This is a genomic window from Rhodococcus sp. NPDC049939 (assembly GCF_040656415.1).
Classification (GTDB): domain Bacteria; phylum Actinomycetota; class Actinomycetes; order Mycobacteriales; family Mycobacteriaceae; genus Rhodococcus_F.
Window position 1 is genome coordinate 402,482 of the sequence record NZ_JBFAMC010000003.1, and the last position, 56,915, is coordinate 459,396.

Here is a 56,915-nt window from a genome sequence, read left to right on the forward strand (position 1 = left end):
ACATCGAGGCGCTGAAGAAGAAGGTCGAGGAACTCGAACAGAACAAGAAACTGGCCGTCGCCGACGAGCAGTACGAGAAGGCATCAGTCTTGCGGGACGAGATCGCTCGAACGCAGGCGTCGATCGACGGCGGGAAGGACCTGAGCCACACGTCATCTGAGGTGACTGCCGAGCACATCGCCGAGGTCGTGTCGCGGGCAACCGGTATTCCGGCCAGCCAGATGACCGAGGAGGAGAAGGAACGCCTGCGCCGCCTCGAGGATGAACTGCACAGTCGCGTCATCGGCCAGGACGACGCCGTGAAGGCTATCGCCAGGGCTGTCCGTCGCAGTCGCACCGGCATGAACGATCCGGACCGTCCCGTGGGCAGCTTCCTGTTCCTCGGACCGACGGGTGTCGGAAAGACAGAGCTCGCGAAGGCTTTGGCCGTCACACTGTTCGGCGACGAGACCAAGATGCTGCGACTGGACATGAGCGAGTTCGGCGAACGGCACACGGTCAGCCGACTCGTCGGGGCTCCTCCCGGCTATGTCGGATACGGGGATGCGGGGCAGCTCACCGAACAGGTTCGGCGGAACCCATACTCGGTGATTCTGCTCGACGAGATCGAGAAGGCACACCCGGACGTGTTCAACACGCTGCTCCAAGTGCTCGACGACGGCCGGCTCACCGATGGCCAGGGTCGGACGGTGGACTTCAAGAACACCGTCTTGATCATGACCAGCAACCTTGGGTCCGACATCATTTCGAGCAAGTCCGGTGTCCTGGGCTTTACCACCGGTAACGCCGAGGCGTCCGAGAAGCCCTTGCGAGACCGGGTGATGGGCAGACTGCGCGAATCGATGCGGCCAGAGTTCCTCAACCGGATCGACGAGATCGTGATCTTCCGCAAGCTCGACTCCGAACAGCTGCACCGGATCACCGACCTGCTGTTGAACGACAGCCGGAAGAGGCTGCAGTCCAAGGGTATCGACATCTCGTTCAGCGACGCCGCCATCGACTGGATAGCTGAGCACGGGCATCAACCCGAGTTCGGGGCACGTCCGTTGCGACGTTCCATCCAGCGGGTCATCGACGATCGGATCGCCGATCTACTCCTCGACGATCTCCTCGTCGAGGGTGGCACTGTCACAGTCGGAGTGTCCGACGACGAGCTCGACCTCGTAGTCGTCTGAACACGGCGTGAGTGGCGAAGCGTGCCCCGGCACGCTTCGCCACTCACGTGTGTGAGTAGCCCCTTACCCGCCCTCACCGTTCCCGATCAGCACCTGGTGATGAGATTTGCACCGTATACCGTCCCCTGTGCATTGTGCAGGGCTGCACTGTGATCCGGGTGTCCGGGGTGCGCTGCCCTCCGCGCAAGAGGTGTGGCCGGATTGCCGCCGACCGCGGTGCGTGCTCGCCTCAGGAACGGCTACCTGCTACCCGAAGCAGTCAGTCGAGCAACTCGACTTCCCAATTTGCTTTCTGCACTTGAAGATCGATTCCTCGAATCCGTTGCGCGAGATCATCTGCCGTTCGCCGCAGATCGCTGACGGGCAACGCAGCGACGAAAACGAGTTCGGAGCGAAGCTGCCTACCGTATCGGTCCTGCTCACGCCCCGAGGCGGCATCCGCCGCTGCGGACACCACCCGATGTCGGATTCGCAGCATGTCCCGACGAGCGAGCGCGTCCGTGATGCTCGCATCGCCCAGTGGTGCAGCGGCATTCGTCCGATTGATTCTTCGGACGAGGACCTCCATTCGGTCCAGTACGCCCTCGAGTTCGAGGAGTAGCGACGCAGCGTCCTCCGCGGGAGACTCGCCCTCTTGATGTCGTGCGTTCGTGAGGATACGCGAGTTCAGTTGCTCCACCCTGCGGTTCAGATCTCCACGTTCGGCTAGTGCCTCAGCCAGCTTCATGTATACCTCCCTTCCTGAATTCGTTGTAGGACATAACGAACGGGAAGGGAAGGGTCGCGGCACCGAGTGGGTACAGAGCGAAGCGTACCGAACTCGTGGGTGAATTCCCCGGACCATCGTGTCGGAGAGAAATCTCTGCGGGCGCTCATGCGCCTTTCGTCGAGTTGAAATCGAACATCTCTAATGAGTACCACATCGCTGCTCGTGTGGCGACACCCAACTCGCCCCGATCTGGTTGCCGAAGGGTGATCGGCCGTCCTTCATCGATACGTCGCAGATGAGCTGTCACTGCGGAAAGATCGAGATCGTGACGAACGAGTCCAGTGAAATTGACCTGAGTAAGCAGGAGCTTCGCGAGGTGGCGGGCTACGCCGCAGAATGCGCTCGTCACGTGTTGCCGATCTTCGAAAGCAATCGGCCGGCGGACCCTCGTTGCCGGGAAGCGGTCTACGCCGCAGCAATGTTCGCAAGCGGCGGCCAACGCAGCAAGTCTCTGAGAGACAGTGCATGGGCAGCGAACAAGGCTGCGCGCGAGGTGGACGCCGCAGCCGCCCGCCATGCGGCGCGGGCAGCGGCGCATGCCGCTGCCGCTGCGTACTTGCATCCACTGGCAGATGCTCACCAGGTGAAGCACATTCTTGGGGCTGGCGCTCACGCAGCGAGGGCGGTCGAGCTCTCCGTCAGTGACAACGAGAGAGCTGGTGCCGAAAATCTAGAGCACGCGCGACTGCGCGCGACCTCGACCGTTGTCGCAGTTCTCGAGCGCTATCCTGCGGCACCGCTCGGTGGCGGCCGTGTCGGGGAGCTGCTACGGGATCTGGATGCATCCCTTCGCCGCTGAAGCGTGAGATGCCTGGAAGAGGGGCGTTCGGGTCGTCGTGCTCACTCGCGGATGACCCACTCGAAGGCGTTGGCCTTCGACCGGGCGCCCTCGGCGGCTTTCGACCGGTTCGGCTCGCCCAGTTCGGCGAGTGTCGCCTCCGACAATTGCACCAAAGACTCGAACGTGCTCGGGGAGAGCCATTCGGGACGGGTTGCGAACAAGAGGTCCTCGCTTGCGGTGTTGCCGCTCGCGCCAGGGGCAAACGGGCAGCCGCCGAGTCCGCCGAGCGCGCCGTCGACGGTCATCGCCCCGGCTGCGACAGCGGCGAGGCTGTTCGCGACCCCGAGCCCCCAAGTGTCGTGGCCGTGGAAGACGATGCCGCGCTGAGGAGTTTCCCACTGCACTCGCGATATCAGCGAGCTCACCTCGGCGGGGATCGCCTGGCCCAGAGTGTCGCAGATCACTATGTCGATGGCGCCAACCGTGCGGGGATCGTTCGCGATGTCGATCACCCGCCGTTGGGGCACTCGACCCTCGAACGGGCAGGTGAACGAGGTTGCGATGCACAGTTGGATACTGCCGCCGATCTCGTTCGCGAGTTCGATCGCGGCGGGCATCGCAGCCAGGCTGTCCTCGGTGGTCCTTCCGATGTTCGCCTGGTTGTGCGAGTCCGACGCGGAGAAGCAGTACTGGAAATGTTTGGCGCCGGCGGCGGCCGCCTTCTCCACGTGCCGCGGAGTGGCAACCCATACCCAGCAGCGGTCGAGTTCGTCCGGTGTGAGTTCGGTGATCACCTCGACGGTATTGGCCATGGGCGGGACGAGGTCAGGGCGGGCCATCGATCCGACTTCGAGGGCTGGAACTCCGAGTTCGAGAAGCCGCCGAGCGATCTCGAGTTTGCGGTCGGTAGTCAGCATCTTGCCGGTCAACTGCAGGCCGTCGCGGAGGGTAACATCCCTCAAGAGTGCGCGCGATTCAAAACTGAGAGTCATTCTGTCCAGCCTTCGGTGCGACGGATGATGGCGTCGATCTGATCAGGTGTCTTCCCGAGCACTGATTCGAGAACCTCGCGGGTGTGCTCGCCGAGGTCTGGTCCGATGTTGCGGATAGGCAGGGACGCATTGCCTATCACGGGCACGATGCCAGGGAACCCGACCTCTTTCTGCTGCGCTTCTCCGGTGTCGACGGCGAACTGCTGGATCATGTTCCGGGCGGCGTATTGCTCGTCGCTACAGATGTCGGCGGCGGTGTTGATCGGACCAGACGGCACTTGCGCCTCGTCGAGGATCTTCAGTGCTTCGTCGCGGGAGTGCCGGGCGGTCCACTCGCCGATCGCCGCGTCGAGTTCGTCGCGGCGGGCCCAACGCCCGGCGTTGGTCGACAGGTCCGGATCTGCGCCTAGGTCTGGACGTCCAATGGTGTCCATGTATCGCTGGAAGATGGCGTCACCGTTGCCGGAGATGATGATGCTGTCACCGTCTTTGCAGGTGTAGGCATTGGACGGGGCGATGCCTTCCATGCGTCCGCCGACCCGTTCGCGTTTGATGCCGTAGGCGAGATAGTCGGGGATGAGTGACTCCATCATCGACAGGATCGACTCGTTGAGGGCGACGTCGATGACCCGGTTGATCAGGGACGGGCCCGTAGCGCCGGTGACTTTTGCCGCCTCGCGTTGGAACAGTGCCATGACCGCGCCGAAGGCGGCGTAGAGACCGGCGATCGAGTCGCCGATCGACACCCCGACCCGTACGGGTGGACGATCGGGATCGCCGACCAGTTCACGGAATCCACCAGCAGCTTCGGCGACCGCGGCGAATCCGGGTCGCTGCGACATCGGGCCGGTCTGCCCGAACGCGGAAATCCGAGAGATCACCAGTTCCGGGTTGGCATCATTGAGCACCTCGGGTCCGATACCCCACTTCTCTAGGGTGCCGGGCCGGAAATTCTCGAGCAGGATGTCGCATTCGGTGGCCAGGTCGAGGACGAGTTGGCGACCCTCCTCGCTGCGCAGGTCCAGAACGATGGACTTCTTGTTGCGGTTGATCGTGCGATAGAGCATCGAGGTGTCGCCCGAGTAGAGGCGCCAATTGCGCAGTTCGTCGCCGGTCTTCGGGCGCTCGACCTTGATGACTTCAGCGCCGAAGTCAGCGAGAAGGCGCCCCGCGGTCGGTGCGGCGATGTAGTTGCCGAGTTCCAATACCCGTACTCCGCTGAGTGGGTGAATGGTGTTGTCGGAGACCATGATCTTCCTTAGCTGTCGTCGTATCTCGAGAGGACGAGGCTCGTGGGCCGGGACGAGGGGTATCAGCGCTGCCGATGCCACCGCCGCTCGCCGAACACGTCTTCAGCGTGCCATGTGACGGCCGACCCGTCACCGATTGGCGAAATTGCCGCGAATCCGCGCCACATGGCCGGCGAACCGTGGTGGGAGGCGAAGCTGCCTACAGTTCCGTGCGCACCAGCTTTGCCGCGTCGACGAGGTTGCGCAGCGACGCCTCGACCTCGGTCCGGTTGCGGGTCTTCAATCCGCAGTCGGGGTTGACCCAGAGTCGGTCGACGGGGACGATTTTCAGCGCTCTACGCAACGACGTGGCGATTTCCTCGACTCCGGGGACGCGCGGTGAGTGGATGTCGTACACGCCGGGGCCGACTCCGAGATCGAAGCCGACTGCCTTCAGGTCATCGAGAACCTCCATGTGTGAGCGGGCGGCCTCGAGGGACGTCACGTCGGCATCGAGATCGACGATGGCCTCGATGACGTCTCCGAATTCCGAGTAGCACAGGTGGGTGTGGATCTGCGTCGAGTCCGCGACACCCGACGTCGCGAGCCGGAAGGCGCGGACCGACCAATCCAGATAGGTCTGCCGATCCACCGCCCGCAGGGGCAGTAGTTCGCGCAGCGCGGGTTCGTCCACCTGGATGATTCGAATGCCTGCGCTCTGTAGGTCCATGGTTTCGTCACGGATCGCCATCGCGACCTGGTAGGCGGAGTCGGCCACGGGCTGGTCGTCGCGCACGAACGACCACGCCAGGATCGTGACAGGACCGGTGAGTATTCCCTTGACCGGCCGCCGAGTCAGCGACTGTGCATACGTTATCCAGTCGATCGTCATGGGATTCGTGCGGCGCACGTCGCCGTACAGGATCGGTGGCCGTACGCAGCGACTGCCGTACGACTGTACCCAGCCGTTTTCGGTGGCGGCGAAACCGTCGAGTTGTTCGGCGAAGTATTGCACCATGTCGTTGCGTTCCGGTTCGCCGTGCACGAGTACGTCGAGATCCAGCTTCTCTTGCAAAGCAACGACATCGGCGATCTCGGCACGCATCCGGTTCAGGTACTCGGCCTGGTCGATCTCGCCTCTGCGCAGCGCCGCCCGGGCCAGCCGGATCCGCGTGGTCTGTGGGTACGAACCCACGGTCGTCGTGGGGAGAAGAGGCAGCGACAACCCTGATTGCGCCTTCCGCCGTTCCAGTGCAGGGCTGCGTCCCACGTTGGGAGCCATGAGAGCTTCCAATTGGGCACGGACGGTGCCGTCGTGCAGGCGCGGGTCGGAGGTGCGGGTGGACGCCGCCGCACGAGCGAGAGTGAATTCGTCCTCGACGGATTCGCGACCGCTGGTCAGGGCGGAGCCGAGAACCACCACCTCGTGGACCTTTTCCGTGCCGAATGCCAGCCACGACCGCAGTGTTTCGTCAAGGCTGGACTCCGCGTCAAGGGTGTATGGGACATGCAACAGGGAGCACGACGTGGACACGGCGACCGAGCCGAGGTCTTCGACCAGGGCTGCGAGCGTGGCGGATGCCTGGTCGAGGTCGGCACGCCAGATGTTACGTCCGTCGACCACACCGGCGACGACATGTTTGCTCGCCAGACCGGGAACCGAAGCGAGCGAATCGGATCCGGCCACCAGGTCGACTCCCAGCCCCTCGATTCCGGTCGACGCGAGTGCTGGAAGTGCGTCGCCCAGGCTGCCGAAATAGGACGCGACGAGGATCGCCGGACGCGGATCGACCGCGGATAGCTGGTCGTAAGCGCTCTTCGTGCAGGCGATCTCGTCAGCCGTGCGGTCGGCGACCAGTGCGGGTTCGTCGATCTGCACCCACGCGGCGCCTGCTTCGGCGAGGAGAGTGAGCAGGTCCGCATACAAAGGGACGATTTCGTCGAGACGGTCGAGAAGAAGCGCGTCAGAGTCGACCGACTTCGACAGGAGTAGGAACGTCACCGGACCAACTACGACCGGGCGGGCCGGAATGCCCAGGGACAGAGCTTCTTCGAGTTCGCTGAGCACCTTCGACGGGTTGAGGGAGAAGGTGGTCGACGGGGAGATCTCCGGAACCAGGTAGTGATAGTTGGTATCGAACCACTTGGTCATTTCGAGTGGGGAAACCGTGTCGTTGCCACGAGCGGCGGTGAAATAGCGATCGAGTTCGTCCGCGATCCCGGCGACGCGATCGGGAAGGGCCCCGAGCATCGCTGCGGTATCGAGTATGTGGTCGTAGTACGAGAACGTGTTGACGGGTACGGAGTCGAGGCCGGCCCCGCGCAGATCGATCCAAGTCTGTCGGCGTAGGTCCTTTGCCACCGACTCGAGCCCGACCGCGTCCAAGCCGCCGGCCCAGTAGGACTCGACGGCTTTCTTGAGTTCGCGGTTCGGACCGATACGAGGTGAACCCAGCACTGTCGCTGTGAAGGTGAATGTCACTAGTTTCTCCGCATGGTTTCGACTCGAGGCCGCCAGGTTGCGCGCATGGTGACGGGTATCACTCCATGGTGACATGCGCGGCAGGGGTGGCGCAGATCACTGCTACGAGCTGCCGTTGGCAAGTCGAAGGGGAAGCCGCTACTGTGGCAGCCATGCAGCGCGCCTATTTTTGGTTTAGCAGGCCGGCCCCGGGTGGGTCGGTCGGCGTTACCACGCGCTGACTTCCACCCCAGAGCCGGATTACAGACCGGCTCGCGGGAATCTGCACAGTCATCGAGGGCCGGCCTGAGAACAGGAACCCGAATTCATGACTGCCACTCTCGACACCTCTACCGACAGCGATCTCCTGGACAACCAACGAACAGTGAGCATCAGTCCTCTCGTCGCCCCCAGCGTCGTGCGTCGTGAATACGCCCCCGACGACGTAGCGTCCGCGACCGTCCGCGCCGGACGTGCCGACACCGTCTCCGTGCTGAACGGCGAGGACGGCCGCCTGCTCGTAGTGGTGGGGCCGTGTTCGGTGCACGATCCCGACGCCGCGATGGACTACGCGCGCCGACTGGCCGCGAAGGCCGAGGAACTTCGAGACGACCTGCACATCGTGATGCGGGTCTACTTCGAGAAGCCCCGCACCACTTTGGGCTGGAAGGGCCTGCTCAACGACCCGCACCTCGATGGCACCTTCGATATCGACACCGGAATCCGTATGGGCCGCAAACTCCTTCTCGACGTGTCGTCGCTCGGGCTCCCGGTCGGGTGCGAATTCCTTGATCCGATCATGCCGCAGTACATCGCGGACCTCGTCAGCTACGGTGCGATCGGAGCACGGACCGCCGCCAGCCAGGTGCACCGGCAGTTGTGCAGTGCCCTGTCGATGCCGGTCGGCATCAAGAACTCCACCGAGGGTGACGTCCAGGTTGCCGTCGACGGCACCCGGGCGGCCGCAGCGAGCCACGTGTTCCCCGGAACCGACCTCGACGGACAGGCGGCTCTCATCCGCACCGCAGGAAACCCGGATTGCCATGTGATCTTGCGTGGCGGAAGTGATGGCCCCAACTACGACGCGGAGACGGTGTCCGACACCTTGGCGCGCCAGGACAAGGCCGGGCTGCCGAAGCGAGTCGTGATCGACGCCAGCCATGGCAACAGCAGCAAGAACCACGAGAAGCAGGTAGAAGTCCTCGGTGACATCGCCGCCCGCCTCGAGACGGGCGAGAGCGGCATCGTCGGTGTGATGTTGGAAAGCTTCATCGAATCCGGACGCCAGGACCTCACCCTGGGCAAGGCCGACGAACTCACCTACGGTCAGTCGATCACCGACGCATGCATCGACTGGAGCACGACGGCAGCGCAGTTGGATCGCTTGGCTCAGGCGGTAGCCTCCCGCCGCCGATAGTTACCGGACGCCTCGCGTTCGGAACTGGACGCTGATCCGGGGGCCGACTGGGCGGGTACTCTTCGGCACACAATGCTCCCAGGTGCGTTGGCAGGATCCACCCATCACCAGAAGATCGCCGTGCCCGAGTGAGTACCGGATCGAGTGCCCGCCACCGCGCGGGCGCAACATCAGCGCCCGTGCCGTGCCGAGAGACAGGATCGCCACCATCGTGTCCTCGGTACGGCTGCGGCCGGTGTCGTCGCCGTGCCATGCGACGCTGTCGGAGCCGTCGCGGTAGAAACACAGGCCTGTCGTCACGAAGCTCTCGCCCAGTTCCGGCCCGTAATGCTCGCTCAAGGCATCCCGGGCGGTGAGCAGTAGAGGGTCGGGGAGGGGGTCGTCCTCGTCGTAGAAGCGGACCAGGCGAGGGACGTCCACCACCCGGTCGTACATTCGCCTGCGCTCGGCCAGCCAGGGCACGGTGTCGGCGAGGGCTACGAACAACTCGTCCGAACCGGTCATCCAATTCGGACGTACGTCGACCCACGCGCCCGACGTCAGCGTGCGCCGTGTGACCGATGTGCCGAGTTCGCCCAGTTCGACGCCGAACCCTGCGTCGTCGAACAGTGAGGCCTGCAGCTCGTACCCCGAATTCGCGGAGGACATGAGTGCAGTCTATCGAATATCGAACATATGTTCCCATTCGTAGCCGGGGCTGCGGAAACAGGCCGGGACTTCGAGCATCAGCGACGGCGAGCTACGAGATGGACTTCAGGGAACCGGTGGTGGACGTCCGGGCGACTGATCGTCCTCCAAACTTCGTCGAAGCCTGCCCTCGAGAGTGCTTCGGAGAGACTGTCGGGATGCCAGCGCCACGCAGGTGCAACGGCGTGATCGAACTCGGAGATCTCGCTGACGGTGTCGGTGGTCTGGCCTGCGACCGCGACAAGTGCGCCGGGGGCCATCCGGGCGGCCCAACCGGCGAGGACGTTTGGGACATCGGATGGTGGTAGGTGAATCAGACTGCATCTGGCCAAGATGGCCGCAATGCTTCGTCCGCCGAGATTCGTGGACTCGAGCTTGGCATCGTCGTGGACGAAGCGCAGTTCGGGGTAGTTGCGCCGAGCGATCTCCAGCATTTGTCTACTTGGATCGACGCCGACCACGTCCAGTCCCTTTGCCGCGAGATCCGCGGTGATGTGTCCGAGCCCGCACCCGACATCCAGCACGACGGCTTCGCGTGGGCGCCGGCGTACAAGGTCTGCGAACGCAGCGACGACGTGGCGCTCGAGTGGGCTCTGGTACGGAGTCGGAAACGTCTCGGAATAGTGATCTGCGACAGCGTCGTACCCGGGTTGAGTCACCCTCGGATTATCCCTACGCGCAGACCCGGACAAGCCGAAGGCCCGGGCAACTTCTCGACGCGAGGCGGTGTCGGGTCACCCGATATCTGTGAGTTCGGTCTCGCGCCCGTCGCCGCTACCGTCTGCCGGCCTCTGGCGACCCGGCCACCAGAAGGCCCGGCCTTCGAGCGCCGACAGGCTCGGCACCAACAGCGGAGCCATGGCGAACGCGGCGAGCGCGACGCCGATTGCCACACCGAATCCGAGTTGGGCGAGGTTCGCCAGCCCCGTGAGGGTCAGTGAACTGAACGTGAGTGCGAGGATCAGCCCCGCCGCAGCCACCGTGCTCGCGTCGTTGGTAACGGCGATCCGTGCCGCGTCACGGGCGCGGTAGCCATTGCGGAATTCCTCCCTCAACCGTGAGGCGAGCAGGATGTTGTAGTCGGTTCCGATGGCGACGACGAACAGGTAGAGCACGATGGGAATCGAGAAATCGATGCCTTCGTATCCGAGGAGGTGCAGGAACACGATTACAACCGACCCGAGTGTGGCAACGAATGTCAGTGCGACGCAGAGCAAGAGGTTGATCGGAGCAAGAACCGCAAGCAGGAGTAGGGCCAGAATCACGGCGATCGCGATCCCGGCGACCGGGAACACGAGGCGGGTGTCGGCAGCTAGCTGTGCTCTGACGTCGGCGAACGTGGATGTTTCGCCTCCCACAACGACTTCCGCGCCAGGGACCGAGCCGTGAGCCGCGTCCCGGATCGGCCCTTCAACCAAGTCGAGGGCCGAATTCGAATACGGGTCGTCGCTCAGGACCACATCGACCAATGCTGCGCGGCCATCCTGACTGAGCTGCGGCGGCGCCACGGAGGACACACCTTGTACCTGCGATACTGCCGTGACGAGGGGAGTGAGGGAATCGGGATCGAGCGGATTCGGCGCTAGGACGAATATCTGCGTCGGGCTGAGCGCACCGGCGGGGAACGACTCCGCGAGTGTGTTGTATGCCTGCTGTGATGGTGTGTCGGAGGGTAACTCGCCCAACGTGTTGTATGTCGAACTGTAGCTCGGCGCAAAGGCGGCCAGGGCGAGCAAGACTGCACCGACGGCGGATGCGAACACGGCCGGACGTCGCCCGATCGCGGCGCCGATCGACGAGAAGGGTGTGCGTGGACTGTCGTGACCCGGTCCGAGTGGCCAGAACAAGTGCCTACCGAGGACGGTGAACACCGCGGGAATGAGCGTCAACGCGGTCACGAGCATGACGGCCACGGCCACGATGAGACCGGGTGCGAGTGTCGTGAGCGAGCCGAGTTGCGCGAGCAGCAGGGCGGCGAACGCGACGATGACTGTCAGAGCGGACGAGGCGATCACTCTGCCTACGACGCCGGTCGCGAAGATCAGCGATTCCTCGTGCCCGGACATCCCGCCGGCGGTGGGGCTTCCTTCGCGCGCGTTCTGCCGCAAACGTTCTCGATAGCGGAACAGCAGGAAGACCATGTAGTCGGTGCCGATACCGAACAGAACAACGACGAGCAGAGGCTGCAACGTGGTGCTGACTTCGAATCCGAACACATCCGCGAGCACTGCGGTCAGCCCGGTGACGACGGCCAACACGGCTCCGATCACGAGTACCGGCAACAGCGAAATGAGCGGGCTACGGAAGATCAGACCGAGCAGGGTGAGGATGATGATGATGGTGGCGATCGTGATGACCCTGTCCGCGTTGTCGTATGCCGCGGTGGTGTCGACCTGTATGGCTGCGTTTCCGGTCAGCCCGCTGACGAGGCCGCTGCCCTCGAGGTGCGTCTGGGCATCGTCACGGACGATCGGCACGGCAGAATCGACCTGCTCGTCACCGGGTTGTCCATCGAAAATCACTTGAAGGGCGGCGGCTTTCCCGTCGGGCGACAACGAGTCCGGTGTCTCCTGCACACTCAGCACACCTGGTATCGCCGAATCTTGCAGCGAGCTAGCGAGATTCAGTGCCGTCTGCTGATCGGTGGTGGACAGGACTCCGCCGTCTGCTCGGGTAACGACCAGGCTTCCCGTTGCGCCCGACAGTGTGGGGAAGTACTCGTTGCCGATGTTCTGAGCCTCCGAGGACTCGAATGAACTGGGCAGGAACGACTGCTGGTCGGCGCTCGTGTAGTCGTCGAGACTCGGAGAGAACACGACGACGGCGATCGCGGCGACCACCCAAGCGGCGATGGTCCGCCAGGGATGGGCGACGACCGTGCGAGCGATGAATGCGAACATCATTCCCCCGGGAGACGAAGGTTCGACCGCCCGAGCAGGGTGGCCGCACACTGCCTCGTTATCGTCGCACGTCAGGGGTTGAAAAGGTGTGAATGAACGTAGCTGTGTCCGGCGGACCGCGACTCGAGCTTCAGATGAGCAAGCTCGAGTCGCGAGCCGTGGTGGTCGTTACCGCAAGGGGGTGAAATCCCGGCTACCGAGGTAGTCGGGGCGCCTCGCCGGCGCGGCAAACGGTTCCGTCAGTGTGTTTTCCACACTGTTGAAAACGATGAACAGGTTGGAGCGGGAGAACGGTGTGATGTTGCCGTTCGAGCCGTGCATGCAGTTGGAATCGAATACTGTGGCCGAGCCTGCCTCACCGGTCATTACGTCGATTCCGTACTCGTTGGCCATCCGCGTCAGGGTGGGACGGTCGGGTGATCCGGTGGGCGGGGTGTAACTGACCAGCGATTCCTTGTAGTAATTGTCGGGGGTCTGACCCGCGCACGATACGAAGGCTCGATGCGAGCCGGGCATGATCATCAGCCCACCATTGTGGCCGTAGTTCTCGGTCAGCGCGATCGAGATACTCGCCGCACGGGGTCGCGGCATTCCGTCTTCTGCATGCCAGGTCTCGAAGTCGGAGTGCCAGTAGAACGGTCCACCGGTGAAGCCGGGCTTGAAATTCAGCCGAGACTGGTGGATGTACACCTCGGAACCCAGAATCTGCCTGGCGATGCCGACGACTTCGGGTCGGCGGACGATCTCGTCGACGACGTCGCTGAGGCGGTGGACGTCGAAGACGGAACGAACGTCGCCGTTCTCGTTCTCACGCACCACGCGGGCGTCACCGCGCAGGTTGTCCGCCTCTGCCAGGCGCGTCATCTCGTCCAAGAGATCGAAAACGTCCTGCGGAGGAATGATCTGGTCGGCGCAGTGGTATCCGCGCCTGTCGTAGTCGGCGAGCTGGGCGGCAGAGAGAGGCCCGGGCTTCGAATCACCACCGAGAGGATCAGACCAGGTAACCGGGTCTTCTCGGATCAACATCGCGCATTCGTTGCGGTCCCGTGTGGGGTAACTGTCAGCGACGGCCGTACGCATAGCTTGTGTTTCACCCTTTCGGATTGGACAACGGTCTACCCTCCCGACGTTCCCACTGGTCGTCGGCGAATGCAACCGGACAAAGGTCCACTGAAGCTGGACTGGACCGCGACGGTGAGGCGTTGCGGTGAGATCCTCGCCGGCATGGTCAACTCGGCAGCAGTACTCGGTGTAGCGGCGATCTCTCTCGGCTTGGTACTCACTCCAGGCCCCAACATGCTGTATCTGGTCTCGCGCAGCATTACTCAGGGGCGAAGGGCAGGCTTGATCTCGCTGGCTGGTGTCGCTGTCGGATTTCTGTGCTATCTGGCCGCTGCGATTCTGGGGATCTCGGCGGTGTTCTCGGCGGTTCCGCAGGCGTACACGGCGCTGAAACTGGCGGGGGCATGCTATCTGGGGTGGCTTGCCTGGCAGGCATTGAAGCCCGGTAGCACGGCGATCTTTGCCGCAGACCATTCGGGGTCCGGAGCGGTGAAAAATGAATCTTCCCGAAAGCTCTTTCTGATGGGTATGACCACCAACCTTCTGAATCCCAAGATTGCCGTGATGTATTTGGCTCTGATCCCGCAGTTCGTCCAACCCGACTCTGGGTCTGTGTGGTTACAGAGTTTGTTGCTAGGGAGTGTGCAGATCACCGTCGCGCTGACCTTGAATGCAGTGCTCGTCTGTCTGGCCGGTTCTGTCGCGGTCTTCCTGTCGAATCGGCCAGTGTGGGCTCGCGCCCAGAAAATGTTGATGGGCACGGTCCTCGGCGGTCTCGCCGTCCATATGGCAGTCAATTGAGCGGGCTCTGATGGGCCGAAGAGTTCTCAGTACATGAAGCGCCGGTCGGGATGCTGCCCAAGCCCTCCCGACCGGCCGAACTCACGCCTCTACTCGGGATCGCTTGTATGCGCCGATCAATGCATCGAGCAATACGAAACCGAGCAGGCTCACTCCTAGGAGCGGTACGAACCATCCGACGGCTACGGCGACGGTGACCCCAGCCGCGACATGCCATGCGGGCAGGCGCCGAATCGCTCCACTGGCGGGCGGTCGTCCGGCGGACCACCGTGAACCACCCGTCGGGCGCCTGCGCCACCACATGAGGTACCCGCGCACGATCACCGTCGTGAGCGCGACAGCCAAAGCGAGAAGGGCTAGCTGGTTCGCGAATCCGAAAAGCAGACCCATGTGCAGCGCAATTCCCCAGGAGGTCAGCTTGGCCGCGAGTGGCCAGTCGGCGAAACGCTGCGTGTCTGTCACCGCCCCCGTCTGGCCGTCGACTGCGATCGCATCGGTACCGAGCACCCATGGTGTCCGTACCTGAGTGACGGTGTAGGCGGTGTCGGTGGTCTCCGGGATTCTGACCTCGACGGCTCCGTCGAGTCTGTTTTGCTGTGCGATCGCCAGAATCGAATCGATACCAGAGACCTCGGTTCCGTCTTCCGCTGCGGAGGGTGATTCGCCTCTGGCACTCGAGGGGCTGGAATGGCGATCGCCGTCGGATGGCGTGGCGGACGAGAGCGACGTAGTGAGCGCGGGCGTCGTCCAATTGAGTGCCTCACGCAGAGCACTGACGTTTTCCCCTGCGTAGGTCGACCAGGTCAGTCCGGTCGCCGAGAGGAAGAGCAAGCCGACGCCGATCCAGAGGCCGACGACTCCGTGCCAGCTGAGTGTGCGTCGTCGCCCCTTCGCTGCCAGGTCGGGGGTCAGCAGTCGAGCCGCAGCCGAGTTACGACGGCGTGCGCGCAGGTATCGGCCGACCCACAGATAGATTCCGCCGAGCGCGATGACCCACAGCCACGACGCCGCCAATTCGCTGTAGAGGCGGCCGGGCTCGCCGAGGTGCAAGTCGCGGTGCAACTGGCTGATCCACGTCCGCACCGGAAGTGCGTCTCTGCCGTAGACGGTGGTCTCACCTAACGAGGCCCCGGTGGAGGGATCGACGAATACGGCGAGGTGTTCCCCCTCGCCCAGCGTCGGGTCGGTGAACAGGACCCTCGTCGTATCTCCCGGCGCTGGTGCCGGACGGATGACGGCGAGCGTCAATTCCGGTCGTTCCCGCTGAGCGGAGGCTATCTGCTCCTCCACAGGTATCGGATCGCCGGTCGGTTCGGTGTGTAGGTAGTCGCGGTAGACGAACTGTTCGATGGTTGGGGCGGCCGCGTAGAGACCGCCGCTGATGGTGGCAACGAGGATGAACGGTGCGGCGAGGATTCCCGCGTAGAAGTGCAGTCGGAGCATCAGCGCGCGGAATGGGGAACCGTTACCGGGTGAACCGGCGGGGTCAGGTGCGCGCAACGGTGCGCGTTTGGGCATGGAAATGGACACTGCAGAACTCGTTTCGCCTGAGCGGACAGGAGGAAGCGCAGCGGCGCCCACCTGCCGGTGCGCGTCGCTACGAGAAGAGGTGTGCGAAAGTCCTTGGTGGCCCGCGGGTTCCGACACCCGAGGAGGCGAGTAGGCGAAGAATCACCCGTGCGTGGTAGACGGGGGACGGCGCCGCCGACCCCTCGGAATCGTCGCTGAGCGCTACCAACAGCACCCGTGTAACGCGCCTCACGGTGGACGTCGCTATCGAGACTCCGTGTTCGGCCGCGCGAATCAGCAAGGCGGTGATCAGCACTGCGGCCGCGTGTGCGCAGGTCATGGGTACGGATGGCAGGCTGAGGGGATGTGCAGATGCGGCGGCGAGCGCCGAGTGCCCGACGGCCTGGCCTGCGACGAGGACCGCCATCAAGGTCGACAACGGGCTTCGTGTGGTCCTCAGGGATGCGCCGACCACACCGACAGCCGCGCAGGCGATTATCAGGAGGGCCAGCGGCCCTTGGCCGATGGACGTGAGACCGCCGCCTGCCGCATGCGCCGCAATGCTCACCGCGCCAGATGCGCCGCCGACGAACGCGCCCCGCAGCGGCGTGGTTCTACCCCCGAAAGCCCCGCGCGGTGGCGGGAGGGCTGGGGGCTGCTGAATCACCGGGACAGCATACTGGTAGCTGTGATGTGTCGGTGATGCCCAAACAAGCTTGCTTTCAATGGCTCAGCGCATCACCGACGATATCGGCTGTGGTGTTGGGGTGTAAGTCAAGTTGTCAAATAGAACCGATGAAGACGAGCGGGCGATTACCGAGAACTGGGGGAGCGATATTGCGTGACAGCCGACCTGGGTGACTTAACATGATCGGCAATCACGCTCACCGAGGAGGGGGAACACAAAGCATGAACGTAGGTACGCCCAAGCGGTGGGCTGCTGCGGCCGCACTGTCTGCTGCTGTCGTCGTCGGCACAGCGTCTCCGGTCTTTGCCGCCCCGAGTCAGGATCCCCGAGCGGCCGACGCCGCATCCGCGACGGGCACCGGGCTGGTAGACATCGCTGCCCCGCAAGGAATGACCGGCCAGGCGCTACTCACGGCCCACAACGCGGGAATCTCGATCTACGAACTGGCAGAAGTCAAGACATATTCCGTTCCGAAAACCGGCTATCTTGACAGAAGCGAGTATCGGCGCGTGTATGACTCCAACGCACTAGGCTCGCCTACGCCGAAATTCGTAGTGCTGGGGGAGTTCCCACCGGACGTCTTCTTTGTCTCTAATCTTCCTGGCGCTCGCCCCATTCTCGTCAATCGGCGCGAGGTGCATGAGGAGAACCGCATCAATCCGGCAATAGTATTCGATACCACGCCATACAACTTCAACAAGAGCCCGCTCATCCAATTACCTGGTGGTGGGCCGAGTGTTGGCCTCGCCTTCGTGTCAGGCACCTCGGGTTCGTGAAATAGCCTCCCGCGCGCCGAGTTCAACCCCACCAAGTCTTGGGTGGTTTCGAGTAGTCGTCGAAACACGGGTCGGTTTGGGCGGGGATCAGTAGATCACGCGGACGCTCGGCTGGGATATCCCAGCCGAGCGTTAGGAGAGTTTTTGACACGTCGTGACTCCTCCACCCGATTCACGTTTCGGGGGGCGGCGTGAACTCCCGCCGGAGTGCCTCCCCGCAGTTGTCCAGGTCCGGAGAAGGAATCGTCGCGCCGGACGAATCCCAGGTGCCGAATTTGATGGGTGTTCCCGGAACGTCGAACCCGCCCACGTTCTTGATCATGTCGCGTGCCGCGATCTGGTCGAGTTTGCAGGTGTCGGCGACATTGAGGACCATGCCGACCGGTACGCCCGCCTCTATCAGACGCGCGCGCCAGGCTTCGCCGGTGTCGGTGCGCAGCACATCCTCCATCGCAGTCTTCAGTTCGACGTGGTTGGCGCACCGGTCGACATTGGTGGCGAACCGCGCGTCGGTCGGGATGTGTGCCAGACCCAGTGTATTGCACAAGATTTCGAAAAGATGGTCATTGCCGACGGCGATCGCGATCGGTCGATCACTGCATTCGAACGTGTCGAACGGGTACATGAACGGATGCCGGTTGCCCAGGCGCGTCGGGCGGACCCGGTTCCCGAGGACGTCCATCAGGCCGTGCTGCATCAGGGAAAACGTGCTGTCGAGCATCGCAATGTCCACGGTGGTTCCGCGGCCGGTGCGTTCCCTCGCGACCAGAGCAGTGACGATGCCGCAATAGCCCATGATCCCGGCGGTGATGTCCGCGATCGACGTGCCGACTCTCGTCGGGCGATCATCCGGCCAACCGGTGGCGTCCATGATTCCCGAGAGGGCTTGGACGACCGTGTCGTAGGCCGGTTCCTGATGCATCGGGCCGTACTGGCCGAACCCGGAGATCGAGCACACTATGAGCCGGGGATGCTGGGCGACTAGGTCGTCGGGCGCAAGGCCGAGCCCGGCCATCACTCCGGGGCGAAAGTTCTCGACCACCACATCGGCGTGCTCGATCATCGACCGCACGAGTGCCATGCCATCCGGATCCTTCAGATCCACCGCGATGCTCTCCTTGCCGACATTGGCCAGCCGGTAGTACTCGGAGCTGCCGTCGTCGGCGAACGGGCCCATCTGACGGGTGTCGTCGCCAACCCCCGGTCGTTCGATCTTGATTACCCGGGCGCCCGCGTCGGCGAGCATCCGTGTGCAGGTCGGCCCGGCGAGCACCCGGGTGAAGTCGACGATCGTAACCCCCTCGAGTGCTTGCGGTTTGGAAGGTTCGAGGTATCCGTCGGGGTCGTGTACGGTCATGGTTCCTCCTCGCGAACCGGTCGATTCAGCTTCTGCAGGTGGCCACTCTCGGTGCCTGCGGCCGGGTCTATCGCGCAGTTGATCAGCGACGGGGTCGCGCTCCTGAGCGCCGACCGGAGTGCCGTCGCCACCTGGGCGGGTGTCTCGGCGTGGTATCCGACGCCACCGAATGCCTCGATCAGCGTGTCGTACCGACTCGAGTGCAGCAGCACCGTCGGTGCCGGGTCGCCGGAGCACGCGTTGACCTCGTCGCCGCGGTAGATTCCGCCGTTGTTCAAGACGATCACGACGACCGGCAGTTTGTACCTGCAGATCGTCTCGATCTCCATGCCGCTGAAGCCGAACGCGCTGTCTCCTTCGATCGCGACGACGGGCTCGCCCGTCTCCACGGCCGCGGCGATCGCGTACCCGGGGCCGACGCCCATCACGCCCCAGGTCCCGGCGTCGAGACGGTGCCGGGGTGCGTAGATCGGAATGATGTTGCGCGCGCTGTCGAGGGTGTTCGCACCCTCGCTGACGACGATCGCGTCACGGTGGTCGTCGAGGACGTCTCGGATCGCTCGCAGCGCGACAGCGAAGTTCATCGGGTGCACGTCGGCGTGCAACTGCGCGTCCATTTTCTTGATGTGCGTTCGCTTGCTAGCGTCGATCTGCTCGAGCCACTCGGGCACCGGGGCGACCCGGCTCCGGCGGATTGCGGCGAGCAGTGCGGCCGCCGACGAAGCGATGTCCCCGAGCACCGGTGCCTCGATCGGGCGGTTGCTGTCGAACTCGGTTGCGCAGATGTCGAGTTGGATGAACCGTGCATCCGCCGACCACCGCGGTGGGCGCCCGTGGTCGAGCAGCCAGTTCAAGCGCGCACCGACCAGGACTACGACGTCGGCGTCCGCGAGCACCAGCGATCGTGCGGCCGCCGCCGACTGAGGATGGTCGTCGGGCAGAAGTCCCTTGGCCATCGACATCGGCAGGAACGGCGCACCCGTGGCTTCGACGAGCTCGCGGATCACGGCGTCGGCGCGTGCGTACGCCGCCCCCTTTCCGAGAACGATCAGCGGGCGCCGAGCTTGCTCGAGCAGGGCGACCGCTCGGTCCACCGACTCGGGTGCCGGAATCTGGCGCGGCGAAGGATCGACAATCGGTGGACGTGGCGTGCGTGCGGCGGTGCGAGCCAGGACTTCGGCAGGCAGATCCAGGTACACGCCGCCTGGGCGCCCGGAGACTGCAGCGCGGATCGCTCGGCTCACGCCCACACCGATCAGCTCGGGGGAGTCGACGCGGTAAGCGGCCTTCGCGAACGGCCGTGCCGTGGCGAGTTGGTCGAGTTCCTCATAGTCGCCCTGCTCGAGATCGACGATCGAGCGATCGCTCGATCCGCTGATCTGGATCATGGGAAAGCAGTTGACGGTCGCGTTCGCGAGCGCCACCAGCCCGTTCAGGAAGCCCGGCGCCGACACCGTCAGGCAGATGCCGGGGCGCCCGGTCAGATAGCCCGCGGCGGCGGCCGCATGCCCGGCGGCCTGCTCGTTGCGGAACCCGAGATAACGCATGCCCCGGGCCTGGACCGTGCGGGCGAGATCGGTGATCGGGATTCCGACTACCCCGTAGATCGTCGAGACGCCATTGGCGGTGAGCGCATCGATGACGAGCGTGTTCCCGTCGACGGACTCGGGCTCGGTCATGAGTGCATCCTCGAAAGGGCTGGACTCCGCCCCGCAGGCGGCGGTCTTCCTCGAGTATCCCCCGAGCGGCGGTGCTGGTCAGCCTGTGCGGCCAGGCCGAGCCGAACGTCGGTGTGTCCGGATGGGCTGCTCGAAGACGCTCAACCGATGGAATAGGTCATGCGTCGCCCAGAGACGCGCCGCCGACGAGGGCATCCTGGCAGCTGCGCGATTCCTGTTGGTATCGACGCCTCCACGACTCCATATCGGTGGCCGGGATCTGTCGGAGCCCCACGCTACCGTCGGCTCATGGGATACGAATTTCAAGTCACAGTGGACGCGGAAAATCCGCATGACCTGGCTAAATGGTGGGCTCAGGCGCTCGGCTGGCAGGTGGAACCCAGTGACGAGGACTTCATTCGAGGACTCGTCGAGGCGGGTCATGCCCAGGAGTCCGAAACGATGAACTTCGAGGGAGTCCTGGTCTGGCGAGAGGGTGCCGCGATCCGAGACCCGGAGCACTCGGAGCGCCCTCGTGTTCTGTTCCAGCTGGTTCCCGAAGCGAAGACGGTGAAGAACCGGCTTCATCTGGACGTTCGCGTCGGGGACGGGCGTGACGCAGTTGTCGAGAGACTCGAGCGGTCGGGCGCCACTCTGCTTCACCGCGGGAGTCAGGGGCCGAACGAGTGGATCACCATGGCCGATCCAGAGGGGAACGAGTTTTGCGTGAGCTGAGGAGACCAGCTCAGCGGTAGGAACTCGGTGTACCGCCGGTCCAGCGCTTGAACGCGCGCCGGAACGCGCTGGACTCGGAGAAGCCGAGCCGTGCCGACAAGTCCTCGACTGTCTCCCCGCGCCGGAGCCCCGCGATGGCAGCGTCGCGCAGGACTTCCTCTCTGAGTTGGTTGAGTGACGTTCCCTCCTGCCGGAGGAGCCGTCGAAGGTGGGGCACGCTGATCGACAGCATCTCCGCGATGTCTTCGGCGGTGGACGTGCGGCCCTTGAGTCCTAGTTCGAGCGCGCGCCGTACCTGCGCCGAGGCTGCACTGTCGTAGTCACGCTCGGACATCAGGAGTGTGGGCGACTCACGGAGGTAGTTCTCGAGCGTCTCCTCGTTCTGGATGATGGGCGCCCGCATCACCGTGTTGTCGAATTCGATAGCCGGGATCAACGAGTCGAAGGTGACGGGGATGCCGAAGATGTGGTCATAGTTCTCGGCCAGGCGCGGAAGCGGCGGAGGATAGGGCAGTTCTACCGCCAGCAGCGGCACTCGTTTGCCCACGAGCCATGCCGCGAATCGGTGGAGCAGAATCAGCAGGAAGTCGGTTATGAGCCGGGTAGCTTCGAGCGACAGAAGGGCATCCTCGGTCTGCGCCGCACTGGGACGAACATCAATGGTCATCCTCGTTCCGCCGTTGGCACCGGCACCGATGTGCAGTGCGGGCAGTGTCGGCAATGCATGGAGGATGTCTGCCATCCGCTCGAGGGCTGCCGACAGATCCTCTGTATGGATCAGGGCGAGACAAACCAGCCGAAATGTGCCGCGAGGTACGGGCGCGGGACCAAGTCCGAACAATTCGTCATCGGTGATCTGCCACACCGCTTGAGTGAACGCAGTGACCTGTGCCGGCGTCAACCGGCTCAGAGGGTCTGTAAGAGAAGCGGATGTGAGTCCAGCTGCCGACAGTGCGGGAGACAAGTCCAGCCCGCTGCGCGAAGACATTTCGAGCGCACGCCGGACGAAGTCGGCGGGGATGATCGCAGCCGTCACGATCCGGACGCACCTAGAGTCTGGAGTCGGCGTACGGCCTCTTCGAGAACAGCGTCTTGCTTACAGAATGCGAAGCGCACCAGGGTATTCCACTGATTCGGATGGTCGGTGAACACGCTGACCGGCACCGCGGCGACACCGATACGCCCGGGAAGTGCACGACAGAATTCGATGCCGTCGTGTTCGCCGAGCGCACTGATGTCGGCGCACAGGTAATACGTGCCCCCACTCGAGTAGACGTCGAGTCCGCATCCGGTGAGCGCACCGTAGAGTGCGTCGCGCTTGGCCTGAAGGCCGTCCCGCATTTCCTTCACCCACTGCCCCTCATGCGTCAGCGCGTGGGCCACCGCGGGCTGGAACGGTCCGCCGCCGACGAACGACAGGTATTGCTTGGCGGTCCGTACCGCGTCGACAAGTTCGGCAGGCCCACACGCCCAGCCGATCTTCCATCCCGTCACGCTGAACGTCTTCGCGGCGCTCGAAGCGGTGATGGTCCGTTCGTACATCCCGGGCAGCGTGGCCAGGGCCGTGTGCGTAAGGCCGTCGAACACCAGGTGCTCGTACACTTCGTCGCTGAGAACCAGCAGGTCGTGCTCGCAGGCGATTTCTGCGATGGCGCCGACCTCGTCCGGGGTGAATACAGTGCCGGTGGGGTTGTGCGGTGTGTTGACCACCAACATCCTGGTCTTCGACGTGACAGCAGCCCGCAGAGCGTCCAGGTCGACGACGAAGTTCTTGCCCGAACGGGCGAGCGGCACGCTGCGACGTACCGCTCCGGCGAGTGCAACAGAGGCCGCGTAGGAGTCGTAGTACGGCTCGAAGAGTATTACCTCCTCACCGGGTTCGACGAGGCCCAATATGGCGGCACTGATCGCTTCGGTGGCGCCAACGGTTACCAGTACTTCCGAATCGGGGTCGTGGTCCAGGCCGTATCTGGCCAACCGATTTGCGGCGACAGCCCGGCGCAACACCGGCATACCGGGGCCGGGCGGATATTGGTTGAGGCCATCTGCGATTGCCTGGCGTGCGGTGTCGAGCATCGACACGGGCCCGTCGGTGTCAGGGAAACCCTGACCCAGGTTGATGGCCTCCTGGCTGACCGCGAGCGCAGTCATCTCGGCGAAGATGGTGGACGCGAACGGCTGCAAGCGCTGGACGGTGCGATTGCGCGGCGTTACGGGCATTACTGCAGCGTAGTCCGTGTGATGCCGGATGTTGCAGACGGCCGTGTCACGTTTGGTGGGCCTTTCTCGTTCCATCTATAGACGGCGCGCGAAGGGCGCCCGGTGACGATGGAGGACACAATGCCCCGCATTCCGACAGTGGCCCCAGCGGACGCAAGCCCGCTGGTCAGAGTCGCGTACAGGTACGCCGCCCACAAGTTCGACGAGGTGCCGGAGCCGTTCACCGTACTCGCTCACCACCGCAAGCTGTTCGTGGCAACGGCCCGCCACGAGATGGCGGTACAGAAGGCATCGACTGTGCTCCCTGCCAACGTGCGTGAGATCGCGGTCTACCGCGTGGCCTGGACCATCGGGTGTTCGTGGTGCGTGGATTTCGGCAAGATGTTGCAACGCCTCGACGGATTGGACGTCGAGCGACTCGAACGCATAGGCGACTATGAGGACTCACCTGCGTACAGCGAAGACGAACGCTCGGCAATCGCATACGCCGACGCGATGACCGCGACACCGAGCGCGGTCACCGATGAGCAAGTCGCCGATCTGGAGCGCCGGTTCGGCCGCGACGGCTTGGTCGAGCTGACTTATCACATCGGCCTGGAAAATATGAGGGCCAGGATGTACTCGGCCTTGGGCATCACGGAGCAAGGATTCAGTACCGACTCGTGCCGGGTGCCGTGGGCGGATGACGATTCCGGGGTCAAGAAGTGAGGCCTGGGAGCCTGATCCCGGCAAACTTGTCCGGATTGGCTATGTCGTACGCGGCGTAGACGACGCCGTTTCTGACGGTGAACGCGCTGACCCGTGGCGGTGAGCTCGGGTGAGTTCCTTCACCGGTGATTCCGGTATTGAAAACGCCGAGCTGCCCGTTCACCAAGACGGGCCGGATGGCCGTTAGCCACTCCGGCCCGTAACGCCGGGCAAGGCCGAGGAAGAAGCGTGCAGACTTGTCTGCACCACGGATTATGTTGATCGCGGTACTCGTGGTGCCGTTGGCATCGCCGATGAACAGGGCATCCGGGTGCAGCGCCGCGACCACGGCGTCAACGTTTCCGCCGGCGATGGCGTCGAGCAGACGCTGCACGGCGAGGGCATGTTCCTGGTTGGGAACCGCGGGTACGGTTGCGGCAGCGGCCTTGCGGGCTCTCGACGCGAGCTGCCGCGCGGCGGGCACTTCGATACCGAGGATGTCCGCGACTTCGTCGAAAGGGACCCCGAATCCGTCGTGCAGGACGAAGGAGACCCGCTGCTGCGGGGTGAGCGTGTCGAGCACGATCAACGCAGCTAAACGGTTGTCTTCCTCCTGGACAACCGATTCCAATGGATCCGGTTCATTGGACGGAGACAACGATGTGACGATCGGCTCCGGAAGCCATTGGCCGACATACTGTTCCCGGCGTACAGCAGCCGATCGCAACCGATCCAGGCAGATCCTGCCGACCACCGTGGTGAGCCAGCCTCCCAGATCGCGGATGTTCTCGGCGTCCGCACCGTCGAGTCGGAGCCACGACTCCTGCACTGCGTCCTCCGCGTCACTGACACTCCCCGTCAGCCTGTATGCGACGGAAAGCAGGTGCCGACGGTGAGCCTCGAACTCGTCTACCAGTCCGGCTACGGCCATTTGGACATTTTAGCTGTCCGGACCCGACCTCTGCGTGCACGAGACCTTGATTGCGGTGACTGGCTCAGGGGTTGGGTTTGCTCCTCTCCAGTGTTCTCCACGGCCCGGAGTGAAGAACACGGGTACATTCGTTTCATGCGCTTCGGATTGTTCGTTCCCCAAGGATGGCGGTTGGATCTCGCGGGAATCGACCCCGCGGATCAGTGGTCGGTGATGCGCGACTTCGCGCTGCGTGCGGACCGGGGTTCCTGGGATTCGCTGTGGGTCTACGACCACTTCCATACCGTTCCGATGCCCACGGAAGAGGCCACACACGAGGCATGGACTTTGATGTCCGCTCTTGGGGCCGTCACCTCACGGATACGCCTCGGACAGATGTGTACGGCGATGAGCTACCGCAACCCGGCGTACCTCGCGAAGGTCGCCGCCACCACCGACATCATCTCCGGCGGACGCGTCGAGATGGGGATCGGCGGCGGCTGGTACGAGCACGAGTGGCGGGCGTACGGGTACGGATTCCCTTCTGCCGGAGAACGTCTCGCACGGCTCGACGAGGGTGTGCAGATCATGCGCCAGGCCTGGGCTGAAGGATCGGCGACCTTCCAAGGCAAGCACTACCAGGTGGACGGCGCCATTGTCCGCCCACGTCCATTACAGGAAGGCGGCATTCCGCTTTGGATCGCCGGCGGCGGCGAGAAGGTGACGCTGAAGATCGCGGCAAAGTACGCCCAATACACCAACTTCGACGGAACCCCGGACGTATTCGTGCGCAAGTCCGAACTGCTGCGCAATCACTGCGATTCCGTCGGTACCGACTTCGACGCCATCGTTCGGTCCGCCAACTACAACGTTGCGATCGGCGCCACCGAGGCCGAGGTCGAGCGGCGGTTGGAGACGCTGAAGCAACGTCTCACGCCCTACGTCGGTACCGCCGCCGCTGAGGGATCGCTCGGAGCGTTCCGCGGGTTGCCTGCTGTTGGAACGCCCGAACAGATCATCGAGAAGTTGTCCTCGTTGAAGGAAAAGGGAATGACCTACGGAATCTTCTACTTCCCTGAAGCCGCGTACGACACATCCGGCGTCGAACTGTTCGAGCAGGAAGTCCTGCCCGCACTGCGGTGATATCCGAATCCGCACGGGCACAAAGGAGCAAGCATGTTCGTCGTCGCCCTCGATTCGGAAACGGTGTGGCTGAGGCCACCGGTACCGACCGACATCGATGAGATCTGCGCGGTGTGCGAACACCGCTCCATCGCAGAGTGGACGACCCTACCCGCACCATATACGCGCAAGGACGCCGAGCGGTTCGTCAGATATTCGGCGCCCCGTGGTTGGGCGGATCGAAGTCCCACGTGGACACTTCGAGAATCAAGTGATGGGCCCGTGGTGGGAATGATCGGCCTCATCGGGAGGGACGCCACCGCGGGGGCGATCGGATACTTTCTCTCGCCCGCAGCGAGATCGCGGGGACTGATGACAGCCGCAGTGAGGTTGGTGTGCGATTTCGCGTTTCGGTCCGATGGAATGGCGATGGAAAGGATCGACTGGCGCGCGTTCGTCGGCAATCAGCGCTCGGCGGCGGTCGCACGGCGCGTGGGATTTCGGTTCGAGGGAGTCCAGCGAGCAGGGTTGGTGCAGCGCGGCGTCCGTCGCGATACGTGGATGGCCGGCCTGCTTGCCGACGATCCACGGCGGCCCGTCGACGGCTGGCCGGTTACCGGCGGATCAGCGTAGGGCCTCAGGAAGTTCGTCCTCGGACAAGGTGACTCGCTGGTCGCGGCTGGTCCGGATCTGCTTCGACTCGGCGATCCGGCTCTGCAGGAAGTTCCATTCGACCTTGTCGATGGCGGTCACCGCACGCGAGCGCACGGCGACGTCGCGAGTACCCCATTCTATTGGCATCGGACTGACCATTTCCCAGGTGTCGGCGTCACTGTGGGTGCGGCGGTCGCTGAGCACCGCGATGGACGGCACCTTGTCTCCGATGGCTTGTTTTTGACCGGCGCGAATCGGAATGTTGCGGGTGACCAGCGCGTATGACGGACCGCCCTTGCCGGGCTTTGCGATATCGATCAGCGACAGCAGCGTCAGCGCGCGCGGATGGATTTCCGAGATGATGGCCGGCACCAATGGGCCCTTGGCGTACAAATCCTCGATGCTCCCGACCTTCTTCGGAACCCAGAGCGACACCCATACCGACGCGAGGGCAGTGATCGCGGCCAGAACGCCGAGTGCGATCGACCAAGGATGGCCCAACAAGATCAGACCGACTGCGGCAGCGGCGAACAGCAACCCCACGAGGATCGCGGCCACCTGAAGGCGTCGTACATCGGCCCAGGTCTGGTTGACCGACTTCGCGTACAGCCGGTCGACAGTGAATTCGAAATGTCGCACGGGCTCAGCTTAGAGCCCTGCCTTCGGTGTCCGTAGGGTTACCCGATCGTTGGGCCCAAGAGGTCGTCGGCGTCGGTGATCCGGTAGGCGTAACCCTGTTCGGCGAGGAAGCGCTGTCGGTGTGCGGCATATTCGGCGTCGAGGGTGTCGCGGGCCACCACCGAGTAGAAGTGGGCCTGGCCACCGTCTTGCTTGGGTCGCAGCAACCGGCCGAGTCGCTGGGCTTCCTCTTGTCGCGAACCGAACGTCCCCGAAACCTGGACGGCGACGGATGCTTCCGGGAGATCGATCGAGAAGTTGGCGACCTTGCTGACCACGAGAATCCCGATTTCGCCCGCGCGGAACTTGTCGAACAGCTCCTCGCGCTCCTTGGTCTTGGTGGAGCCCTTGATAACCGGGGCGTCGAGGGTCTCACCCAACTCGTCGAGTTGTTCGAGATAGGCACCGATGATCAGAGTCGGTGCGTCGGTGTGCCGCTCCAGGATCGACTTCACCACCGCAGTCTTGGTGCGCGCCGTGGAACACAATTTGTAGCGTTCGTCGGGTTCGGCAATGGCGTATGACATGCGTTCGGCGTCCGTGAGCGTCACTCGCACTTCGACGCAGTCGGCAGGTGCGATCCACCCTTGTGCCTCGATGTCCTTCCACGGGGCGTCGTACCGCTTGGGTCCGATCAGGGAGAACACGTCCCCTTCGCGGCCGTCTTCGCGTACCAGGGTGGCGGTGAGGCCGAGACGTCGTCGCGACTGCAGGTCGGCAGTCATGCGGAACACCGGTGCGGGAAGGAGGTGGACCTCGTCGTAGATAACCAGTCCCCAGTCGCGGGAATCGAATAGTTCGAGGTGCTTGTATTCGCCCTTCGTGCGTCGGGTGATCACCTGATACGTGGCGATCGTGACGGGACGGATCTCCTTGCGTTCGCCCGAGTACTCGCCGATTTCATTCTCGGTGAGCGAGGTGCGTGCGATCAGTTCGCGCTTCCACTGCCGTCCGGCGACGGTGTTGGTCACCAGGATCAGGGTGGTGGCCTTGGCTTTGGCCATTGCCGCCGCGCCGACGATCGTCTTTCCTGCGCCGCACGGGAGAACGACGACTCCGGAACCGCCGGCCCAGAACGAGTCGGCTGCCATTGCCTGGTAGTCACGCAAGTGCCATTGACCGCCCGCCGGCGTCGGTGAGGTGCTGTGGAAGTCGAGGTCGATGGGATGGGCTTCGCCGTCGACATATCCGGCGAGGTCCTCGGCGGGCCAGCCGACCTTGAGGAGCATCTGTTTGAGACGCCCACGTTCGCTCGGATGGACTACGACGGTGTCGTCGTCGACCCGCTCACCGAGCATCGGCGCGATCTTCTTGTGCCGTGTGACCTCGGTGAGAACGGCGCGGTCGAGGCTGACCAGGGTCAACCCGTGGGCGGGATTCTTGACAAGTTGGAGGCGGCCATAGCGGGCGATCGTATCGACGATGTCGACCAGCAACGGTTGCGGAACCGCGTATCGAGAGTAGGTGACGAGAGCGTCGACCACCTGCTCTGCGTCGTGACCGGCGGCGCGTGCATTCCACAGGGCCAGGGGAGTGATCCTGTAGGTGTGCACGTGTTCGGGTGCGCGCTCGAGTTCCGCGAACGGCGCGATCGCCTGGCGGGCGTCGTTCGCGCGTTCGTGATCGACCTCCAACAGCAGGGTCTTGTCGGATTGGACGATCAACGGTCCGTCGGTCACGGAAAGCCTCCTCGTATGCGGTCCCAGATGCGGTCAGCCTGTCCATTGTCCAGATTTGTACGCCTCGGTGCCACGACACTCGTCTCTCCAGGCGCCGGACGTCCGCATGCTCGGGTCAGTCGACTCGAGCAACCGACGTGATGCGATGGAGTGTGAATCGCCGAAGGCTGCCGCTAGAGGGGTCGAACGCGTCGAGTTGGCCGCCTCCGACGTTCACGGGATCGACGATGCGGTGCGACGCGATGCCCTGCGCATCGACATAGCCGATGGTGACACTGGCTCGCTCTCGCGCTGCGGCGGCGAGAAGGGCGACGGTCGCGGCGCTGCCTTCTCGAGAGCCGTCGGAGCGGATGCCGCCCGAGCTCTGAGCCGATGCGGCCAGATCGCCTGCCCGCAAAGTCCGGACCGCGGAGGCGAGTTGGGCATCGGTTGGGGTTGCGGGTGTTCTGCCGGTCGTGGCCCTGCGGCGCGTCGACACGCGTGCACCACGCACTCGTAGGTCGACGAGAGCGCCGGACGCATCCTCACCTGCAGGCGCGAAGCCTGCTGCCCGCAGTTCGCCGAGCACCGAACGCAGGGGCGCCTGCGAGACCGCAACGGTCGGTGCCAACGCCCGCAGAGCCAGGGAGGCGGCCACTGGCGACGCGAGGACCTCCGCGAGCAGTGCGGGATCCTCACAGCGCACGAATGACGCCGCGACACCGGCCCTCAATCGTCCGTGTCGCCTCGCGACGTCGTCGATCAGGTACGACAGCGACTGCGGGACAGGTGTGCGTGACCGAGTGGAGAACAGGCTGTGCAGTTCTGCCGCAGTCATGCCGATGTCGAGCGCGCGTCGGATGCTGGACTCGCTGACCCGGTACATTGACGCGGCACCAGCTGACTCGATGTCGGCGACCAGGGTGATCTGCTCGAGCAGCTCGGGGATCAGCGGACCTGGGGCGACTACCGTCAGGTCGGCTTGCACGAGCACGTGGTCGACAGGCTCGGGGAGGGACGAGTGCATTTCGGCTACTGCATCGCCGCCGTGCAAGAGGGCCCGGCCCGGTGAACTGAGGGCCCCGCGGGCGATAAATCCGAGCGTCGCGGCCTCCTCCAGGGTGCGTTCCACCGCGTGGACCCGAATCCTGGCGCCCCAGCGAGGACGACGCCATGCCAGTAGTCGACTTACCTCAGCGGCGTCCGCCGACTGTCCGCTGTCGAAGTCGGCCAGCAGTCCCAGGATCGCTTGCCGATCGCGAGGTGCGGAGGGCACGCGCACTTCTTCGGAGAGGGCGGCCACCGGTTTGTCGTTGGCATCGCGCATCCCGATCAACCATGGCATGCGCGGCATCGCCAGCCAGGCTTCGGCGAGGGCGTGCCACCGCCGGGCGGCCGGCGAATGCAGCCAGTTGTCGACGGGCGCGGCCGGGGCCCAGTAACTCTCCGCACCGTCCTGTGCCGGTACCGGGTCTGGGATGCCGTGGGCGATCAGTCCTGCGGCTGAGAGAACTTCGACGAGGAGGCTCAGTCGGTTCTCGTCGATGCCTGTCGTCTTGGATATGCGCCGCAGCTCACGAACCCCCAGGCCGCCGGCTCGCAACGCGGGGGCCGGGGCCTGGCCGAGAGCCTTGACCACGTCCTCGCAGTGGCGAACCAGTTCAAGTGCCTCGCCTGCAGCCGTTGCATTGACGTCGGCTGGTTTGTGCTTGCGCCCCGTCACCTTCGGTGGAGTGAGCGAAGTGATGTCGAAGACGGCCTCCCCGCGTAGGACCTGCCGCACTTGGTGGTGCAGTTCGACGGTCTCGTCGTCGATCCGGCGCAGCAGCCCTGCAGCGAGAAGCCGCTGGACGGGTCGGTCCGTCGGAGTTCCGGGGGCAGCGTCCCTGGTGCGTCCGATCGGACTCGACTTCGACAACGTCTCGAGGATCTCGCGCTCTACGGTCTGCAACCCGGCAAGCGCCGCATTGATCTCAGGTTCGTCGAGTGTCGCTGGGAGTTCGGCTCCGTGCCCGATGCGCCACGGGATGGTGGACGTTACCGAAGGAACGATGCGAAGCGCGGTCTTGTCGCCCCAGACGAGTGCGAGCGACCGGAGGTTCTGCAGGGCTGAGTCGACGGACTTCCTCGTCGCCCGAGAACCCACGGCCTCCTGCAGAGTGTCCCGTGACACCCCGGACTCGTCGGCGTGTTCGAGGGCGAGGAGTTCGAGAATGGCGAAGTCCACGGCGGTGAGATCGTCTGCCGCGCGTGCCACCGAGGCCCGCTGTTCGGCACGTCCGGCAAGAACTTCGATGGTCGCGGGCGGTGGTACCGTCAGGTCGGGACGCATGCGCAGCAGATCCATCAGTTCGGCATCGCTGAATGCGGACAACCACCCGGCGAAGCTCACACCGCGGCCCACATCGGCGGCGGCGGTGTTCGTGGTGTCATCGGTGTCGGTCATCGACTATCAGATTAGTTCTCCAGAGCGGTCGTACCCCGTCCTGGGCCAAAAAACATGCTGCTCCCGACACGCTGAGGGCCCGAAGTCGAGACCTGGGCTGTACGCCTGCGCGCGCCCCTGTCAAAATGACTCCGTGGCTAACAATTCGAAGAAGCAATATGTGGATCCCGGGTGGCCTGAAACCGCCGATGGGGATCAGGCCGTGACCGAGCTGTCGTCGACTCGTGCAGGCGGACTGTCCCCGTTCGGTGAGGACACCGAATTCCCGTTGCCTCCGGAGTCGCTGCCGTACGCACACCCGTACACAGTGATCAACCGCTGACCCAGAAAATGAAGCGAGGCCCGCACGGGATTGGTGCGGGCCTCTCCTCTGCGAGGACGCGTTCCAAATGACGTGTCTTGTCACGCTGCAGAATCTTCGACAGGCCTGATTCCCTCGAGGACGGGCAGTCGGCGGGTGTTGTTCGAGTCGGCCACACCCGGACCCAGGTTCGCCTCGTCAATCGACCTTGTTCGACACCAACGCCTCGGCACTCCACCTCGGCGCCTGAATTACTGGCCGAAACCCCTGAGCATCTTGCCGATCTCTTCCGCGATCGCGATTGCACTCTGGAATGCGTCCGCGGTGTCGGCCGGGCCCCCCATCTGGATGTCGGGTGGATCCTGGTTTTCTGTGTCCTCCAGCGCTGAGGTGCCGGGGGTGTTCTGTGCCTGGTTGAGCAGGTTCTGGGTCGTGGAGGTCCCGGACTCCTCGGTCTCGGATATCTCGCGCACGGTTGTGGGGGCGCTCCGCTGGGTGGGGGCGCTGTTCAGGCCGAGGCTCGACGAGCAGGATGGCCATGCGCCCCAGCCCTGGGATTCGAGAACCCTCTCGGCGACGACGATCTGCTGCTCGCGTGAGGCCTCGTTCGCGGTGGGCGCGTACTGGGTTCCGCCGTTCCCGGACCAGGTGGACGGTGCGAACTGGAGGCCACCCTGGTAACCGTTTCCGGTGTTGATGGCCCAGTTTCCGCCGGACTCGCATTGTGCAAGGCGGTCCCAGTCGGAGTCTGACGCCGCGTTCGCGGTGCCAGAAAATGCTGCTCCGCCCCCACCCACGATCACGCCGGTGATGGCGACTTTGGCGACGGTGCGACCGGTGCAGCTCGGCTTGCGATGGCGTCCACGGGTGATAGTCGAGATCATGGTGGTCTGGTGATCCTCTCTACACGCGCCTGCGAGGTCAGCTGTCGGGTTCGGGCTGAGAGGTCGCCCGGCTCGCCCCTCACTGGCTGGAGAGGCTCTGGCTTCACCCCAAGGTCCGAACATGCGTGACACATTCGGACCGGTGTCCATCTGGAAACTATTGTTCCCAAAGGACATTGGGTTCCCCGTCCCCGTCCTTGGAAAGTTTCGTCGGGAATCCGACACCCGCCGGACGAGGCTTGGCGCGGCGGCTCGGATGTGGCCGATCTCCTCGACCAGTGACGAAGGTAACGGCGCTGCTGCAGTGTCACCAGCTCGACTGAGCAACGTGTCTGTGCTCTCCACGCGAAGTGCCGTTCAGGTACACCGAGCTCTTTCCAGCTAGTTGCAATGGCGAGGCGTGCTCATCGACGTTCTCACCGGCCACTCGGTTCTGTGAGGAAGGTCACACTTGAAGGATCGGTGCGAATGTCGTGTCGGCTCCCGGTTGATAGCGAGCCCACGGTCCGACGAAGAAAGGCCGTGCACCAGATCGGTGCACGGCCCCTTTCGAGCGAATTGTCAGAACTACTGCGGAAGCAGCGCCTTGTTCGTCTCGATGAAGTCCAGGATCTGAGGATCGATCTCGAAGCCCTGAGCCTGGACGGCCTCGATGGCGGAGTCGATCATGTCTGAGAACTGCAATGCCCTGGGCGCGTTTTGCAGCGGCTCTGGGGCTTGGGGGGCCTCTTCCACCGGCGCAGGGGCGTTGCGCTGGGTGGGGGCGCTGTTCAGGCCGAGGCTCGAGGAACATGATGGCCATGCGCCCCAGCCCTGGGTTTCGAGAACCCTCTCGGCGACGACGATCTGCTGCTCGCGCGAGGCCTGGTATGCGGTGGCGGCGTACTCGGTTCCGCCGTGTCCAGCCCAGGTGGTCGGCGAGAACTGGAGGCCGCCGTGGTAACCGTTTCCGGTGTTGATGCCCCAGTTTCCGCCGGACTCGCATTGTGCAAGGCGGTCCCAGTCGGAGTCTGGCGCCGCATTCGCGGTTCCGGAAAATGCTGCTCCGCTCACACCCACGATCGCGCTGGTGACTGCGACCTTGGCGACGGTGCGACCGGTGTTACTCGGTTTGCGATGACGTCCGCTCATTGTGGTCGAGATCCTCTCTACACGCGCCTGCGAGGTCAGCTGTCGGGTTCGGGCTGAGAGGTCGCCCGGCCTCGCCCCTCACTGGCTGGAGAGGCTCTGGCTTCACCCCAAGGTCCGAATATGCGTGACACATTCGGGCCGGTGTCCATCTGAGAACTTGCGTTCCCTGGAGGACTGTGGGTCCCCCGTCCTCGTCCCTGAAATGCTTCGTCGGGAATCCGATACCCGCGGGACGAGGCTTGGCGCGGCGGGTCGGACGTGGCCGATGTTTCCTCGACCGGGGATGACCGTAATCGGAGGAAGCCGCGATGTCACTATTTGATAACGCCGCATGTCTGCGGCCGCTGTCCGGTCTCGTTTGGGTAAATCCGGACTCTGCCCTGCTAGTCGGGGTGCACGCGATTACCCAAGGGCTCGTCACCCTTCTGTTATCCCGCCGTTATGTGACTAGTTTCACATCAATGACGTATGTCGACTATGTCTTTGCCGAGGGGCATGAGTGAAACGGGGATCATCTTGAGGTTCGCGGCGGCAAGTGGAATACCGATGACGGTGATTGCCATGGCGAACGCGGTGATTATGTGGCCGATCGCGAGCCACAGGCCCGCGACGATGAACCAGATGACGTTGCCGATCAGCGATCCCACGCCGGCCGTGGGCTTGTTGACCACGGTTTTGCCGAACGGCCACAGCGCGTAGACACCCACCCGAAACGATGCGATGCCGAAAGGGATGGTGATGATCAAGAGGCAGCAGATGATGCCGGCGACGAAATATCCCAGTGCCAGCCAAAGGCCGCCGAAGACGAGCCAGATGACATTGAGTAGCAGTCTCATGATCGCTCCCCCTGGTCGGTGGTAGGCGTCGGTGGGCGGGGATCGTTCAACGTGCGCGCCTGCCCTGCATCAACGCCACGACGATCCCGAGTAGGAATCCGATCGGGCAGGCAAGGGCGATGAGATACAGAACGAGGCCAGGCTTGCTGTCGGACAAGATAGGAGTCAGGAAGATGGCAACGATGGCCACGAAGCCGAGCACGAACAGGATGATCGCGACCCGCAGAAGGCCGGCGCCGGTTCGAACCGGGGCAGTTGTGTTTTCAGGAGTCGGTTCGTGAGCCACAATTTGCAACGATAGTGCCTGGAAAGTCGAATGCTGGATAGGGTCAGTGCGAGGTAGACTGTGACTGCTGCGCGTCCCGCACCACAGGTGGGGCGCGCTGTTTTGCATACTGCATACCAGTACAACGAAATGCACTTCAAGGGATGAGCGGGTGAACGCGGTGCCGACCGGCAAGGTGAAGTGGTACGACGTCGAAAAGGGTTTCGGCTTTCTGTCGCAGGAGGAGGGCGAGGACGTCTATGTGCGTTCGTCCGCCCTGCCCGACGGCGTCGAGGGCCTCAAAGCCGGTCAACGTGTCGAGTTCGGTATGGCAGCCGGACGCCGTGGCCCTCAAGCGTTGAGCCTGAAGGTGCTGGGCCCGGCACCTTCGGTGCGCCAGAACGCTGCGCGCAAAGAGCCTGCTGCCAAGAAACACTCGCCGGATGAGCTCCACGGCATGGTGGAGGACATGATCACCCTGCTCGAGGCGAAGGTGCAACCAGATCTACGCAGGGGAAAGTACCCGGACCGCAAGACGGCCCAACGGATCTCCGAGGTAGTTCGGGCTGTCGCCCGCGAACTCGACAGCTGACCGCAGTTAGTCGGCACCAACTCCAGTCAAGCGTGTTCAGGCCGTCTTGATCGACCAGACGGCCCGGGCATGCGGGAGTCCCTCCTCGTCGACGACCGCAGAGGGCAACTGAATCTCGACGCCTGCCAGCTGCAGTTCTTCCGACGACGGCACAGTGACGGCATGGGTCTCACCGGCGCGGTGCGTCTGTTCCATGATGATGGCGTTCCCAGACGGATCCTCGTAGATGGCGAAGAGGCGCCACGGAGCGTTGACGATTTCTGGTGGCATCGACAGTTGCAGGGGATACCCAGGGGGAACGTCGAGTTCCGTGATCCCGCCGCCTGCGCAGTCCTCGAGGTACAGATTGCAGTACCCCAGGGGTACAACCCGCTCGGTTCGGTCGTGCGCGAAGGCCGTGATCTCGGGCAGTCTGGGCGGAAGGTTGCGGACGAGTGCGTAGACGACTCCGGCAACAGCCACCAGGACCACCAACAGCCCGACTGTGGACAACGCCAGGATCCTCTTGGTACGCGCCTGCATGCTCACTTACTTAACACTTCCTGTCGATCGGCCGGCACTGTGGGTCGAGAGAGATTCGGTCACTTCTTGTTCTGCCAAGTTGGGGCGTCTTCCTCCGAGCCCTGGCAAGAGGGTGTTCCCACGATAAGTGAGGATGGTCTGGGCGAGCCCGACAGTCATGATGGCTGACACCACCGTGAATCCGATCCAATACTCGGTAGGCAGCAGGACACCCAGCGCACCACCGACAACCCAGCTCAACTGGAGAACAGTCTCGGATCGCCCGAATCCGGAAGCGATGGACTCTTCGGGGAGATCGTGCTGAAGCGATGCGTCCAGAGAAACCTTGGCCAGCGCGCTCGCCGCCGCCGCGACGAGGGTCGCCAGCGCGGCAGTCATCAAGTTGTCGGTGACGGCCGCGATGACGGCGATGATCCATACCGCGGCGGTACACCGGATGACGATCATCGCGGGACGCCCGAGCTTCAGCCTGGCGCCCGCTGCGTTCCCGGTGAAGTTACCGATAGCGGCGGCCGCGCCGACGAGTCCGAGCATCGCTGCCTGAACGAGAGGTTCGTGGTCTGTCCGAGATTTTGCGACGAACGCGATGTACAGCGTCAAGAATCCCGTGAGGATCCGGATGGTGCTGTTACCCCATAGTCCGGCGATCACCGCGCGGCCCAGCGGCTGTCTGCGTTTGGCTGCCTTCGTGGTGGTCGGGATGTCGGTTTGCATCCTGCGGGTACGGCTGATGACCTCGGTCTCCCGGTCGTCACCGTGATACGTGAGGGTGGCCGGAACTTCGCCCTCGGTCACCTCCACCCACGACGGAATCCGCATGCTGAGGTAAGCGCCGAACACGGTGATTACCGCTGCCAGCCACAGTGCGCCGACCGAATCGGCCACGAAAGCCAAACCGGCGGCAATGGCACCGGCGCCGATGGTGCCGCCTATGAGTCCGAACACGGTGAGCCGCGAGTTGACTCGCACGAGGTCGATCTCGGGTGGCAGAACACGCGGAGTCACTGCGCTCTTGAGTACCGAGAACGATTTGCTGAGCACCATCATGCCCAGCGCGGCCGGGTAGAGCACCCAGCTGTCGAAATTGAAGACGAGAACGACCACAAGGACGGTCCGCAGTCCGAAAGACGTGGCGAGAGCGACCCGTCGGCCATGCTGCAGCCGGTCGAGCATCGGGCCGATCAGCGGGGCGATCACCGCGAACGGGGCGATCGTGATGAGCAGGTACAGCGCGACCTTGGTCTTGTCCTCACCCGTTGCGGCGGAGAAGAACAGGGTGTTGGCGAGGGCCACCGCAACGGCAGCGTCGGTTGCGAAGTTGGCCATGACCGCGTAGGTGAGCGCGGTGAGACCCGACTTGTCCGCACCATCCGCTTTCGCCGCGCGATGGAATGTCGCAATGCCCCTGTTGGTCAGTTCGCGGCTTCGCATCGCCGCCACCCTCGTGACTGTGAGCTTGCGTGGCATCGGAGGCGCTTTGGGTGGGTTCGCGGAGTCATCGTCTGCCGGCGTGCGCGATTCGCCGCGGACAGGGTGAAGGGGAGGAAGCGGCGAGCGTCTACCGGTCACGCGGGCTGAGGGCGGCAAGCGTTGGGCTCCCACACGGGCCGCAGGAGGATACTTGTCGTAGCCGGGATGGTCGGTGGGCCCGGACTTCTCGTCCGGAGCCCAGCCGCCGTCCGAGTCGTAGGGTTCGCGCGGTCCGGTCACCCTTCAATTCTGTCCTAGTCGGGCGATGAATGATGGGGCAACCCCAGGCGATGCTGGTCACTTCGGCCTGTCAGGAAACGAACCGCACCTCGTACATGCGCGGCCAGTACTTTCCCGTGAGCAGGAAGCGGTCGGTCCCCGGAATCTGGGCGATGCCGTTGAGGACGTCGATGGGACGTGGGCCCGGTGGAAGCGCTGCACGCAGGGCGGAGGCATCTATCAGTGCGGTCACCCGGCCGTCGGCTGGATCAAGGCGGGCAACGGTGTCCGTGGTCCACACGTTTGCATAGATAGAGCCGTCTTCGGCGCACTCGAGTTCGTTGAGATTGGTCAACGGAATCCCGTTCCGCATCGCCTCGACAGTGCGGAAGGGTTCGAATGTCACGGGGTCGCGGAATGTGAGGGTTGGTGAACCGTCGCTGGTGACGAGAGCATCAGGCAACGCGCAGATGCCCCATCCCTCGCCGTCGAACGGGACACGCCGCTGCTCGGCCAGGGTGGCGCGATCCCGAACGATGGCGAAGCCGTCGCGCCAAGTCAACTGCCAGACGACGCCGTCGCTCACCGTGATGCCTTCCCCGAACAGCGGCGGCGGCAGGTCTGCTCTTGCGCGGACGATGCCGCTGTCGAGATCGGTTGCCTGAATCCAGGATTCACCTGGCCGCCCCGTTCCCTCCAGCAAATCGTTGCCGTCGATCTCGAGCCCCTGAGTAAAGGCGTTCGGATCATGGTCGAGGGTTCGGAGTATTTCGACGTGCATGTCCGCGGCAGACACACCCGAAGAAGCGGGACTCTGCGGAGCGCAGGCAGTGGCTACCCACACCATCGTGAGCAGGGCTGCGACGAGGTTCCTGCAACCGGTCATCACACCAGCATGACAGCCCAGGTGGGTGCGGGCTTGCGTTGGTGCGGCAAACTGGTGGTGTGAGTGTTGCTTCTTCCGACGAGCACGCAGTGGTGCGTCCCGTACTGGTCGACTCCGTCGAGCTTGCCCGTACCGCATTGGTCGAGCTGCAAGACGGGGGAGTCGGCGAGTATCTGGATACGTCGTACGAGGACGAGTGCTCCGCGGCTCACCGTTTCGTTGCCGACCTTCCGGGCTACCGGGGCTGGCAATGGGTGGTGGTTGTGGCGGCCCACCCTGAATCGGATCGGGCCACTGTCAGTGAAATCGCCCTCCTCCCCGGACCCGATGCGCTGGTCGCGCCGAAGTGGATTCCGTGGGACCAGCGAATCCGCCCAGGTGACTTGTCTGCGGGTGACCTACTGGCACCTCCACCCGGTGACCCGCGGCTGGTGCCGGGTTACGTCGCGAACGGTGACCCGGAGGTCGACGAGGTCGCGCTCGAGCTGGGCTTCGGCCGCAGACAGGTGATGAGTCTCGAAGGTCGTTTGGATGCGGCTCAGCGATGGCACGACGGCGACTTCGGGCCGAACTCCGAGATGGCCAAGGCTGCGCCTTCGACGTGCGAGCTGTGTGGGTTCTATCTTCCGCTCGCGGGTTCGATGCACTCTTCATTCGGGGTGTGCGGCAACGAGATGGCTGCCGACGGGCATGTCGTCCACGCAAACTACGGGTGCGGAGCGCACTCCGACACCATATTGCCGTCGGGCTCGGGTTCCCCGCAGTACGGCGCCTACGACGACGGCGCCATCGAAGTCGTCGAACAATCCAAGACCGAACAGCCTGAGGTCGAACAGCCCAAGACCGAAGCCGAGGCGGGGCAGCCCGAGGCTGAAATCGAGGCAGAACAGCTCGAGACAGAACAACCCAAGATCGAGGCCGAGGCAGAACGGCCTGAGGCTGAAACCGAGGCAGAACAGCCCAGGGTCGAGGCCGAGGCAGAACAGCCCCGGGATGAAGTCGAGGCTTCTGCCCAGTCGGCGGAGGACTCCGCATCGACCAGCTAGCCGACCCTTTCGGCACCCGGGCGCTGCGTGATTCGACGCTGCTTGCCTGGCGCACGTCCCCCACCCGGCTGCGCGAGGATGTCGCCGCTGAGTCCGATCTCGCCCGCGCCGGCTATCGTGACCGCCTTCTGACCGAACTGGCGCAGAACGCCGCTGATGCTGCCGCCCGCGCTGAAGTGCCGGGTGAGCTGTTCGTTCGCCTCGACGGACGTGTTCTGACGGTGTCCAACACCGGTGCCCCGCTGGACGAGCGAGGGGTCCAGGCGCTGGTGGCATTGCGAGCGTCGAACAAGGTCGATGGAACAGTAGGCCGTTTCGGTGTCGGCTTCACGGCTGTGCTTTCGGTGAGCGATGAGATCGAGATTCGATCGACTTCCGGTTCCATCCTGTTCTCCGCCGAGCGAACACGATCCAGCCTCGAAGCGGACTTCGGGGCAGACCCCGGACCGATTGTGCCTGTCCTCCGACTGGCGTGGCCAACCGACAAGCGCCCCACGCCTGGTGTGACCTCGGAGATCGTGTTGACTCTGCGCGATGATGTACACGCGGAGTCGTTGCTGGCACACATGACACGCGAGGCCGGCGACTTACTGCTCGAGCTTCCGGCGCTCGTCTCGATCGAGGTGGGTGACAGGCAGTTTCGCCGAATCGAGCGTTCGTTGGATTCTGGGCTGACTGAGGTCGCGATCGGCGAAGACCGATGGTGGCAGTCTGAATCCGAGCGTGCGCGCTGGCTGGTTCCGGTCCACGACGGTGTCGTCTCGCCGGTATCCGAGGACGTCTTGCGCGCACCGACGCGGTCCGACGAGGCTCTGTCGATACCTGCGATCATCATTGCCGACATCACCATGCAACCCGACCGCAGGCGCGTAATGCCCGGCGTCGCGATCGCCCCGGTGGCCTCTGGGTACGCCGAGTTCGTGGCCGCCCTTCCGCCGGATCAGCGAGTGTCGATGGTTCCGGTCCCGGCGTTCGCGCGAGGTCGAGTGGACTCGGTGCTGCGTGAACACCTGGTCGCCGAACTCCGGGAGAAGCCTTGGTTGCCAACTGTGGGAGGCAAGGACAGGGCACCCAACCGGGCCTCGGTTGTGCCGGGGCTCACCGACGAGTTGGCCGAACTTCTCGCGGAGCTCGTCGATGGCCTGGTCGTCCCGGATCTGTCGGGCCCACGGTGGTCGCTTGCCCTGGCAGCCGTCGACACCCACCGAATCGGCCTCGCCCGCATTGTCGAGCTCCTCAGTGGCATCGATCGCGAACCTGCTTGGTGGCAAAGTCTTTACGGCGCACTCGAACCACTCGCAGTCGATGCGGTCGCCGCCGAGGAATTGGCCTCCATCCCGGTTCCGCTGTCCGACGGCCGCACCGTCACCGGTCCGCGAACGGTGTTGGTGGGACGCGACATCGACTGTGCCTCGGGGGTTACCTGGACGAGGCTCGTACACCCTGATGCAGCGCATCCGCTGCTGTCACGGCTCGGCGCGAAGACCGCGACGGCGGTCGACCTTCTATGCGACCCGGCACTGCGGATCGCGATCGAAGATATCGACCACGACGATCAGCCGGCGGCGGAGGAACTGTCGTCCGTCGTGCTCGCGCTCGCCGGGCGCGCCGATCCCGCGTCGTTGCCGTCGTGGCTCGGACAATTGCTTCTTCCGTCCGCCGACGGTGGACTGCGCAGCGCCGATGAATTGCTGTTGCCCAATGCGCCACTCGCAGAGGTCTTGGTGGACGATTCGCCGTTTTCTCGGGTGGATGCGTCGTTCGCTGGACGTGTAGGTGAAGACGCGCTCCGGGCCGTAGGTGTGGGCTGGGGATTCACCGTGTTGCGCGTGGAACTTCCCAGCGGTCCCGATCACGACCTCGACGAAGAGGACCTGTGGTGGGAGACGCTCGACGACGACCCCGAGCGTATCGAGGCGGTCCGAGACCTCGACCTGGTGGACGACAACTCCTGGCCGCAGGCGTTGACGATGCTCGCCCGCGATCCACTCATCCGGCCCCTGCTCTCTGATCGCACCGGCTATACGGCATGGTGGCTGCGTCACAACGCCGAGTTGAGCGGTCAGACCCTGGGCCTGCTTCGTGGAGCCGAAGATGGCACCTTCGCCGGCCTGCTCGACCAAGTTGACCACCCGGAGTCCTCGGTGTTGTCAGCGGCGTTGGCTCCCGCAACGGTCGACTCTCCTCGCCTTGCACAACTGCTCCTGGACCGACTGGCGGATTCGCGTCGTGAGCCGACCCCGGCGGTGATCGCTCGCGCTCATCGGCTTCTCGCCGCCGCTGTCGCCACACATGTTCTCGATCTCGAGGAACTCCATCTCCCCGCACATGTGCGTAGTCTCACCGGCGCGCTGATCGATCCGGATATCGCACTGGTGTTGGACCAACCCTGGCTCGCCGCCGCAGTGCCCCACGACCGTCTTGTGGTCGGCAGCATGGAGACCGCTGACGCGCTCGCCGATCTCCTCGACATACCCCTGGCATCCGCAGCGGTCCACGGAGTCGTCAGCAGTTCCGGTCGAGAGTCGTCGTGGGAATGCGAGCCCGCCGCAATCCTCGCGTTCGACATGCTCGGCCGGACGCTCCCCGAGGGGATCCTGTTCGTCCATCCACGGCTCACCGTGCGACTGAGCGGCGCGATCGAAGCAGAGGTGGCGGTTCCCTGGTGGGTGGACGAAGGTGGGACCGTACATTGCTCTGCGACGTGGAGCGGGCAAACGTGGGGTGGTTCCGGTGTCACTTGATCAGAACGTGTTCGAAAGTGTGGTCGGCGACCGAACTGCGTGGCTGATCGACTTCGCGTTCGTCGTCACGGACACCGGGGGAACCGCCGCTGTCTTGATCGCGTCGGCGGTCCTGACCGTCTCCCTTGTGCTGCGGGCTCGCAACCGAGAAGCCATACTCGTGGCCGGCGCCATGCTGTCGGGTCTCGCCGTGATGACCGGACTCAAGAATCTGTACGAGAGACCGCGTCCACCCCTGCCGGAACGGCTGATCGAGACCTCGACCTACTCGTTCCCCTCGGGTCACGCCATGCTGACGGCCATCCTTGTCTGCGTAATCATGGCTCTGACCCTCCGGATGGTGCTGGAGCGGTACGTGCGGGTAGCGCTTGTGACGCTGCTAGTCCTGTATACGTTCGCAGTCGGATTCTCGCGGATCTATCTCGCGGCGCACTGGACGACTGACGTGCTCGCCGGGTGGGCATTCGGTGTGCTTTGGGCGGCGGTCTGGATCTTCTCAACTCGCCCCCTACTCGGTCGCGCCAAACTTGGTCGCGACCGCCGCAGCCACGTCTAGAGCAGTCCCTGTTGTGCCCCCCGGCTTCCACGCCGGGCCGCACGCCTCTGCAACGCGAACAATCCGTAGCCGAGGCATCCGACGACGACCCCGGCGATGGTTGTCGGGAGTGCATTTGCCCACCGGTCGCCCGTGACAATCACCACCCCGGCTGCGGCTGCCCAGGCCAGTGTTCCCAGGATCAGTGCAGGTCGCGGGTCGGCGAGGCGTTGAGTCAGGGTCGGGCTGCCTGTGGTCTCCTTCACGAAGGGAACCTTACCCCCGCCGACGTGCCCTAACCTCCATGTGCGACGCGCGACTTCAGGCGAGGAATTGGGAACTATGGGAACGACTCCAAAACTGCTCGACAACTACTTCAAGATCACAGAGCGTGGTTCGACGGTAGGTGCGGAGGTCCGCGGTGGAGTGGTCACGTTCGTGGCGATGGCTTACATCGTGGTGCTCAACCCACTCATCCTCGGCAGCTTCTCCCCGGATGACGCTGCCGCGAAAACCGATGTCCTCGGAAACATCCTCCCTGTGGACCAGTTGGCCGCCGTCACGGCCCTCGTTGCGGGGTTGATGAGCATCATCTTCGGTGTCGTCGCCAACTATCCCTTCGCTATCGCCGCCGGCTTGGGCATCAACAGTCTTCTCGCCGTTACGATTGCCCCGCAGGTCACCTGGCCGGAGGCGATGGGGCTCGTGGTCATCGACGGCGTCATCATCGTCGTGTTGGCACTCACCGGCTTCCGGACCGCTGTGTTCAACGCCATTCCGCCCGAGCTGAAATCCGCGATCGCCGCCGGTATCGGCTTGTTCATCGCCTTCATCGGTCTCGTCGATGCCGGGTTCGTGCGCCGAATCCCGGATGCTGCAGGAACCACAGTCCCGGTGGGACTGGGGATCAATGGATCGATCTCCTCCTGGCCGACTGCCACGTTCGTGTTCGGTCTACTGCTGATGGGCATTCTGGTGGTGCGCAAGGTACGCGGTGGTCTGTTGATCGGCATCGTCGTCACAACCGTGTTCGCCGCGATCATCGAGGCCGTGGGCAAGCTTGGACCGTCGATGGGCGTGAACCCCCAGGGCTGGAATCTCAGTGTCCCGGATGCCCCCGATGTGCTGGCCGAACTACCGGACCTCAGCCTGGTCGGCGACGTCAGCATCTTCGGAGCCTTCACCCGTATCGGTGTCCTCGCGGCCAGTCTGCTGGTATTCACCCTGGTGCTGGCGAACTTCTTCGATGCCATGGGCACGATGACAGGTCTCGGCAAAGAGGCCGGCCTCACCAACGAGAACGGCAACGTCCCCAACATTGGACGGGCGTTGGTCGTCGAGGGAGCAGGCGCAGTTGTCGGTGGCGGTGCGTCGGCGTCGTCCAACACGGTGTTCATAGAGTCAGCGTCGGGTATCACCGAGGGCGCCCGTACCGGACTGGCGAACGTGGTGACGGGCGTTCTGTTTCTGGGCGCGATGTTCCTCACCCCGCTCTACGAGGTCGTGCCCATCGAGGCGGCGGCACCAGCGCTGGTCGTGGTCGGTGCAATGATGATCAGCCAGGTTCGCGATATCGATTTCACCAAGTTCTCGATCGCGCTGCCCGCGTTTCTCACCATTGTCGTCATGCCGTTCACTTACTCGATCGCCAACGGCATCGGGGTCGGATTCATCTCCTGGGTCGTGCTTAACGCCGCAGGTGGCGGTGTCAGAAAGATCCATCCTCTGATGTGGGTCGTAGCGACGCTGTTCGTGGCTTACTTCACAGTCGAGCCAATCACCGCGGCGTTAACGTAAACGCACGCCCGCCTGTCCCGTATTGTCAGTGCAGTGACCACGGAAACCAGAGCACTCGCCAGCGACCTCGCCCTGGCTGTTGTGCGCCTCACCCGCCACCTGCGTGGGCGGCGCTTGGATGCCCAGGTCTCGCTCACTCAGTTGTCGGCTCTGGCCACCCTCTCGAGGGAGGGTGCCATGACACCGGGCAATCTGGCGGCCAAGGAAAAGGTGCAACCACCCTCGATGACCCGAGTCATCGCCTCACTGGTCGAACTCGGTCTGGTCGAGCGTGCACCGCACCCCACCGACGGACGCCAGATAATAGTCACCCTCACGGATGCGGGTCGCACGCTGATTGTCGACGAGACCCACGCTCGCGAGGCATGGATGAACGAGCAGTTGTCTGGACTCGACGACGACCAGCTGAAGGTCCTCCGCGACGCGGTCGGCATCATGACGTCCATCATCGCCAATTCCGAGTAGACCCGGCCTGGCTGGGGTAGCCCATCCGGCCCAGGTCGACGTTTGCTGCCGATATTCGGTTTCCGGGCGGTGTGCGGCGCGTCGATGTGGATACGGCACGATGGACCAGTGGTTCACGTCATCGACATAACGGATCCCGCCGACACCAGGCTGGACGACTTCCGCGATCTCAATTCGTCGGATCGGCGACCCGACCTGCCTTCGGGCAAGGGTCTGGTGATCGCGGAGGGAGTGCTGGTGGTGCAGCGCTTGCTGGCGTCCCGCTTCGATCCCATCTCTCTGCTCGGTGTCGATCGACGCCTCGAGGAACTTGCGGACGATCTCGATGGCGTTGATGTGCCCTTCTACCGGACGACGGCGGAGGTCATGGCCGAGGTGGTCGGATTTCATCTCAACCGGGGTGTACTCGCCGCGGCGCGGCGTCCTGAACCTCTGGAACTATCCGAGGTGCTCGCCGATTCCAAGACGGTCGTGGTGCTCGAAGGCGTCAACGATCACGAGAACTTGGGTTCGATGTTTCGCAACGCCGCCGGACTCGGTGTCGGCGCGGTGGTATTCGGCAAGGGGTGCGCCGATCCTCTTTACAGGCGAGCGGTGCGGGTTTCGATGGGGCATGTACTTCGAATTCCATTCGCCCACATGACGAAGTGGCCACACGACCTTCAGACTCTGCGGGAGCGTGGTTTCCAGCTCATCTCGTTGACACCGAATCCTTCAGCGGTGACGTTGGCAGAGGCCATGACAGGAGAGAGGGTGGCGCTGGTGTTGGGCGCGGAAGGACCGGGCCTCACCGAACATGCCATGCGGGCCACCGACATTCGTGCGCGCATTCCGATGGCACCGGGAACGGACTCTCTCAATGTTGCGACAGCAGCAGCAATGGCGTTCTACGAGCGTGTCCGAACAGGTGGGTAAGGATGCGGCACCCTGACTCCCTGTATCCGCAGTCGGAAGAAACTCCGTGGTTCACCGGACTCGTCGTCGCTGGATTCTCTGCAGTGTTCGTGTTCGTCGCGGTGGTTGTGTTCGGCTCCCAGCTTGCCCAGATCAACGTCGTACTGGCGGTCGTTCTCGAACTCGTGGTGGTGGCTGGTGTTGCGCCGTCGGCGTGGAGACTGCGCCAGGTTCCCGTCTGGCGCTGGCTCGTGTACGGCGCTGCGGCAGGGGTTCTCGGTGGGTGGACCGCGCTGATCACGGGCGCGGTATAGCGTGGGTGGGCCCGCTCACAAGCCGAAATACCGCCGGAGCAGCCCGATTCTGCGAGAGTTGTGCGGTGCCGACCTCTGGGACGTCAGGTGCTGCACATCGGTAGGCGGTTCGCTCTCGTGGCCATCGCCCGGATGGTGAATCGCGAATCCGAACACGGTGAGGCTGTGCGGATCCACCTCGGGATCCTCAGGTGCGTCGGTGTACCGAAATCCCAGCCACTCCCGGTTTGCGCCCTCTGAGAACTGCTGAGGATGGAAGGGCAGCGATTGCGGGTCGGGAAGCACCTCCGCCGGGTGCTGTAGCGGAAAGTCGCCCGCCCAGAAGGGTTTTTCCCACAGCAGAGGGATGCCGAGATCCTCGTGGATATGGACCGGCGTCGCGCTGAAGGACCTTGTCAGGATTCCCTCGTCCCACATCGCGAACGACCCCCACTCTTTTTCGGGTTTCGAAGCCACGTAGTAGGTTTTGGCGAATCCTGTAGGGCAGATGTGCGTCTCGGGCAGCGTGGACGGGCGCGGAACCGCCACGTCGATTCCACACACCACAGTGAGACCGGGGTAGCAACCGATGTAGACGGTTCCGGTCGCATCGAGAGCGGCTGCCTCCGACAGTGGAACCGAGCCCGCGGGGGTGGGTTCCGAAGAGGGGAACAGGCGCGTTGCGAATTGCCTGGCATCCTCGAGATCGGGCATTGGTCGAGTGCGTAGAACAGCTGCGGGATCGGGAACGTCGGTGTACCAGATCGTTGATACCTTCGGCCACACGGCCATCCCCCCTCTTTCGGTATCTGCCTGAAAGAGTACGACCTCGGCTAGCTCACCGTCCCGAGTGGATCAGCGTCCGCTGCTACGCACACCCAGTAGGACGTCGTCCCAGGACGGCAGCGCGGGTTTACCGCGCTTGTCCTTGTTGCTTGTCTGGTGCGGTGCGATCTTGGGGGCCGCGGCTTCCTCGGAGGACTCGGAGTCTTCCAGGTCCACCTCGGCTTCCTCGGCCTCGATGATTTCCTCCGGCTCGATCGACGGCACCACCACTTCGGTGGGGAACTCGGCGAGTTCGAGTTGGTCCGATTCGTCCGAAGCAACTGTTGCCAAACCCCGCAGGGGTCGACCGAAGTCGGGGTCGATCAAGTCGAACGCGGTGTCGTCGAGCGCGACGATGGTGCCGCCGTGTGCGTCCGGCTGGTAGCGCCAGTGAGCCGAGTTGGTCGTGCGCCCCGCCTGCCACTGCAACTGGGCGACCCAGTGGTTGTCCTCGTCACGCCAGGCGTCCCACGTGGCTTCGTCGATGTCGTGACCGCGAGCGCGGAACGCTCGAGTCACGATTTCGGAGAGAGTGGGAACGGCGGGACCGTTGTCGCGCATCGGGTGCCCTCCCTGGGCCATCTCCGCTGCACGTGAACGTTCGAGCAGAACCGGATAAGCGAAGCGTTCCACCTTCGACAGAGGAACACCGGCCTCTTCGGCTACCTGTTCGACGGAGGCGCCGGCACGGATGCGGGCCTGAATTTCGCGAGGTCTGAGCTGACTGTCCATTTGGATCTCAATCTGGCCGAGTCGAGCGATGTCCCCGCTGGATGCGGCGCGGAGTTTGTCATCGGCTGGAAGCCGGAATCTTTCGCCGGTACTTGCATCAGCGCACACGACGTGCGAACCATCTGGCTCGAGACCGATCACTCGAAGCTCTCGCACGTTGACCTCCTCATCGCGCCGGCTCGCGACTATGTGCCGACGCCAACTGTAATTCATTTGTGACAGCTTGTGCAGCAGGACACGCGCGACTATATCCCGCCCCGAGATCAGGTGGGAGCGAGGCTTCGACGTTCGACGTCCCCCTGTGCCCCCGCACCCGAAAGTGCGGGGGCTGACTACGGTGATCGCCCGGGCTCAGCCGAGCTGCGAGACCACCCAGTCGATGCTCTTGGTGAGTTGCGAGATGTCGTCGGGGTCGATGGCTGGGAACATGCCGACGCGTAACTGGTTGCGGCCGAGTTTGCGGTACGGCTCGGTGTCGACGACGCCGTTCGCTCGAAGGATCTTCGCGACCTGGGCCGCGTCGACCTTCTCGTCGAAGTCGATGGTGCCGACCACCTGGGAGCGGTGCGCCGGATCGGTGACGAACGGAGTGGCGAACTCGCTCGCCTCGGCCCACTGGTAGAGCCGGGAGGACGAATCTGCGGTACGCGAGGTGGCCCAGTCGAGACCGCCCTTGGTGTTCAGCCAGTCGATTTGGTCGGCCAGCAGCAGCAGAGTCGCGACCGCAGGCGTGTTGTACGTCTGATCCTTGGAGCTGTTGTCCACCGCGATGGGCAACGACAGGAAGTCCGGAGTCCAGCGACCCGAGTTCTTGATCTCCTCGACGCGCTCGAGCGCCTTCGGGCTCATCAATGCGATCCACAGCCCACCGTCGGCTGCGAAGCACTTCTGTGGAGCGAAGTAGTACACGTCGGCATCGGTGACGTTCACGGGAAGCCCGCCGGCGCCGGAAGTCGCATCGATGGCGACGAGTGCGTTCTCCGATCCTGCCGGACGCGAGACGGGAATCGCGACACCGGTGGAGGTTTCGTTGTGCGCCCACCCGATGAGGTCCACGGAGGGGTCCGATACAGGCTCGGGTGCGCTGCCCGGATCCGCGGAGACGACGATCGGGTCACCGATGAACGGGTTGTTCTTGGCGACCGAAGCGAACTTGGAGCTGAACTCACCATTGGTGAGATGCAGGGACTTCTCGCGGATCAGGCCGAAGGCCGCGGCATCCCAGAACGCAGTGGTGCCACCGTTTCCCAGCACCACCTCGTAGCCGTCGGGGAGGGAGAACAGGTCGGCGAGTCCGGACCGTACGCTGGCGACCACGTCCTTGACGGGCTTCTGGCGGTGACTGGTGCCGAACACCGAGGAGCCGACCTTCACCAGTGACTGAAGCTGTTCGGGACGAACCTTGGAGGGTCCGCAGCCGAATCGTCCGTCCACGGGCAGGAGATCTGGGGGGATGATCGGTGTGGGGGTCATGGCAACTCTCTGTTCTTCGAGATTCAAAGATGTGGTCAGCTCGTGTGGGTGATCTGGTCCCACCCCTCGACGGACTCAGGGGTGCGAGGTGCGGGGCCCGTGTAGATGGCGGCAGGGCGGACGAGTTTGCCCAGACGCTTCTGTTCGAGGATGTGGGCACACCAACCGGCGGTCCGGCCGCAGGTGAACATCGCGGGCATCATGTGCGCGGGTACCTCGGCGAAGTCGAGGATGACCGCGGCCCAGAATTCGACATTCGTCTCGATCGCCCGGTCGGGGCGACGCTCACGTAGTTCGGTCAGGGCGGCCTGCTCGAGTGCGGCCGCCGCCTCGAAGCGGGGCGCGTTCAGACGTTTGGCGGTGGCACGCAACACCCGGGCGCGGGGATCTTCGGCCCGGTACACGCGGTGCCCGAAGCCCATCAGCTTTTCCTTGCGGTCGAGGATTCCCTTGACCACGGCACGGGCATCACCGCATTTCTCGGTTTCCTCGATCATCGGCAGGACGCGAGCGGGGGCGCCGCCGTGCAGTGGGCCGGACATAGCCCCGATTGCACCGGACAATGACGCGGCGACGTCGGCGCCAGTGGAGGCGATGACGCGGGCGGTGAAGGTCGACGCGTTCATGCCGTGCTCTGCGGCCGAGACCCAGTACGCGTCGATGGCTTCGACGTGGGCGGGGTCGGGCTCGCCCTTCCAGCGGACCATGAACCGTTCGGTGACGGTCGCGGACTGATCGATCCGGGACTGCGGGACTGCGGGTTGGTAGATACCACGCGCCGACTGGGCAACGTAGGACAAAGCCATCACCGAGGCGCGGGCGAGGTTTTCACGGGCGGTGTCGTCGCTGATGTCGAGCAGCGGTTCGTAGCCCCAAATCGGCGCGAGCATCGCGAGAGCGGCCTGTACGTCCACACGCACGTCGCCGGTGTGCACCGGCAAGGGGAACGGTTCGGCGGGGGGCAGTCCGGCGCCGAAGCGTCCGTCGACCAGAAGCGCCCAGACATTGCCGAAGGTGACGCGCTTTGCGACGAGGTCCTCGATGTCGACGCCGCGGTAGCGAAGTGCGCCGCCGTCCTTGTCAGGCTCGGCGATATCGCTGGTGAACGCGATAACGCCTTCCAACCCGCTGGCGAAATCGTCGGGTATTGCCGCGCTGGTTGCCATGGCTCGTGGGCTCTCCTCATTCGAGTGCCCCCGTTCAGAGTGGCACTGTCTCGGCGTTCGACAATTGCCCGGGCGTACCTGCAGGGTCGGCAGGCACTCTCCTCCGGGCAATAGGTCTTCCCTCCCCGAGGCATCGCAAATCGCGTCTGCATTCCGGGGGCGGGCTCGGTCACCAAAAACTCTAGCCGGTGTCACCGGAGGGTTGATCAGTGCATTCCCGGGAGTAGCGTTCTTCGCTGTGCCTTCAGATGCTGAACCGTCGAAATCGGTGGACAAGGATCTCGCCGCGATGCGAGTCGGCTATGGGTATCAGGGCCTCGGCGCTCCACACGACGAGTCCGATCTGGACGTTGACGACCTGAGCGACGGCTGGCATCGGTTGATGCGCCAATGGATGGAGGCAGCCGTCGAGGCCGAGGTTCCCGAACCCAATGCGATGACGCTCGGCACCGTCGACGCGCAGGGGCATCCGTGTACCCGGACCGTCCTCTGCAAGGGTTTGAGCGCCGATGGCGTGCTGTTCTTTACGAATTACGCATCGGACAAAGGTCACCAATTGGCCGCCGTGCCCTATGCATCAGCGACGTTCGCATGGCTGCCGATTGCCCGACAGATCACCGTCCGTGGTCCCGTCGAGCGTGTCAGTGCGGAGATCACCGACGAGTACTGGCACAGCAGGCCCCGTGGATCCCGGTTGGGAGCCTGGGCGTCGGATCAATCGCAGCCGATCGGCTCCAGGGCCGAACTCGACGCGGCACTGCGCCATGCGGCCGAGCGGTTCGGAGTCGATGGCGACATCCCGGTGCGGCCGAATTGGGGTGGCATCCTGATCAAGCCCGAGGTCGTCGAGTTCTGGCAGGGTCGTGCCAACCGGATGCACAATCGCATCCGGACCTCGCGGGGCGATGATGACGGTTGGATCGTCGAGCGCCTGCAGCCGTGAACCGGATACTGGCTGACACGACTCCTCTCCAAAACCGTGATTACCGACGGTTGTGGCTGACCGGAATCGTCACCGTCATCGGTGGGCAACTCAGTATCGTCGCCGTGCCGCAGCAGGTGTACGAGATCACCCGCAGTTCGGGGTACGTGGGTCTGACGGGCGTGTTCGCACTGGCGCCATTGCTCGTGTTCGGGTTGTGGGGCGGCGCGCTGGCCGATGTCATGGACCGCCGCGCATTGCTGACGTTGACGACGGTCGGGCTCGGTCTCACCTCGGTGCTGTTCTGGATTCAGGCCGCGCTGGGTATGAACAATGTCTGGTTGGTCTTCGGATTGCTTGCGGTGCAACAAGCTTTCTTCGCCGTGAACCAGCCGACGCGCAGTGCCATCATCCCGCGACTCATCCCGGTGAAGCAATTGGCTGCAGCCAATTCGCTGAACATGACGGTGGTGCAGTTCGGTGCCATAGCCGGGCCGCTGCTCGCCGGGGCAATGATCCCGACCGTCGGGTTGCCGACGCTGTATCTCGTCGATTCCATCGCCCTGCTCGCCACGCTGTGGGCGGTGCTGCGCCTTCCGCCGATTCCGCCGACGGGCCAGTCGCGCCGAGCTGGGCTTCGCGAGGTGTTCGACGGCTTCGCCTACCTCGCGACGCAGAAGGTGCTGCTCGCTTCGTTCGTCGTCGACATCATCGCGATGGTGTTCGGTATGCCGCGAGCGTTGTTTCCACAGATCGCGAACGACACGTTCGGCGACCCGGCCACCGGTGGCTTCGCGCTCGGCCTACTGTTCGCAGCAATGTCCGCCGGTGCCGTGGTCGGTGGAGTGTTCTCCGGGTGGTTGCCCAGAGTCCATCGTCAGGGTCGTGCAGTGGTTGTGTGCATCGTCTTGTGGGGTCTGGCAATGGTCGGGTTCGGCTTGGTCGTGGGGGTCGCGGCCCCGGGAGACAGTCCGATCCTGTTGTGGGCGGCTCTGGCGTTTCTCGCGTTCGGAGGTGCTGTCGACATGATTTCTGCCGCGTTCCGGAGCGCGATGCTGCAAGCGGTCGCAACGGACGAGATGCGTGGACGACTGCAGGGCGTCTTCATCGTGGTGGTCGCGGGCGGGCCTCGGATGGGTGACGTCCTACATGGAGCCGCAGCGGCAGCGGTCGGTACCAGCGTGGCCGCAGCGGGTGGTGGTGTCCTCGTCGTGATCGGTGTGGTGATCGCCGCGGCCGCGTTTCCGGCATTGATGCGCTACAGGGTCAGCCGCTAGGTTCCTGTGCGCCATCACATATTTCATGCACACTGAATTGCATGGGTGAAGCGAAGTCGCCGAGGACCGACAGTCGTGCCGCCGCTGCCTTCGAGATCAGGGGAGGCGGCTATCGGGCGGATATAGCGGGGAGGGGGGCCGGGCTTCGCCAACTCGAGTGGGACGGCCCGCGGGGGCCGATAGCACTCACCGAGACGTGGGAGATCGGGACGCGCCCGCCGATGTCGGCCGGATTGATATTGGCTCCGTGGCCGAACCGGATCCGAAAAGGCCATTTCATCTTCGACGGTGTCGATCATCAACTCGAGATCACCGAACCAGCCTTCGGCAATGCGATCCACGGATTCGTCCGGTTCGTCGACTGGAATGTCGAGAACCGTGCCGACGACCGGATCGAGTTGTCGACCGAAGTCCGTCTCCACAAGGGGTGGCCATATCCGCTCAGGCTCACAGTCGATTACGCACTCGGTGAGGACGGACTGACGGTGACACATACCGCGACCAACACGGGGTCCAACCCTGCGCCCTTCGGGATGGGATTCCACTCGTTCGTCCGTGTGGGCGACTTTCCTCTCGACGAATGCACTCTGCGCCTGTCAGCAGGCACCCGCCTGCCTCTCGACGAACGCATGCTCCCGAACGCAGGCTCGCAAGCCGTCGCAGACACTTACTACGACTTCACTACTGCGCGCACGCTCCGCGCCGTGGCTCTGGATACGCCATTCAGCGCGCTCGACTTCGACGTGGATGGCAGGACGCGGCACGAATTGCGTGCCCCCGACGGCACAGCAACCCTGTTGTGGGCGGCCCATGAGTTCAGTTGGCTGCAAGCGTTCGTCGCGGACCCCGACGCTGGGAGGCCGTACCCCGGCCGGGGGCGGGCGCTGGCGCTCGAGCCCATGACGTGTCCGCCCGATGCGTTCAATTCGGGCATCGACCAACTCGTGCTCGCTCCGGGACAGCAGTGGACCGGACGCTGGGGTATGACGTTGGAACCTTCCTAGGAGCTCAACTGTCGAGCGGGTGTGTCCACCTGGTGAGACACTGCAATGCTGATTGCGACCCGGTCGATGAGGTGTCGCCGGCGTTCGTCCGTGATGCCCGCGGGCAGTGGGCAGCTCGACTCCGCGCCCGTCGCCTCGACGGAGATGAGGTGCGCGTTCTTTGCTTCGGACTGCTATCAGTGCAGGTTATGAGATCGAAATGGTCTCGATGACAGGAGAGCACGCCAATTTCGTACAGGCCTCGCGCGGGCCTTTCGGACACTCGCGGGACGCAGTGAGGACATTTCTTCACGGTGGTACCGCTGCGGGTGACGGGGTCTGTTCTACCGCTTTGTGCAGACCCTCCCTCGGCGCGCGGGCCTAGGTGGGACTAGTTTCTATCTGGATGCAGTTGTTACTCATTGGTTTGAGCTTGAGAGGGATGCTTCGTGCCTGACAATGACACACAGCCCACGCTTACCTATCCCGGCGGTGAGCACAAGATGTCCATTGCCAGGGCGACCGAGGGCAATGCCGGTATCGAATTGGGCAAGCTGCTAGCCAGCACCGGGTACACCACCTTGGATCCTGGCTTCGTCAATACCGCCTCCACCAGTTCGGCGATCACCTACATCGACGGCGAGCGCGGGATTCTCCGTTACCGCGGCTACCCGATCGAGCAGTTGGCCGAGAAGTCGACATTCATCGAGGTCAGCTACCTGCTGATCTATGGCGAGTTGCCGACTGCGAAAGAGCTCGAGACCTTCACCAACAGGATTCGGCGACACACCCTGCTGCACGAGGACCTCAAGAGGTTCTTCGATGGGTTCCCCCGGAACGCGCACCCGATGCCGGTCCTTTCCAGTGCGGTCAACGCGTTGTCGGCCTACTACCAGGATTCCCTGGACCCGTCCGACCCCGACCAGGTCGAGCTGTCGACGACCCGCCTGCTGGCGAAGCTGCCGACGATCGCGGCGTACGCATACAAGAAGTCTGTGGGCCAGCCGTTCCTGTACCCGGACAACTCGTTGAATCTGGTGGAGAACTTCCTGCGGATGACGTTCGGGTTCCCTGCCGAGCCGTACGAGATCGATCCCGAGATCGCCCGAGCCCTCGACATGCTGCTGATCCTGCACGCCGACCACGAGCAGAACTGTTCGACGTCGACGGTACGGTTGGTCGGCTCCTCGGATGCCAATCTGTTCACCTCCATCTCCGGCGGCATCAACGCGCTCTGGGGACCGCTGCACGGCGGCGCCAACCAGGCTGTTCTCGAGATGCTCGACGAGATCAAGGACAGTGGCGGAACAGCTGCCGACTTCGTCCGCAAGGTCAAGAACAAGGAAGACGGCGTGAAGCTCATGGGCTTCGGGCACCGCGTCTACCGCAACTACGACCCGCGTGCGGCGATCGTCAAGAACACCGCCCACACGATCCTCGACAAACTCGGTGGGGACGACGAGCTTCTCGACATCGCGATGGCACTCGAAGAGGCGGCGCTGACCGACGACTACTTCGTCGAGCGCAAGCTGTATCCGAACGTCGACTTCTACACGGGCGTGATCTACCGCGCGATGGGCTTCCCGACCCGCATGTTCACCGTTCTCTTTGCGATCGGCCGCCTGCCGGGCTGGATTGCACACTGGCGCGAGATGCATGAAGATCCAGCTACGAAGATCGGTCGCCCGCGCCAGATCTACACCGGCTACACCGAGCGTGAATACAAGGACGCTGCAAGTCGCTGATCGCGGACCTGTGCCGACCCAGATAGTCCTCACCAAGGAGCACACATGACCAAGCCCGAGATCGACTTCCAAGAGGGTCCTGCACCGACCGACCTGGCCATCAAAGACCTGGTGGTCGGTGAAGGTGCCGAGGCCGTTCCAGGGGGCACCGTCGAAGTACATTACGTCGGTGTCGATTTCGAATCCGGTGAGGAGTTCGACTCTTCCTGGAACCGTGGCGAGTCCATCCAGTTCCCACTACGCGGGCTGATCAAGGGTTGGCAGGACGGCATTCCCGGAATGAAGGTGGGCGGACGTCGTCAGCTCACGATCCCGCCGGAACTAGCCTACGGACCCGCCGGCGCCGGACATCAACTGTCCGGTAAGACTCTGGTTTTCGTGATCGACCTGCTCGATGTGAAGGGATAGTCTTCCCAGCAGGAAACCCCGTGTCACCTTTCTGGTGATGCGGGGTTTTCTGCGTTTCGCATCCTTTGTGCCGGGCCGGTGTGAAGCTCGACGACCAGTCGAGCTCCGCCGAGTGGGCTGACCTCGAAGTGTGCGTGGCCGTTGTGAAGGGCAGCCTGTTGAGCGACGAGTGCCAAGCCAAGCCCAGACCCTGTCGCCGTGGCGTTCGAGCCCCGGCGGAACCGTTCGAACACCACCGCCCGCTCGGCTTCGGGTATTCCGGAGCCGTTGTCGTCGATGATGACGGTTGTTCTCCCACTCGATTCGCGCACCGTGATCCGCACCGCGGTTGCACCGCCGTGCCGGACAGCGTTCTTGATGGCGTTGTCCAGAATGAGGCGCATTCCGCCGGGCATTCCGTGAACCACCACGGGCGAAGCATCGACGCTCACTTGTAGCCCGGGGTGGTGTCGCATGGCGTCGTCGGCCGCGAGATCGCTGATCTCGACCAGATCGCAGTTCACGAAGTCCTTGTCGGTGGACAGTTCGCCGCGGGCGAGGCGTTCGAGATCGGACAGCGTCGATTCCACCCGGTCTTGAGAGCGGGCCACATCCCGGAGGATCTCGTCTCGTTGTCGGGACGTCAGGTTGTGCGTTGTGAGGACCTCGAGGTCCGTGCGCATGGCGGTGAGCGGTGTACGAAGTTCGTGGGCGGAAACGGCTGCGAAGTCACGCGCAACGGACAGTGCCGCAGAAGTCGCCTCTTGGGCTCGGGCGACGTCTCGCAGCATCGATTCGGCGGCCGAGGCCAGTTCATCCGCTTCTCGGACACCGGAGGCAACGGGGGCCAGTTCGCGCTCACGGCGCACGATGCGGCCGGTCAGGTCGACCAGCGGGCGCACGGCACGTCCGCCGAACAACCAACCGAGACTGCTGGCCCCAACAACAGCCAGCACACCCGCGATTGCGACCTGGCGTTGCTGGTCGGTCGTCACATCTTGGGCCTCGGAGTAGGGGACGGCCAGCGAGATGCGAGTGCCGAGAAGAGGCACCGCCGCCGTGAACGCTCGGTACTTCGTGCCGTTGACTTCGACGGTTTGCCAGCCCGGGTCGAGCGCGGGTAATTGGGTGGGAGTGCTGACGAGCACGGTGT

Annotated in this window: 55 protein-coding genes and 2 riboswitches (2 of these 57 running past the window's edge); of the genes, 23 read left to right on the top strand and 32 right to left on the bottom strand. The window is 63.9% G+C overall.

The annotated features are described in order from the left end of the window. A protein-coding gene (locus tag AB0I57_RS14085; RefSeq protein ID WP_358335944.1) for an ATP-dependent Clp protease ATP-binding subunit crosses the window boundary here: on the top strand, nt 1–1,175 show its 3' end. 1,246 nt of this gene lie to the left of the window's left edge; 1,175 of the gene's 2,421 nt are visible here — the last part of the coding sequence; its start codon lies off the left edge, out of view; it ends in the stop codon at nt 1,173–1,175. A 259-nt stretch (nt 1,176–1,434) separates the two neighbouring features. Here the strand turns inward: AB0I57_RS14085 and AB0I57_RS14090 are convergent, their stop codons facing one another. Beyond that, nucleotides 1,435–1,902 carry a DIP1984 family protein gene (locus tag AB0I57_RS14090; protein ID WP_358335947.1) on the bottom strand — a complete coding sequence of 156 codons (468 nt, stop codon included), beginning with the start codon at nt 1,900–1,902 and terminating at the stop codon, nt 1,435–1,437. 307 nt (nt 1,903–2,209) lie between these two features. Here AB0I57_RS14090 and AB0I57_RS14095 point away from each other — a divergent pair, with 307 nt between their 5' ends. After that, nucleotides 2,210–2,743 carry a putative immunity protein gene (locus tag AB0I57_RS14095; RefSeq protein ID WP_358335950.1) on the top strand — a complete coding sequence of 178 codons (534 nt, stop codon included), beginning with the start codon at nt 2,210–2,212 and terminating at the stop codon, nt 2,741–2,743. A 41-nt stretch (nt 2,744–2,784) separates the two neighbouring features. Here AB0I57_RS14095 and AB0I57_RS14100 read toward each other — a convergent pair whose 3' ends face one another. The 3 genes from AB0I57_RS14100 to metE all read right to left on the bottom strand — a co-directional run bounded on the left by AB0I57_RS14100 (nt 2,785) and on the right by metE (nt 7,428). Further along, nucleotides 2,785–3,717: a hydroxymethylglutaryl-CoA lyase gene (locus AB0I57_RS14100; RefSeq protein ID WP_358335953.1), complete on the bottom strand. Its 933-nt coding sequence runs from the start codon at nt 3,715–3,717 to the stop codon at nt 2,785–2,787. Continuing rightward, complete coding sequence (locus AB0I57_RS14105; RefSeq protein WP_358335956.1) at nt 3,714–4,967, bottom strand: CaiB/BaiF CoA-transferase family protein; 1,254 nt, start codon at nt 4,965–4,967, stop codon at nt 3,714–3,716. The genes AB0I57_RS14100 and AB0I57_RS14105 overlap by 4 nt, the downstream gene beginning before the upstream one ends. A 199-nt stretch (nt 4,968–5,166) precedes the next feature. Then, nucleotides 5,167–7,428, bottom strand: coding sequence for a 5-methyltetrahydropteroyltriglutamate--homocysteine S-methyltransferase (metE, locus tag AB0I57_RS14110; RefSeq protein WP_358335959.1), 2,262 nt, complete (start codon nt 7,426–7,428; stop codon nt 5,167–5,169). Between the two features lie 307 nt (nt 7,429–7,735). Between metE and AB0I57_RS14115 the strand changes: the two genes are divergently transcribed. After that, nucleotides 7,736–8,824 carry a 3-deoxy-7-phosphoheptulonate synthase gene (locus AB0I57_RS14115; protein WP_358335962.1) on the top strand — a complete coding sequence of 363 codons (1,089 nt, stop codon included), beginning with the start codon at nt 7,736–7,738 and terminating at the stop codon, nt 8,822–8,824. Here the strand turns inward: AB0I57_RS14115 and AB0I57_RS14120 are convergent, their stop codons facing one another. From AB0I57_RS14120 to thpD, 4 genes are all read right to left on the bottom strand, one after another. Beyond that, nucleotides 8,825–9,472 carry an alpha-ketoglutarate-dependent dioxygenase AlkB gene (locus AB0I57_RS14120; RefSeq protein WP_358335965.1) on the bottom strand — a complete coding sequence of 216 codons (648 nt, stop codon included), beginning with the start codon at nt 9,470–9,472 and terminating at the stop codon, nt 8,825–8,827. Nucleotides 9,473–9,549: 77 nt separating this feature from the next. Beyond that, nucleotides 9,550–10,170 (bottom strand): methyltransferase domain-containing protein, encoded by a 621-nt coding sequence (locus AB0I57_RS14125; RefSeq protein WP_358335968.1) that lies wholly within the window; start codon nt 10,168–10,170, stop codon nt 9,550–9,552. A 75-nt stretch (nt 10,171–10,245) separates the two neighbouring features. Beyond that, entirely contained in the window at nt 10,246–12,414 is a 2,169-nt protein-coding gene (locus AB0I57_RS14130) for an MMPL family transporter (protein ID WP_358335971.1), read from the bottom strand. A 165-nt stretch (nt 12,415–12,579) separates the two neighbouring features. Beyond that, entirely contained in the window at nt 12,580–13,491 is a 912-nt protein-coding gene (gene thpD / locus AB0I57_RS14135; RefSeq protein ID WP_358335974.1) for an ectoine hydroxylase, read from the bottom strand. Between the two features lie 144 nt (nt 13,492–13,635). Here thpD and AB0I57_RS14140 point away from each other — a divergent pair, with 144 nt between their 5' ends. Continuing rightward, entirely contained in the window at nt 13,636–14,274 is a 639-nt protein-coding gene (locus AB0I57_RS14140; RefSeq protein ID WP_358336441.1) for a LysE family translocator, read from the top strand. A gap of 81 nt (nt 14,275–14,355) precedes the next feature. On the opposite strand, the gene AB0I57_RS14145 is transcribed toward AB0I57_RS14140, so the two are convergent. Further along, nucleotides 14,356–15,792 carry a PepSY domain-containing protein gene (locus AB0I57_RS14145; protein ID WP_358335976.1) on the bottom strand — a complete coding sequence of 479 codons (1,437 nt, stop codon included), beginning with the start codon at nt 15,790–15,792 and terminating at the stop codon, nt 14,356–14,358. A gap of 79 nt (nt 15,793–15,871) precedes the next feature. Further along, the gene (locus AB0I57_RS14150) at nt 15,872–16,450 is read right to left on the bottom strand and encodes a hypothetical protein (protein ID WP_358335979.1); all 579 of its coding nucleotides are present in this window, start codon (nt 16,448–16,450) and stop codon (nt 15,872–15,874) included. Nucleotides 16,451–16,692: 242 nt separating this feature from the next. On the opposite strand from AB0I57_RS14150, the gene AB0I57_RS14155 reads away from it, so the two are divergent. Continuing rightward, nucleotides 16,693–17,247 carry a hypothetical protein gene (locus AB0I57_RS14155; RefSeq protein ID WP_358335982.1) on the top strand — a complete coding sequence of 185 codons (555 nt, stop codon included), beginning with the start codon at nt 16,693–16,695 and terminating at the stop codon, nt 17,245–17,247. Between the two features lie 22 nt (nt 17,248–17,269). Here AB0I57_RS14155 and AB0I57_RS14160 read toward each other — a convergent pair whose 3' ends face one another. The 3 genes from AB0I57_RS14160 to oxc are packed head-to-tail and all read right to left on the bottom strand — an operon-like array spanning nt 17,270 to nt 20,283. Further along, nucleotides 17,270–17,398: a hypothetical protein gene (locus tag AB0I57_RS14160; RefSeq protein WP_358335985.1), complete on the bottom strand. Its 129-nt coding sequence runs from the start codon at nt 17,396–17,398 to the stop codon at nt 17,270–17,272. 21 nt (nt 17,399–17,419) lie between these two features. Continuing rightward, nucleotides 17,420–18,604: a CoA transferase gene (locus AB0I57_RS14165; RefSeq protein ID WP_358335988.1), complete on the bottom strand. Its 1,185-nt coding sequence runs from the start codon at nt 18,602–18,604 to the stop codon at nt 17,420–17,422. Next, entirely contained in the window at nt 18,601–20,283 is a 1,683-nt protein-coding gene (oxc, locus tag AB0I57_RS14170) for an oxalyl-CoA decarboxylase (RefSeq protein WP_358335991.1), read from the bottom strand. Before oxc ends, AB0I57_RS14165 begins: the two co-directional genes overlap by 4 nt. A 288-nt stretch (nt 20,284–20,571) precedes the next feature. On the opposite strand from oxc, the gene AB0I57_RS14175 reads away from it, so the two are divergent. Continuing rightward, the gene (locus AB0I57_RS14175) at nt 20,572–20,997 is read left to right on the top strand and encodes a VOC family protein (RefSeq protein WP_358335994.1); all 426 of its coding nucleotides are present in this window, start codon (nt 20,572–20,574) and stop codon (nt 20,995–20,997) included. 10 nt (nt 20,998–21,007) lie between these two features. Here the strand turns inward: AB0I57_RS14175 and AB0I57_RS14180 are convergent, their stop codons facing one another. After that, on the bottom strand, nt 21,008–22,033 hold the full coding sequence (locus tag AB0I57_RS14180; RefSeq protein WP_358335997.1) for an AraC family transcriptional regulator ligand-binding domain-containing protein: 1,026 nt from the start codon (nt 22,031–22,033) through the stop codon (nt 21,008–21,010). Continuing rightward, nucleotides 22,030–23,217, bottom strand: a complete 1,188-nt coding sequence (locus AB0I57_RS14185) for a pyridoxal phosphate-dependent aminotransferase (protein ID WP_358336000.1) — start codon at nt 23,215–23,217, stop codon at nt 22,030–22,032. Before AB0I57_RS14185 ends, AB0I57_RS14180 begins: the two co-directional genes overlap by 4 nt. A 120-nt stretch (nt 23,218–23,337) precedes the next feature. Here AB0I57_RS14185 and AB0I57_RS14190 point away from each other — a divergent pair, with 120 nt between their 5' ends. Further along, complete coding sequence (locus AB0I57_RS14190) at nt 23,338–23,925, top strand: carboxymuconolactone decarboxylase family protein (RefSeq protein WP_358336003.1); 588 nt, start codon at nt 23,338–23,340, stop codon at nt 23,923–23,925. Here AB0I57_RS14190 and AB0I57_RS14195 read toward each other — a convergent pair. Next, entirely contained in the window at nt 23,915–24,835 is a 921-nt protein-coding gene (locus tag AB0I57_RS14195) for a sigma-70 family RNA polymerase sigma factor (RefSeq protein ID WP_358336006.1), read from the bottom strand. The two genes, AB0I57_RS14190 and AB0I57_RS14195, sit on opposite strands and share 11 nt — an antisense overlap. Nucleotides 24,836–24,970: 135 nt before the next feature. Between AB0I57_RS14195 and AB0I57_RS14200 the strand changes: the two genes are divergently transcribed. Then, nucleotides 24,971–25,957 carry an LLM class F420-dependent oxidoreductase gene (locus AB0I57_RS14200; RefSeq protein WP_358336009.1) on the top strand — a complete coding sequence of 329 codons (987 nt, stop codon included), beginning with the start codon at nt 24,971–24,973 and terminating at the stop codon, nt 25,955–25,957. A gap of 33 nt (nt 25,958–25,990) precedes the next feature. Then, complete coding sequence (locus tag AB0I57_RS14205; protein ID WP_358336012.1) at nt 25,991–26,569, top strand: GNAT family protein; 579 nt, start codon at nt 25,991–25,993, stop codon at nt 26,567–26,569. On the opposite strand, the gene AB0I57_RS14210 is transcribed toward AB0I57_RS14205, so the two are convergent. From AB0I57_RS14210 to AB0I57_RS14220, 3 genes are all read right to left on the bottom strand, one after another. Continuing rightward, on the bottom strand, nt 26,561–27,229 hold the full coding sequence (locus tag AB0I57_RS14210; RefSeq protein ID WP_358336015.1) for a DUF3239 domain-containing protein: 669 nt from the start codon (nt 27,227–27,229) through the stop codon (nt 26,561–26,563). The genes AB0I57_RS14205 and AB0I57_RS14210 overlap by 9 nt on opposite strands. Before the next feature lie 38 nt (nt 27,230–27,267). Next, a complete protein-coding gene (locus AB0I57_RS14215; protein WP_358336018.1) occupies nt 27,268–28,947 on the bottom strand; it encodes a DNA repair helicase XPB in 1,680 nt (559 codons plus the stop codon). Nucleotides 28,948–29,062: 115 nt separating this feature from the next. After that, nucleotides 29,063–31,372, bottom strand: coding sequence for a helicase-associated domain-containing protein (locus AB0I57_RS14220; RefSeq protein ID WP_358336021.1), 2,310 nt, complete (start codon nt 31,370–31,372; stop codon nt 29,063–29,065). A gap of 133 nt (nt 31,373–31,505) precedes the next feature. Between AB0I57_RS14220 and AB0I57_RS14225 the strand changes: the two genes are divergently transcribed. Next, complete coding sequence (locus tag AB0I57_RS14225; RefSeq protein ID WP_358336024.1) at nt 31,506–31,694, top strand: hypothetical protein; 189 nt, start codon at nt 31,506–31,508, stop codon at nt 31,692–31,694. A 230-nt stretch (nt 31,695–31,924) separates the two neighbouring features. On the opposite strand, the gene AB0I57_RS14230 is transcribed toward AB0I57_RS14225, so the two are convergent. From AB0I57_RS14230 to AB0I57_RS14245, 4 genes are all read right to left on the bottom strand, one after another. Beyond that, complete coding sequence (locus AB0I57_RS14230) at nt 31,925–32,557, bottom strand: transglycosylase family protein (protein WP_358336027.1); 633 nt, start codon at nt 32,555–32,557, stop codon at nt 31,925–31,927. A 10-nt stretch (nt 32,558–32,567) separates the two neighbouring features. Next, nucleotides 32,568–32,780: riboswitch (cyclic di-AMP (ydaO/yuaA leader) on the bottom strand. 344 nt (nt 32,781–33,124) lie between these two features. Beyond that, the gene (locus tag AB0I57_RS14235) at nt 33,125–33,688 is read right to left on the bottom strand and encodes a resuscitation-promoting factor Rpf1 domain-containing protein (protein ID WP_358336030.1); all 564 of its coding nucleotides are present in this window, start codon (nt 33,686–33,688) and stop codon (nt 33,125–33,127) included. Between the two features lie 8 nt (nt 33,689–33,696). Continuing rightward, a riboswitch (cyclic di-AMP (ydaO/yuaA leader) is annotated at nt 33,697–33,911 on the bottom strand. 235 nt (nt 33,912–34,146) lie between these two features. Beyond that, a complete protein-coding gene (locus tag AB0I57_RS14240) occupies nt 34,147–34,524 on the bottom strand; it encodes a YccF domain-containing protein (RefSeq protein WP_358336033.1) in 378 nt (125 codons plus the stop codon). A gap of 46 nt (nt 34,525–34,570) precedes the next feature. Next, nucleotides 34,571–34,810, bottom strand: a complete 240-nt coding sequence (locus AB0I57_RS14245; RefSeq protein ID WP_358336036.1) for a hypothetical protein — start codon at nt 34,808–34,810, stop codon at nt 34,571–34,573. A gap of 160 nt (nt 34,811–34,970) precedes the next feature. Between AB0I57_RS14245 and AB0I57_RS14250 the strand changes: the two genes are divergently transcribed. Beyond that, nucleotides 34,971–35,381, top strand: a complete 411-nt coding sequence (locus AB0I57_RS14250) for a cold-shock protein (protein WP_358336444.1) — start codon at nt 34,971–34,973, stop codon at nt 35,379–35,381. Between the two features lie 36 nt (nt 35,382–35,417). On the opposite strand, the gene AB0I57_RS14255 is transcribed toward AB0I57_RS14250, so the two are convergent. From AB0I57_RS14255 to AB0I57_RS14265, 3 genes are all read right to left on the bottom strand, one after another. Further along, nucleotides 35,418–35,903, bottom strand: a complete 486-nt coding sequence (locus AB0I57_RS14255; RefSeq protein ID WP_358336447.1) for a DUF2771 domain-containing protein — start codon at nt 35,901–35,903, stop codon at nt 35,418–35,420. A 6-nt stretch (nt 35,904–35,909) separates the two neighbouring features. Beyond that, a complete protein-coding gene (locus tag AB0I57_RS14260; RefSeq protein ID WP_358336038.1) occupies nt 35,910–37,613 on the bottom strand; it encodes an MFS transporter in 1,704 nt (567 codons plus the stop codon). Between the two features lie 70 nt (nt 37,614–37,683). Then, on the bottom strand, nt 37,684–38,478 hold the full coding sequence (locus tag AB0I57_RS14265; RefSeq protein ID WP_358336041.1) for a glutaminyl-peptide cyclotransferase: 795 nt from the start codon (nt 38,476–38,478) through the stop codon (nt 37,684–37,686). A 38-nt stretch (nt 38,479–38,516) separates the two neighbouring features. On the opposite strand from AB0I57_RS14265, the gene AB0I57_RS14270 reads away from it, so the two are divergent. From AB0I57_RS14270 to AB0I57_RS14280, 3 genes are all read left to right on the top strand, one after another. Beyond that, nucleotides 38,517–39,524: a DUF3027 domain-containing protein gene (locus AB0I57_RS14270; RefSeq protein WP_358336044.1), complete on the top strand. Its 1,008-nt coding sequence runs from the start codon at nt 38,517–38,519 to the stop codon at nt 39,522–39,524. 176 nt (nt 39,525–39,700) lie between these two features. Next, complete coding sequence (locus AB0I57_RS14275) at nt 39,701–42,268, top strand: ATP-binding protein (RefSeq protein ID WP_358336047.1); 2,568 nt, start codon at nt 39,701–39,703, stop codon at nt 42,266–42,268. Further along, nucleotides 42,258–42,824, top strand: a complete 567-nt coding sequence (locus AB0I57_RS14280) for a phosphatase PAP2 family protein (RefSeq protein ID WP_358336050.1) — start codon at nt 42,258–42,260, stop codon at nt 42,822–42,824. Before AB0I57_RS14275 ends, AB0I57_RS14280 begins: the two co-directional genes overlap by 11 nt. Here AB0I57_RS14280 and AB0I57_RS14285 read toward each other — a convergent pair. Next, nucleotides 42,821–43,069, bottom strand: a complete 249-nt coding sequence (locus tag AB0I57_RS14285; protein WP_358336053.1) for a DUF2530 domain-containing protein — start codon at nt 43,067–43,069, stop codon at nt 42,821–42,823. The genes AB0I57_RS14280 and AB0I57_RS14285 overlap by 4 nt on opposite strands. Nucleotides 43,070–43,145: 76 nt before the next feature. Between AB0I57_RS14285 and AB0I57_RS14290 the strand changes: the two genes are divergently transcribed. The 4 genes from AB0I57_RS14290 to AB0I57_RS14305 all read left to right on the top strand — a co-directional run bounded on the left by AB0I57_RS14290 (nt 43,146) and on the right by AB0I57_RS14305 (nt 46,273). After that, entirely contained in the window at nt 43,146–44,600 is a 1,455-nt protein-coding gene (locus AB0I57_RS14290) for an NCS2 family permease (RefSeq protein WP_358336056.1), read from the top strand. Between the two features lie 33 nt (nt 44,601–44,633). After that, a complete protein-coding gene (locus tag AB0I57_RS14295; protein WP_358336059.1) occupies nt 44,634–45,065 on the top strand; it encodes a MarR family transcriptional regulator in 432 nt (143 codons plus the stop codon). Nucleotides 45,066–45,173: 108 nt separating this feature from the next. Next, a complete protein-coding gene (locus tag AB0I57_RS14300) occupies nt 45,174–45,980 on the top strand; it encodes an RNA methyltransferase (RefSeq protein ID WP_358336062.1) in 807 nt (268 codons plus the stop codon). A gap of 2 nt (nt 45,981–45,982) precedes the next feature. Next, nucleotides 45,983–46,273 carry a DUF2537 domain-containing protein gene (locus AB0I57_RS14305; RefSeq protein ID WP_358336065.1) on the top strand — a complete coding sequence of 97 codons (291 nt, stop codon included), beginning with the start codon at nt 45,983–45,985 and terminating at the stop codon, nt 46,271–46,273. A gap of 15 nt (nt 46,274–46,288) precedes the next feature. Here AB0I57_RS14305 and AB0I57_RS14310 read toward each other — a convergent pair whose 3' ends face one another. From AB0I57_RS14310 to AB0I57_RS14325, 4 genes are all read right to left on the bottom strand, one after another. Continuing rightward, nucleotides 46,289–46,966, bottom strand: a complete 678-nt coding sequence (locus tag AB0I57_RS14310; protein WP_358336068.1) for a hypothetical protein — start codon at nt 46,964–46,966, stop codon at nt 46,289–46,291. A gap of 141 nt (nt 46,967–47,107) precedes the next feature. After that, nucleotides 47,108–47,965, bottom strand: a complete 858-nt coding sequence (gene sepH / locus AB0I57_RS14315; RefSeq protein ID WP_358336071.1) for a septation protein SepH — start codon at nt 47,963–47,965, stop codon at nt 47,108–47,110. A 195-nt stretch (nt 47,966–48,160) separates the two neighbouring features. After that, nucleotides 48,161–49,282, bottom strand: a complete 1,122-nt coding sequence (serC, locus tag AB0I57_RS14320; protein WP_358336073.1) for a phosphoserine transaminase — start codon at nt 49,280–49,282, stop codon at nt 48,161–48,163. A gap of 35 nt (nt 49,283–49,317) precedes the next feature. Then, on the bottom strand, nt 49,318–50,448 hold the full coding sequence (locus tag AB0I57_RS14325) for a citrate synthase 2 (RefSeq protein ID WP_358336076.1): 1,131 nt from the start codon (nt 50,446–50,448) through the stop codon (nt 49,318–49,320). Between the two features lie 289 nt (nt 50,449–50,737). Between AB0I57_RS14325 and pdxH the strand changes: the two genes are divergently transcribed. The 5 genes from pdxH to AB0I57_RS14350 all read left to right on the top strand — a co-directional run bounded on the left by pdxH (nt 50,738) and on the right by AB0I57_RS14350 (nt 55,783). Next, nucleotides 50,738–51,391: a pyridoxamine 5'-phosphate oxidase gene (pdxH, locus tag AB0I57_RS14330; protein WP_358336450.1), complete on the top strand. Its 654-nt coding sequence runs from the start codon at nt 50,738–50,740 to the stop codon at nt 51,389–51,391. Continuing rightward, entirely contained in the window at nt 51,388–52,647 is a 1,260-nt protein-coding gene (locus AB0I57_RS14335; protein ID WP_358336079.1) for an MFS transporter, read from the top strand. The genes pdxH and AB0I57_RS14335 overlap by 4 nt, the downstream gene beginning before the upstream one ends. Before the next feature lie 41 nt (nt 52,648–52,688). Beyond that, the gene (locus AB0I57_RS14340; RefSeq protein ID WP_358336082.1) at nt 52,689–53,651 is read left to right on the top strand and encodes an aldose 1-epimerase family protein; all 963 of its coding nucleotides are present in this window, start codon (nt 52,689–52,691) and stop codon (nt 53,649–53,651) included. Nucleotides 53,652–54,079: 428 nt separating this feature from the next. After that, a complete protein-coding gene (locus AB0I57_RS14345) occupies nt 54,080–55,375 on the top strand; it encodes a citrate synthase (RefSeq protein ID WP_358336086.1) in 1,296 nt (431 codons plus the stop codon). A 45-nt stretch (nt 55,376–55,420) separates the two neighbouring features. Continuing rightward, nucleotides 55,421–55,783: an FKBP-type peptidyl-prolyl cis-trans isomerase gene (locus AB0I57_RS14350; RefSeq protein WP_358336089.1), complete on the top strand. Its 363-nt coding sequence runs from the start codon at nt 55,421–55,423 to the stop codon at nt 55,781–55,783. 23 nt (nt 55,784–55,806) lie between these two features. On the opposite strand, the gene AB0I57_RS14355 is transcribed toward AB0I57_RS14350, so the two are convergent. Next, nucleotides 55,807–56,915: the 3' portion of a HAMP domain-containing sensor histidine kinase gene (locus AB0I57_RS14355; RefSeq protein WP_358336092.1), read on the bottom strand. The gene runs 247 nt beyond the window's last position; only the last 1,109 of its 1,356 coding nucleotides appear in the window; its start codon lies beyond the right edge, outside the window; its stop codon occupies nt 55,807–55,809.

Bases quoted from the DNA above. Each gene is read 5' to 3' on its own strand.
- AB0I57_RS14090 (WP_358335947.1), bottom strand. From the start codon at position 1,902: ATGAAGCTGGCTGAGGCACTAGCCGAACGTGGAGATCTGAACCGCAGG.
- AB0I57_RS14100 (WP_358335953.1), bottom strand. From the start codon at position 3,717: ATGACTCTCAGTTTTGAATCGCGCGCACTCTTGAGGGATGTTACCCTC.
- AB0I57_RS14105 (WP_358335956.1), bottom strand. From the start codon at position 4,967: ATGGTCTCCGACAACACCATTCACCCACTCAGCGGAGTACGGGTATTG.
- AB0I57_RS14115 (WP_358335962.1), top strand. From the start codon at position 7,736: ATGACTGCCACTCTCGACACCTCTACCGACAGCGATCTCCTGGACAAC.
- AB0I57_RS14120 (WP_358335965.1), bottom strand. From the start codon at position 9,472: ATGTCCTCCGCGAATTCGGGGTACGAGCTGCAGGCCTCACTGTTCGAC.
- AB0I57_RS14130 (WP_358335971.1), bottom strand. From the start codon at position 12,414: ATGATGTTCGCATTCATCGCTCGCACGGTCGTCGCCCATCCCTGGCGG.
- thpD (WP_358335974.1), bottom strand. From the start codon at position 13,491: ATGCGTACGGCCGTCGCTGACAGTTACCCCACACGGGACCGCAACGAA.
- AB0I57_RS14140 (WP_358336441.1), top strand. From the start codon at position 13,636: ATGGTCAACTCGGCAGCAGTACTCGGTGTAGCGGCGATCTCTCTCGGC.
- AB0I57_RS14145 (WP_358335976.1), bottom strand. From the start codon at position 15,792: ATGCCCAAACGCGCACCGTTGCGCGCACCTGACCCCGCCGGTTCACCC.
- AB0I57_RS14155 (WP_358335982.1), top strand. From the start codon at position 16,693: ATGAACGTAGGTACGCCCAAGCGGTGGGCTGCTGCGGCCGCACTGTCT.
- AB0I57_RS14165 (WP_358335988.1), bottom strand. From the start codon at position 18,604: ATGACCGTACACGACCCCGACGGATACCTCGAACCTTCCAAACCGCAA.
- oxc (WP_358335991.1), bottom strand. From the start codon at position 20,283: ATGACCGAGCCCGAGTCCGTCGACGGGAACACGCTCGTCATCGATGCG.
- AB0I57_RS14175 (WP_358335994.1), top strand. From the start codon at position 20,572: ATGGGATACGAATTTCAAGTCACAGTGGACGCGGAAAATCCGCATGAC.
- AB0I57_RS14185 (WP_358336000.1), bottom strand. From the start codon at position 23,217: ATGCCCGTAACGCCGCGCAATCGCACCGTCCAGCGCTTGCAGCCGTTC.
- AB0I57_RS14190 (WP_358336003.1), top strand. From the start codon at position 23,338: ATGCCCCGCATTCCGACAGTGGCCCCAGCGGACGCAAGCCCGCTGGTC.
- AB0I57_RS14195 (WP_358336006.1), bottom strand. From the start codon at position 24,835: ATGGCCGTAGCCGGACTGGTAGACGAGTTCGAGGCTCACCGTCGGCAC.
- AB0I57_RS14200 (WP_358336009.1), top strand. From the start codon at position 24,971: ATGCGCTTCGGATTGTTCGTTCCCCAAGGATGGCGGTTGGATCTCGCG.
- AB0I57_RS14205 (WP_358336012.1), top strand. From the start codon at position 25,991: ATGTTCGTCGTCGCCCTCGATTCGGAAACGGTGTGGCTGAGGCCACCG.
- AB0I57_RS14220 (WP_358336021.1), bottom strand. From the start codon at position 31,372: ATGACCGACACCGATGACACCACGAACACCGCCGCCGCCGATGTGGGC.
- AB0I57_RS14230 (WP_358336027.1), bottom strand. From the start codon at position 32,557: ATGATCTCGACTATCACCCGTGGACGCCATCGCAAGCCGAGCTGCACC.
- AB0I57_RS14235 (WP_358336030.1), bottom strand. From the start codon at position 33,688: ATGAGCGGACGTCATCGCAAACCGAGTAACACCGGTCGCACCGTCGCC.
- AB0I57_RS14240 (WP_358336033.1), bottom strand. From the start codon at position 34,524: ATGAGACTGCTACTCAATGTCATCTGGCTCGTCTTCGGCGGCCTTTGG.
- AB0I57_RS14255 (WP_358336447.1), bottom strand. From the start codon at position 35,903: ATGCAGGCGCGTACCAAGAGGATCCTGGCGTTGTCCACAGTCGGGCTG.
- AB0I57_RS14265 (WP_358336041.1), bottom strand. From the start codon at position 38,478: ATGACCGGTTGCAGGAACCTCGTCGCAGCCCTGCTCACGATGGTGTGG.
- AB0I57_RS14290 (WP_358336056.1), top strand. From the start codon at position 43,146: ATGGGAACGACTCCAAAACTGCTCGACAACTACTTCAAGATCACAGAG.
- AB0I57_RS14305 (WP_358336065.1), top strand. From the start codon at position 45,983: ATGCGGCACCCTGACTCCCTGTATCCGCAGTCGGAAGAAACTCCGTGG.
- AB0I57_RS14310 (WP_358336068.1), bottom strand. From the start codon at position 46,966: ATGCCCGATCTCGAGGATGCCAGGCAATTCGCAACGCGCCTGTTCCCC.
- serC (WP_358336073.1), bottom strand. From the start codon at position 49,282: ATGACCCCCACACCGATCATCCCCCCAGATCTCCTGCCCGTGGACGGA.
- AB0I57_RS14325 (WP_358336076.1), bottom strand. From the start codon at position 50,448: ATGGCAACCAGCGCGGCAATACCCGACGATTTCGCCAGCGGGTTGGAA.
- pdxH (WP_358336450.1), top strand. From the start codon at position 50,738: ATGCGAGTCGGCTATGGGTATCAGGGCCTCGGCGCTCCACACGACGAG.
- AB0I57_RS14340 (WP_358336082.1), top strand. From the start codon at position 52,689: ATGGGTGAAGCGAAGTCGCCGAGGACCGACAGTCGTGCCGCCGCTGCC.
- AB0I57_RS14350 (WP_358336089.1), top strand. From the start codon at position 55,421: ATGACCAAGCCCGAGATCGACTTCCAAGAGGGTCCTGCACCGACCGAC.